This is a genomic window from Xanthomonas maliensis, from assembly GCF_009192945.1.
In the GTDB taxonomy this organism is placed as follows: Bacteria; Pseudomonadota; Gammaproteobacteria; order Xanthomonadales; family Xanthomonadaceae; genus Xanthomonas; species Xanthomonas maliensis.
This window is the reverse complement of sequence record NZ_NSET01000042.1, coordinates 1-57,671: the sequence shown is the minus strand read 5'-3', so window position 1 is coordinate 57,671 and position 57,671 is coordinate 1. Positions and strand designations below refer to the sequence as shown.

The window sequence follows — 57,671 nt, the reverse complement described above, 5'->3', positions numbered from 1 at the left end:
GGCACCGCCGATCAGCACATAGACGCCGTTCTGACGAAACGCCGTCTGACTCGGCTCGGGCAACCGGCACGGCATCCAGTGCTGGCGGTACCATCTCCCGTGGCGATGTGCCCAGGCGTTGCCATCGCTGTCGGCCGGCAGTGCCAGCAGATCCTCGTAGGGCACTGCGGCATCTGCGGCCAGGTCCAGCAGGCGCACGCGCCAGCGGGGGTATTCCTTGGCCGCGGTGCCGACGATGCCGTGCACGCCCGCATGCGTGGGATCGTTCGCTTCGCCATCGAGCACCGGCTGGCTGGCCTGGGTGACGATGGTCAAGCCCAGGGATTTGTCGGCATAACCGAGTTTCGCCAGCGCCTTGAGCAGGCGGAACAGCGTCAGCACGCCGCTCTGCTGGTCGATGACGATGCTTTCGCCGTCGATGCTGCGGTAGTTGCTGTCCGGGACCCACCAGAACAGATGGTCCAACGTGCCCAGGCCGCGCAGCTGCTCGACCGCCTGATCGACGGTATCGGCGAGCGCTGCGGGCAGATGCCGCGCACGCGGGTAGCGCGTTCTCAGCGCCGCACGCTGCGCATCGCTGCCTGCGATCACCGCCACTGCTTCCTTGGCGCCAGGCCAGGGCGCAGTGGTGGGCAAGGGCAGCGGCTCCCAGACAGGAGCCAGGGTCAACGCGCCCACTGGACGGCCATCGCCGTCGGCAGTCGCCGGCAGTGGCGACGCGCCTGGGATGGCGTCGGCCACGGCAACCGGCACCTGCGCTGGCGAAGATCGCTGGCTGGCGAGCGCTGGCGCGGCCGCGGGCGGTTCGGCGACGCGGCCGGTCGCGGCAGACGCCGACGGCGCTGCACCTGCGCGCGAAGTCACACCCTGCAGGCTCAGCAGGATCTGTCCACTGGAGTCGAAGACATCGACGGTGAGCGTATGGCTGGCAGAACGCGGCTGCCGACGCGTCCACACCCAAACCTGGGCAGGGCAGCGACCATAGATCTGCAAGCGATCGAGTGCGAACAGCATCAGCGCGCCGGCACCCGCATCGGCACCCGCATCGGCGGCCGGCTCGGCAGTGGGCTCGGCGCCGATCTCGAAGCCGATCGACACCTGCAGCACGCTGTCGAGCAGGCTGGGATGCAGCATGAAGTCGGCCTGTGTGTCCGCTGCACAGGTGGGCAGGCGCACCTGGGCGAGGATGTCGTCCTCGCCGACGAAGGCACGCTCGATACCCCGATAGCTCTCGCCGTATGCCAGCCCCATCTGCGCGAACACCGCGTAGTACTGTTCCGCGGTGATCTGGCGCTGGTTGCAACGGGCACGAATCGAGGCCAGATCGACGATGGGCGACGGCGATGCACGGCCCAGGACCGCGCGACCCTGGCAATGGGGACGGTCGTCGCCAGCGCCGACGACGCGAAAGCCGACATCATCGCCCTGCGCCGGCTCCAGCACGATCTGCAGTTCCAGTGGCGAGGACGCGACCACAGGACGCAGCCAGACCACATTGCGCAGCTGGCGCACGTGTCGACCGGGATAGGCGAGGTTGGCGGCGGCCCAGGCCATTTCCAGGCAGCCTGCCCCCGGCAGCATCGCAACCCCGCGCACGACATGGTCGCGTAGGAACGCCTCCTGCCCGGTCCACGCAGTGACGAAGCCGGTGGCGGACACGGGGTCCAGCGGTCGATGGACGAACGGATGCAGCGGCTCCGGCGGCGCAGTGTCGGTCTCGTTCGCTGTTGCTGTTGCTGTTGCTGTTGCTGCTGCTGTCGCAGTGACTCGTACCGCTGCCGGGGCCGGAGACGTGGGTGTGGCTGCGGATTCGGCACGTGCCGCGACCCAGTAGCGCTTGCGCGAGAACCGATACACCGGCAGCGGAATACGGCGTTGCGTCTTGAAGCTTGGACCCAGTTGCATCCGCGCCCCTTGCACGTAGAGCTGCGCCAATTCCGACAACAGGCGTTCACGCTTGCCGGGGTCGGTCTCCATCGCCAACAGGTCGACCCCATAGTGCGCCTGGGCCGATAGCGCGGCCTGGGCGGCGGCAGGTGCGGCGGCGCCCGCAGTCACCTGCGACTGCGCGCCCGCCAGCCACTGGCGGAGTTCGCGCGCAGCCGACGGCGCGTCTGTGGCGACCAAGGCCAGCCGATGCGGATGATGGCGTCTGCCGACCGCAAGCGTGAAGCCGACGGCGCCGAGATCGGTGGGGCGCTCGCGTTCCAAGTAGGCGGCGAGCGCCTCCACTTGCGCGGGCAGATCCTCCGCGCGATAGCCGGACAACAGCAGCAGGGTCGGCTCGTTGGCTGCTGCCATCGCCGCCGGGGTGATGGCTTCTTCCACCACCAGGTGGGCATTGGTGCCGCTCAGTCCGAACGAGCTGACCGCCGCCAGGCGACGGCGCCCGCTGGGGACCGACCACTCCTTCAGGACGGTATTGACGACGAAAGGACTGTCGTCGAAGGCGATATGCGGGTTGGGCTGGCCGAAATGCAGCGACGGCGGAATTTGCCGGTGCGCCATCGCCAACAGCACCTTGATCAGCCCCGCCACACCGGCCGCGGCGCCGGTATGGCCGATGTTGGTCTTGATCGAGCCCAGCGCACAGAATCCACGCCGCTGGGTGTAGTGACGAAACGCGCGGGTCAGCGCGGCCGCTTCGATCGGGTCACCCAGGATGGTGCCGGTTCCATGCGCCTCGACCATCTGCAGATCGTCGGGGTCGATGCCGAAGGTGTCATAGACCTGCCGTTGCAGGCGTTCCTGCGCGGCGGCGCTGGGCGCGGTGATGCCGTTGCTGGCACCATCCTGGTTGATGCCGGTGCCCTTGATCACGCCGTAAATATGGTCGCCGGCATCCAGCGCGTCCTGAAGCCGCTTGAGGACGACGACAGCCACGCCCTCGGAGGGGACGAAGCCATCGGCATCGGCGCCGAAGGCGCGACACTGTCCGGTCGGCGAGAGCATGCCGGCCCGGCTGGAGGACAGCAGGAAGCCGGGGGTGCATTGGATCCAGACACCGCCGGCCAGGGCGATCTCGGTTTCTCCGGTCCACAATCCCTGGCAGGCCAGATGCACCGCAACCAGCGAACTGGAACACGCTGTGTCCAGGGTGATCGCCGGACCTTGCAAGTCGAGGTAATAGGCGATCCGCGCCGACAGCACGGAAGCCGCGTTGCCCCACATCGCGTGCGGCGGGAGCGAGGGCTGCTCTTGCAGCAATTGGCCGTAATCGCCGCCGTTGAAACCCATGTAGACGCCGCAGCGCGCGCCGGTGATGCTGTCGCCGGCGTATCCGGCATCTTCCAGCGCATGCCACGACGTCTCCAGCAGCAGACGATGCTGCGGATCCATATAGGTGGCTTCGGTGCCGGAAATGTTGAAGAACAAGGGATCGAATTGGTCGATGTCATCCAGGAAGCCGCCACGCGGGCAGACGCGCGTCTTGTCGGGCAGCTGCGTGGTATCGACCTGCCAGCGGGTGATCGGCCCGGTGACGTCGGTGCCGGCGGCCAGATGCGTCCACAGTGCCTGCAGGTCTGCCGAGCCCGGAAACCGACCGCTCATGCCGACGATGGCGATCGGCCCTGTGGAGAGCTTGGCCGGTCCACGTGCGGTCGGTGCCGGCGGTACTTGCACGTTGGCGACCGGTGGGTCGAGCGGAGCGCTCGCTGGCTGCGCATGAGTTGGCTCCTGCGCTTGCATCGCCGCGTGCAGGGACGCGTGATCGCAGCTCTCCACGATGTGGGCCACAAGCTTGTGCACCGAACTGTGGTCGAACAAAGCGGTTGCGGGCAGATCGATTGCCAAGGCGTCGTTCAATGCACGCACGATGCGCACGCTGCTGATCGAGTCCACCCCATAGGAGGCGAATGCGCCGTCGGGATCGATCCGCTCGGGCGCGAGCTTGAGCGTCGTCGCCAACGTGGACAGCAGGGTGGCCTGGACATGGGCTTGGATGTCGATGGGAGTTACCTCGATCGGAGGTTGCGGCGGCGCGGCCACGGTAGGCACCGCGGGGGCAACGGATTCGGTCAGCGCGGGCGGACGATCGTTCGACCGCAGGCGGTGGAGGACGGCGAGTTGGGGCACGGCGGCGTGCAGGAAGATCTCCAGCGCGGCCATCGCCTCGGCCGGCTCCAGGGCGCCCACACCAAGCTGAGCGAAGCGCTCGCTGACGTGGGCGGGCAGGGCCGCGGTCGCACCGATCTGGCCCCAGAAACCCCAGTTGATGGTCTTGACCCGCGGCGCCAGCCGCGGTGCCAGCGCTCTGGCCAACGCATCCTGATACAGGCTGCCGGCGCTGTAGTTGCTCTGTCCGGGCTCGCGCGAATAGCTGGCGAGCGAGGAGAACAGCACCACGTAGTCGAGCGGGTCCTGCGCAAAGAGCTGGAACACGTTGCTGGCCACGCGCGCCTTGGTCGCAAACACCTGTGCAAAGCGCGCGGCATCCATGCTGGCGACGCTCTGGTCCTGCAGTTCGATCGCCGAATGGATGACGCCGTGGATCCGGCCATGCAGGCGCATCACCTGTGCCCGCACCTCGGCCAGCGCATGCGGATCGGTCGCATCGGCCTGCAAATAGACCGGTGCCGGACCCAGGCCTGCCAGCCTGGCCAGCTTGTCTGCCACGGCACCGGCGCGCGGCCGCCGCCCCACCCACACCACCCGCGCCTGGTAGCGACGCAACAGGTATTCGGTCAGCACCTCGCCCACGCCGCCGGCGCCGCCAACGATCAGGTAGACGCCATCGCGACGAAACGCGCCGTCGGTCTGCACCGGGATCGGCACCGGCTGCAGATGCTCGCGCGCCCAGCTGCCGGCGCGATGGATCCAGGTGCGTCCGGTCGTATCGATCTGGATCGCCGCGATCTGCTCGACCGGCATCGGCGCACTACCGCGCAGATCGATCAAGCGCGACGTCCAGCCGTCCTGTTCCTTGACGGCGGTCGCCACCAGCCCGAGCAGGGCGGCATGCGCGGGCTGGGTGTCGAGCTGACGCGTGATCAGCGTCCATTCCAGCGGCATGTCGCCATAGCCGTGCGCAAGCATGGCCTTGATCGCGCTGAAGCAGGCATCCACCTGCGCGGAGTGCATCGCATACTGCAACATGTGCTCGGGCGCCGATGGGCCCGGGTCGGCCGCGCTCCACACCAGATGGTCAATCCGACCGAGCGCGTGCAAGTCGGCGATCCAGCCGTCCACGGTCGCCGCGGTCGGCAGGTCCAGGCGCGCGGCGCGTGGCCAGATTCGCAGGAACCTTCCCGCTTCCTCATCGCTCACGCCGACCAGGACGACGCGTGTCTGCGCGTCGACGACAGCAGAGCCCGGTGCCGGAACGCCATGCAGCTCGGGCAGCAACAACTCGAGATGCTCCAGTGATGTCGATGTCGATGTCGGCATTGATGACTCGCTGTCGGGTTGGGGCAAGGGCACATCGGCGAGCGGTGCGTCGGCTCGCGCATCGATGCTGGCGTCGGGCACCGGCGCGTCCACCCAACAGCGCTCGCTGGCAAACGGATAGGTCGGCAGATGCGCCAGACGGACGCGGCGGCCACGCGGCAGCATGTGCCACGGCCCATCACCTCCCGCGACCCAATCGGCTGCCAGCGCGCGCAGGTCGTGGACGCTGGCGTCGCTAGCCTGCGGCGAAGACTCCGCGCGTTGGCGACGCTCTCGCGCCGTGACCTGGCCGAGGTGCAACGCATCGTCCGTCTTGCCGGCCAGAAACCGCTCCAGTAGGGCGATCGCCTGCTCATGGGTGGCGGCGACGAAAGCCAGACGATGCGCGAAGGCTTCACGGCCGGTCTGCAGCGTGAAAGCGATATCGGCCAGCGGCAGCTGCCGATGGCTGGACAGGAACGCGACCAGGGCTCGGCACTGGCGCTGCAACGCGTCCGCCTCGCGGGCAGAGATCACCAACAGCTCGGATTCGGCCCCCGCCTCGGCCACCGGCTCCATTTCAGCCCATTCCTCCAACACCACATGTGCGTTGGTGCCGCTGTAGCCGAACGAGCTGACCGCCGCCCGCCGGCTTGCCGATCCGGCAACTTGCCACGGCTTCAGAACGGTATTGACCTCAAACGGCGAGCGCGGCATGTCGCAATGAGCGTTTGGCTCGCTGTAGTGCAGGCTGGGCACCAATTGACGCGCGCGCAGCGCCAGTACGACCTTGTGCACGCTCGCCACTCCGGCAGCGGCCGAGGTGTGCCCGATATTGCTCTTCACCGAACCCAGCGCGCAGGATTGCGTCTGCATGCCTGCCTCGCCGAAGGCCGTGGTCAGCGCATCGAACTCGATCGGATCGCCCAGCTTGGTGCCGGTGCCATGCGCCTCCACGTAGCTGATCGACGCCGGATCGATGCGATGACGGCGGTAGATGTCGCGAAGAAGGTCGACCTGGCTTCCCAGGTTCGGCGCCGTGATGCCATTGCTGCGTCCGTCCTGGTTGATACCCGAGCCGAGCACCACCGCGTGGATGCGGTCATTGTCGGCAATGGCATCGCTGAGCCGCTTGAGAACCAGCGCGCCGACGCCCTCGCCCGGGACGAAGCCATCGGCTGCGTTGTCGAACGCGCTGCAGCGTCCGCTCGGCGACAGCATGCCGGCGCCGCACATGCTGATGTAGCTCTCCGGCGTCAGATAGAGGCTCACGCCCCCTGCCAGCGCAAGATCGACCTCGCCGGCGAGCAGCGCCTGACAGGCCAGGTGGGTCGCGACCAGCGACGACGAGCAGGCGGTGTCGACGGCGATCGCCGGCCCCCTCAGATTGAGGTGATAGGCGATGCGTGCGGCGGCGATCGATGCCGAATTGCCGGTGGCCTCGCCGATCCCCGCACCGGCGCGCTGGCATAGCGTCACGTACTCGTTGCCCATGATGCCCAGATAGACGCCGCAACGGGCGCCATCCAGGCGCGCAGGTGCATAGGCCGCGTCTTCGAACGCATGATAGGCCTCCTGCAGGAACAGCCGGTGCTGGGGATCCATCAGTGCAGCGTCTGCCGGCGAAATACCGAAGAACAACGGGTCGAAGCACTCCACCGCGTCCAGCACGCCCATCGAACGGCAGTACAGCTTGCCGGGCTGCTGCGGGCGCGGATCGTAGTAATCGTCCAGCGCCCAGCGCGAGGCTGGGATCTCGCGGATCGCCGATCGGCCCTCGGCCAGGAGTTGCCAGAATTCCTCCAGGGTGGTGGCTCCGGGATATCGGCCAGACATGCCTACGATGGCGATGCGCTCGGCGGGCGCGGAGAATGCCGAGGGCGGCGTTGGCATCACTGCCGCTTGCTCATCAGCGCCCGGGCGCATCGCGGCGGCCAGCAGGGCCTTGGCCTGGTCTGGCGTGATCGTTCTAGACTGCAACGCGCTGAGAATGTCTTGCTGATTCATATCCGCCGTCCGTTTGATCTTCCTGAAACCACGATCCGCACTCCGCGTTCTGCCGGCTGACGCTGCACTCAAGGCGGTCGCGAAAGATTCCTGCGATCGCTGCCCCCACGCTCAGTGGACATGCGTCGCTCCTGCTGCCGTCGGCGATTGCGTCCGCAGCCAGTCCTGGGCCGCGTCTGCGCTTGCCGTGCCGTCGTAGACCGCTTGCAGCCACTCGTCGATCGAGCGTTGTGGCAGCGAAGGCGCCGGCGCCTCGGCCCCGACGGCAGTCGGGCGCTGCGACAGCACGAAGGCCGCCAGCTCGCTCAGCGTCGGGTACTGGTAGATCTTGGTTGCGCCGAGCGAGACGCCGAGCTGGGCCTGGATCATTGGTAGCCATTCCACGCCCATCACCGAATCCATTCCCAGATCGACAAAGGCGGTGTGCAGGCCGACGTCGGCGACCTTCATGTACAGCACCTCGGCCAGCGTCTCGCGCAGGATGCGCTCGATCCGCCGCAGCTCATCGCTTGCCCCAGCCGCTGCGGGCGCTGGCGATGGTGCGGGCAGATCCTGCACGCCAGGCGACGCCGACGGCGCAGCTGCCGCAATCGACTGATGATCGGCCGCTGCCGCGTGGTGTCGCGTTGCCGCCGCTGTGGGTGGATCGCGCCACAGGTCTGGCGCCCAGTAGCGGGTCAGGGCGAACGGATAGCTGGGAAGGCGTAACCGGGGAAGCCGCCGCTGCGGATGCAACACCGACCATGGGCACGCGGCGCCTGTTACCCACGCCTCCAGCAGGTGTCGCTGCTGGCCGTCATCGCTCAGGCGTAACAGCTCGGCGGAGGTCAGTGCAGTCGCCGGCGCATCACTGACCTGTCCGTGGACCACTGCCTGGTGGTCACCCGCTATGAAGGCGCGCAGGCGTTCGTGGGCCTCGCCCATCGACGCTGCAGAGAATCCCAGGCGATAGGCATGATGCTCACGACCGGTCTGCAGCGCCAACGCAATTGCCTGCAGTTCATCCGTGGCTTGGTCTGCATTCAATAGGGCCGATGCCAGCTGAGAGGCCGCCTCGACCAGCGACTCGGACGTGCGCGCACTGAGCACGATCAGCGCCGGTCGGCTGGACGATGGCGGTACCGGCAGCGGCTGCGGGCTGGGCTGGAACTCCTCGATCACCAGATGGGCATTGGCACCGCCAGCGCCGAAGGACGACAGCGCTGCGGTCCGCGGCAACGGCCGGCCACCGGCATCGTGCGCGCAGTGCCAGGGCGCGGCCGTGCGTTGAACGACGAACGGCGTCTGCGCGAAGGCGATGCGCGGATTCAGGTGTTCCGCATGCAGGGTGGGGACCAAGGTCGCATGGCGCAGCTGCAGCAGAATCTTGGTCAATCCTGCGATCCCGGCAGCGCTCTCGCAGTGACCGATATTGGATTTGACCGAACCGATCGCGCAAAAGCCGGTGTCCTGGGTCCAGTGCCGGAGTGCGCGCGTCAGGCCGGCGATCTCGATGGGATCGCCCAGCGCGGTTCCGGTGCCGTGTGCCTCGATATAGCCGATCGCCTGCGGTGTGACGCCGCTGCGGGCGATGACCCGACGGATCAATTGGCTCTGCGCACTGGCATTGGGCACCGTGAAGCCGTTGGAGCGTCCACCATGGTTGATGCCACTGGCCTTGATCACGCCATAGATGCGATCGCCGTCGGCAATGGCCTTGCGCAATGGCTTGAGCACGACCGCGCCGACGCCCTCGCCAGGGACATAGCCATCGCCCCCGTCGCCGAATGCCGCGCAACGGCCGCTGGTGGATGCGAACTTCGCCTGCGACAGGCCCAGATACTTGTTGGGATGCAGGGAGACATTGACGCCACCGGCGATCGCCACGCCGCAGTCGCCGTCGCGCATGCTCTGGCACGCCAGGTGGATCGCTGTCAGCGACGACGAGCACATGGTATCGACGGCGAGCGAAGGGCCCTGGAAATTGCCGTAGTAGCTGACCCGGTTGGCGACCGAGGCGATGCCAGAGCCCAGTATCGGTCCATCGGCATCGACATTGGCATTGGCGCCGTGCAGTTGGTACTCGGTGTGCATCACCCCGACGAAGACGCCGACGCCGGCGGTCTCGGCTGTGCGGTTCAGGCCCTCACGGGTGTAGCCGGCATCTTCCATCGCATCGTGCGCGCACATCAGGAACAAGCGCTCCTGCGGATCCATCATCGGCGCTTCGCGCGGCGAAATGTTGAAGAACCCAGGATCGAAGTCGGCGACGCCTTCCAGGAAGCCGCCCCACTTGCTGTAACTCTTGCCGGGCACGCCGGGGGTGGGGTCGAAGAACGCGGCGGCATCCCAGCGATCGGCGGGGATCTCGCTGATGCAGTCGATGCCATCCCTGAGGTTGTGCCAGAACGCTTCCAATGTCGGCGACTGCGGATACCGTCCCGCCAGGCCGATGATGGCAATGGCGTCGCCCGCCTGGTCCGGCACGGCATGGGCGTTGGTGTCGGCGGCAGCCACCGCGGTGCCGACATCGGTGTCGCTGTCGGTCTGGCTGCGCGCCTGCGCAGTCGTCCAGGCCTCGCTGGGGAATGCGTGGATCGGCGGCGCGCTGTCAGCCGCTGCGATCGTCACGCTGGCCGTGGTCTGCTGGCGGGTTACTGCCAGATGCGCCGCCAACTCGGCAACGGTGGCATGTTCGAAGAACACCGTTTTCGACAACGGACCATGCACGGCCTCCAGCGCTGCGGTCAGCCTGACCGCGACCACTGAGTCGATGCCGAGGGTCTCGAAGCCTGCATCGGCATGGATGCGAGCGGGCGCGATCATCAGCTGTTGCGCCAGGAAGTCGCGCAACGCGTCGATGGCCTGCGCGATGCCCTGCGGCGGATGCATCTGCGGCGACGCCGGCAGCGGCATCGGCGCGGGCAGGTCAGCGGTCCTTCCTTGCAATAGCAGGCGACGGATCGGCGCCGGCTGGCCGCGCGCGACCGCCAACTGCGGCACATCCGCTGCCAAGGCACGCGCAAGCGCATCGATGCCCGATTGCGCATCCAGCGGAATGAAGCCTTGCCGCTGCAACGCGTCCACGGTCGCCGCTGGCAACTGCATGCCGCCCTCGGTCGACCAGTAAGGCCAGGCAATGGACAGGCTGCGTCCGCTGCGCTCCCCCAGCGCCTGCAGTGCATGCCGGTAGCGTGCGTACTCGTCGAGGAAGCCGTTGGCAGTGGCGTAGGCGGCTTGCCCGACGCCGCCGGTATGCGTCGTCAGCGACGAGAACAGCACGAAGAAGTCGAGCGCCAGATGGCGAGTGGCAAGGTCCAGATGACGGGTGCCGGCCACCTTGGCAGCGATGGCACCGCGTAGCTCGGCGGCCGTCAGCGTGGCAAACGCCGCATGATGGGCACTCCCTGCGCAATGCAGCACACCGGTCAACGGGCCAAAGTGCCGGCAGATTTCGTCCACCAACTCGTTCACTTGCGCGCGATGGGCGACGTCCACGCGGCGGTATTCCACGCGCAGGCCTTGCGCGGTCAATGCATTCACCTCGGCACGTCGGGTGGCGTCCAGATCGCTGCGACCGGCAAGGATCACGGTGGCATCGCGGGTACTGCGGGCCAGATCGGCCAGCAAGGCCCGGCCAATCCCGCCTAGCCCACCAGTGATCAGATAGATGCCGCGATCGCGCCAGACTGCACCGGCCCCGCGCGCTGGCAGCGCGATCTCGGCGAGAGCGTTGTCCAGCACCACCGCGGTGGTGGTGGCGACACCGGGCTGCGCAAGCTCGACCGCCAGCAGCTGGGTGTCAAGCCCAGGCAACTCGGCTTGGGCAGCACGCAGCAGCGGCGCCAGGGCGGCGTGCAGCCGGCCATTGCCATGGCGCGGGACCAGCACCTGCACGGTGATGGACTGCTGCGCGGACGGCCGCGGCAGCGTCTGTACGATTTCCAGCAGCTGGCCGGCGTAGTCGCTGAAGCGCTCCGCCGGATCGCTGGCGGCACTGTCCAGAACGGTACAGCGCGCAGCCGGCACAAAGGCCGCCAGTGTCGCCGCCGGCAGCTCGCAAGCGAGCAGGACGCGTTGTGCCTGCGCATCCAGCTCGGGCTGCCAAGCAGCCGTTGGCGCTGGCGTGGTGAAGAAAACCGTCTGCACTCCAGCGTTCGTTGGCGTAGCGGGCGGTGCGGCACGGTAGGCACGCGCGGTCAGGCCGCGCAGGCGGACACACACGCGACCGGCGTCGTCACACAGGTCGATGTGGGTCTGGATGACACCCGCAACGGATCGTCGCACCACCACCCATCCCTCGACCGGGCAGGGCGCGAACCATTGCAGACTGTCCAGGGCAAATGGCACCGCTGCTGCGCTCGCCGCCTCATCGGAGGTGGCGAGCGCATCGAAAAACCCGGCCGCCTGCACGGCCGAATCCAACAGCCCCGGCGGCAGACCGAAGCGGCTGGCATCCGCTGCCTCGGGCAGGCGCAGCCGCGCCAATACGAATGCGCCGTGCGCGTCCTGGCCGGTCCCGACGTCGACCAAACCGCGGTGCGAGGGGCCATAGACCACGCCCATCGTCGTGAGCTGGCGATAGCAGGCCTCGCCTGGGATCGGTGCCGCCGACAACGCGGCGCGCAGTGCCGCGATCTGTTGCGTCGCTTCGCCTTGCGGTCCCAGCGCGACGGTGGCGCGGGCGCACAAGGTGGCTGCACCGGCGCCGGCGGGCCCCGGACCATCGCCCTCAGCGAGCAGGAACTCGCACAGCAAGGCATCTTCGTTCGGAGTCAGCTGCAGCTGCAGTTGCACTGGCTGCCCAGTCGCAACGATCGGCTTCAGCCAGATCACATCGCGCAGGTGCAACGCAGTGGTTGGCCCAACCGCTTGGGCAAACACGGCGGCGGCTTGCGCCATCTCCAGGTAGGCCGCTGCTGGCAAGACGGCCTGGCCAGCGACCTGGTGGTCGGCGAAGACCGGTTCACGGCCGCTGAACGTCGAGCTGAAACGCAGGCCGTGGATCGATGAGGTATTCCGGTGGACCAGGGGGTGCAGCAACGACGCGGTCGGAACGCCGATGGCCTGGGCAGACGCACCGGACTGCAGCCAGTAGCGTTCCTTGGCGAACGGGTAGGTCGGTAACGGGATGCGACGTGGCGGCGCCTGGCGCGGCAGCTGCGTCCAGTCGACCTGGGCCACGCCGGCGACCCAGGCTTCGAGCAGGCGATCCAGTTTGCCGCGTGCCAGCCAGGTAGCGATCAGCGTCTGGATGTCGTCGTCGTCGCGCAGCCACGACAGCGTTTTGCGGGCAGTGCGGATATCTCCGCTGCGCAGGTCGCTCCGCTGGGTCTTGCTGCTCAGGAAGTGTTGCAATGCGTCCTGCAGTTCCGCCACCGAGCGCACCAGGCAGCCGAACCGCAGCTCCATCGGCTCGCGCGCGATCTGCAAGGTATAGGCGACGTCGGCCAGTTGCGTATCCTCCAGCGCCGCACAGGCGGTGAGGAGTTGCCGCACGCTCTCGTCCAGGCGGGTGGCGTCCTTGGCCGACAACAGCACCAGGCACGGGCCATCGCTGCTCGGCATCGCCGCGGGCGCCGGCGCGGGAATGTATTCTTCAAGGATGACGTGTGCGTTCGCACCACCGGCGCCGAACGAAGACACGCTGGCGATCCGTTTGCCCTGCGGGCCGCCCGCAGGCGTCCAATCGCTCAAGCTGCGTTGCAGGCGGAACGGGCTCGCCTCGAAATCGATGTGCGGGTTCGGGGTCTGCGCATGCAGCGTCGGCACCAGCTGACGGTGCTTGAGTTCGAGCAGCACCTTGGTCACCCCGGCGACGCCGGCCGCCGCCTCCAGATGACCGATATTGCTCTTGACTGAACTGAGCGCGCAGAAGCCGCGTGCGTCGGTGCTCGCGCGGAAGGCCTGGGTCAAGGCATCGATCTCGATCGGGTCGCCCAATTCGGTTCCGGTCCCGTGCGCCTCGACATGCGAGATGTCACTGGCAGTGAGCCCTGCCTTGCGCATCGCGGTCTTGATCAGCTCGCGCTGCGCGGCAGGGTTGGGCGCGGTATAGCCCTTGGCCTTGCCGCCATGGTTGATGCTGGTTGCACGGATCACCGCACGGATGTCATCCCCATCGGCGATCGCATTGGACAAACGCTTGAGCACCAGCACGCCGACGCCCTCGCCGGGGACGAATCCGTCGCCACCGGCACCAAAGCTCCGGCAGCGGCCGGAGGTCGACAGGAAACGTCCCTCGCAGGACGCCACGTAGCGCGAGGGGTGCAGGTTGAGATTGACGCCGCCGGCCAAAGCGATGTCGCATTCCTCGCGCAGCAGGTGCTCGCAGGCCTCGTGGATGGCTGTGAGCGAAGACGAGCACATGGTGTCGATCGGCATGCTCGGCCCTTGCAGGTCGAGCAAGTAGGACACCCGATTGGCGACCGAGCCGAACGAGGTCTGCGGTTGGATTGCCTCACCACCGGCATCCTGGTCGCTGGCGCACTTTTCGAAGCCCGATTGCGACACGCCAGCGAACACACCGACCCGGCGGGCGTGTTGGCGTGCCAGGCTGTCGCGGGTATAGCCGGCATCCTCGATGGCGTGCCAACTCTCCTGCAGGAACAGCCGCTCGTGCGGGTCGATCGCCATCGCTTCGCGCGGCGAGATGCCGAAGAACAGCGGGTCGAACTCGGCGAAGCCATCGATGAAGCCGCCCCACTTGCTGTAGCTGTGTCCCCGTGCGATTGCGCTGGCCGGATCGGGATCGAAGAAGCCCTGCAGCTGCCAGCGGTCGGCGGGAATCTCCTGCACGCAGTCCTCGCCGTCGCGCAACCGCTGCCAGAATTCATCGAGGTTGGCGGCCTTGGGATAGCGCCCGGAGACGCCGATGATGGCGATGGCGCGATCCGGCTGGCCTGCGGCCGTTGGCGTGGTGGTGGCGGCGCGCGCGGCGTGATCGATGACCGGTGAGACGGGTGCAGGCGCGGAGGGTGCGTGCAGCACCGAGTGCGCTAAGGGCGTCGCCGTCTGCAGTCGCGCCGCATTGCCGGGCTGAGTGGCCAGGAAATGATCGGCAATTGCCACGATGGTCCGATGCTCGAACAGCAGCGTGCTGCTGACATCCTCGAAGGTGCTCCGCAGTGCATTGGCGACGCGGATCGCCAGGATCGAATCCACGCCGTAGTGTTCCAGCGGCTCGTGAACGTCGATTTCGTCGACAGGCTGCTCCAGGATCTGAGCGATGACCGTGCGGATATGCGCGGTCACTGCCGCACGCAGGCCCGATGGCGAATTCGGCGCAGAGAACTGGGCCGTTACGGCCGCCGGTGGCGCCGGCGAGGCATCCGCAGCGATCGCGGGAGGCGCTGCAAGTCCTTGCAGATACCCCGCCAGTGCGCGTGCATTGGAGTACTCGAAGATGACCGTACTCGAGACCGATGCGAAGCGGGCGCGCAGGGCATTGGCGAGCCGGATCGCCAGGATCGAATCGATCCCGTAACTATCGAACGGCTCGTCCGGGTCGATATCCTCGAGCGTGAGCTCCAGGATCTCGGCAATCAGACGGCGAACATAGGTGCTCATCGCCTCATTGGCCGGGAGTGGTTCGGGCGCACTGGCCAGCAGGGGAAGTGGGACGCTCGCAGACCGGGCATCGCTATCGTCGCGTAAGGGCGGCACCGCCGTGCTCTTCTGTCGAAACACTCCGTCGCTCTCCGCAATGATGATCTGTTGTCCAAACCGATCCCGATCCCCGAGTGGGAACCGGATCGCACGCAAGCCTTCTTCTTCCAGCACCTGGCGCCAACTGGCAGGCGCCAGTCCTGGCGAACCCGGCTCGCGCAGCCAGCCGTCTTCATACGCCCACCACCCGGGCAGCAGGCCGAAGGTCAGATGGGCAAACAAGGTATGACCCTGCATTTCGTTGATGACCAGCAGGCCGGAGCCCGCCAATGCGGCCTTGGCGTGTCGCACGGTCCGGTGCATCTGCCGGGTCGCATGCAGCACATTGGTCGCGATGACCACGTCGTAACTGCCGCAGTCCACCCCTTGTTCCGCGAGCGGTCGCTCGATATCCAGCAGCTGGCAACGCAGATACGGGACGTGCGGTTGATAGTGGCGCTCGGCATGCGCAAGGAAAGCACGCGAAATGTCGGTGTAGCGATACTCGCTGATCGCCGACGCCAGCGAGTGCACGGCCTGGAAGACGCGTTCGCTGGTCGCGCCGGTGCCCGCGCCGATTTCCAGCAAGCGAAAGCGCGCATTCGGATCACTGCGCAAGCGTTGTTCCAACGCTTGCTGCACGAGCGCGGCGGTGACGCGGTTGTAGTAATCGATGAACGGGTTCTTCTTGTAAACGCTCTCCACCCGCTGCACCGAGGCATCGGCGAACATGATGTCGGTCGCTGTGCGTCGGCCAGCCAGAATGTCGGGCAACGCGCGCAGCATCGGTTCGATCAAGGCGATGTGGGCGTGTTCGCTCTCGTTGGCGCGCGCCTGGGCAAAGTGATGCTCGGCCAGCTGCCAATCCGAATCTGCGGCAGGCCGAACAAAGACCATGGCGCCGTCTTCGTCGCGCCGTGCGTAGCCGGCATCGCAGAGGAACCGCATCGCTTCGTGCAGCCAGCGTGTATAGAGCTGCGGAGACGCCAGCCGCTCGTTCAGCGATGCCAGCGACAGCGGACGCGTGGAGGGGCCGCCCAGCGCACTCAACTGATGGAACAGCCCGGCGGCTAGCGCGGCGTCCAGCGTAGCAGGACCGGCTGTCGTCGCCTCGGCGGGCGGCTCCGGCAATAGCCCGGGCTCGGGCAGCACGAAGCGGGTGTGTCGCCGGGTCGGCGCAAGCCGCAGGTGTTCGTCCTGCACCAGCGGCAAGGCGGCGCCGCCATGGGCGGCGCTGCGCTTGAGCAAGGCCATCTGCTCGAATGGGCCAGCCAGCACGGCTTCGATGAACGGCATCGCTTCGGTCGGTTCGATCGAACCCTCGCCGAGATGCTGCATGCGGCGCCGATGGGCCGGCGTGGCCACAATGCCGACACTGCCCCAATACCCCCAATTGATCACATAGGTCGCTGCCTGTCCGCTGCGTCGCAGCCACGTGGCCAAGGCATCCAGGTAGACGCTTCCGGCGGCATAGCTGCTTTGCCCTGGTGAAGGGTTGAAGCTCTGCAGCGCCGAGAAGAACAGCACGAAGTGCGCCGGCCGGTAGCGCGCCAGCGCAGCGGCCAGTGCCGCGCCGGTCTGCAGCTTGGATGACAACGCATCGGCGAACCGCGCCTCGTCGACCGCCATGATGCTACGGTCATGCAAGTCCAACGCGGTGTGGACGAAGCCGTGAACCACGCCATGCTCGGCTTCCACCTGCTTCAGCGCTGCTTCCAGCGCCGTGCGCTTGCGCGCGTCCACCTGCAAGTAGCGCAGGCTTCCGCCTAACGCACCAAGCCGCTGAAGCGCCTGGGCGATGCCGTCATCGGGCGCACGTCGGCCCAGCCAGACGACGTTGGCCCGATAACGGCCGAGCAGATGCTCGGTCAAGGCCTGGCCGAGTCCACCAGCGCCGCCGAGCACCACATACACGCCACCGTCGATGAAGCGCGAACTGGACACCGGCGGCACGGTCGTGGGCAGCAGGCGCTGGGCGTAGCGCAACGCTGCGCGCAGCGCGATTGAGCAATGTTCCGGGTCGGGGGCGGCGGCAAGCACCATCGGCCAGGGACACTGCGCGAGTGTCTCCACATCGAAGGCATGCACCGCCCAGTGGGGATACTCCTTGCCCAGCGCGCCCATGAAGCCATGCACCGCCGCCTGCGGCGGACGGCCGGATTCGCTGCGACGCACGGCCAGCGCCATGGTCGTGATCGCTGCTACATGCACGGATTGGGTCTCGAAGCCGGCGCCCAGCAACGCCTTGACCAGACGCAACCCGTACAAGGTCGGCAGCTCCGGCGCGGCGCCAGCGTCGCCAGCCTGGACGATCCAGACCACGTGCGTCGGTCGACAGGACAGAATCTGCGCCATCAGCTCGTCTGCGCTGGCATCGGCTGCCAGCGAAACCAGCATGTCCCGCGCTCCAGCCGCCGCTAGCGCGACGGCCACCGACGGCGTACCGCCGATCAGCAAGATCCGGCGCGGGACATCGGGGGCCGCCACCTCGGGATAGGGGCCGGCACACTCCCAGACCGGTACCAGCGGCTGCAGGCCCATCGCCTGAGTTGCCTCGGCAAGGACGACGGCGTCGGGATTCGCTGCCGCGGCGGAGACGGCGTGGGGCAGCGACGGCGCGCGCGCGCCGTCGGTCACCCGCGCACTGAGACCGGCGATCTCGACGAGGATCGCTCCCTGTGCATCGCAGAGACGGACGTCCAGCTTATGCACCAGCGGCGAACTCCCTGCCGCCTCGCAGACATGCACCCAGACCTGCTCATGCGGCGCCCGCAAGATACGTACCCGATCGACGCTGAAAGGGAGCGTCTGCTCCATGGCCGCCTCGTCCAGCACGCCATCGACCACGCCCATGCCGATGGAGGCCTGCAGCGCGGCATCGAGCACGCCTGGATGTAGGACCAGGCGCGGGTCACGCACCGCTTCGGCAGGCAACCGCACCTGCGCCAGCGCAAAACGGGTGCCGTCCGCCGCGGTGCCTGGCGCGGTCTCTACCAATGCCCGCAGCGTGCTGCCGTAGTGGCAGCCGAGCCGATCGAACAGCGCATAGCAGGATGGACCCGGCAGACCGTCGCCGCAGGCGGCACGCAAGGCCGGCAAGTCCAGCGCGGCGGGCTGCGCCTCCGCTGCCACGGTGGCAACGCCTTCGCAATAGACCTCTGCGGTCGCCTGCTCCGGAGGCGGGTCGCGATAGATCTGAAAGGCGACGCTGTGGGCATCACGACGTTCGACGCGGACGTGCACGGTGATCGCGGCACCGTCGGCGCGCAGCGGGCGCAGCCAGCACACGTCCTTGAGCACGAGCGGCGTGCCGCTCGCGTCCAGCGCCAGCGCCACCGCGGAACGCGCCATCTCCAGGTAAGCCACGCCCGGCAACAAACGCATGCCACGCACCCGATGGTCGGCGAAGACGAATTCGCTCCCATCGAAACGGGTGCTATAGCGGTGCTCGGAGAGCGTGGAGGTATTGCGTTGCAGGAACGGGTGCAGCCCTTGGACCGGCACTGGCTGCGCTGCCCGCACGGGGCGGCGGTGACGCACGCGGGCAAATGGGTAGGTCGGCAGCGAAATCCGACGTGGCAGCTCGCTTCCAGCCCAACATGCGGCCCAGTCGACCGTCGCACCCGCCATCCAGGCAGCGCCGATCTGCTGCCAGTGTCGGCTCAGGATCCAGTGCGGCAGCAACGTCTGCACCTGCTCGTTCGCGTGCCTGCTGCTGTCGGCGTGTTGGGGAGTGGCAAGGAAATCGCGCAAGCCAGCACGCAGTTCGTCCAGCGTGGACACCTCCAACGCAAGGCGGCAAGCGAAAGGCTCGCGACCGACCTGCAAGGTATAGGCAAGATCGTGCAGGTCCGGCGCCGCATCGCGCTCCAGGTAGGCCAACAGATCGATCGCATACTGGCGCAGCTGCGCCGGCTGACGGGCCGATAGCGGCACCAGGCAGCGGGTGGCATCGCTGGGCTGCCGATCAGGGGCAGGGAAGGCTTCCAGCAGCGCATGCGCATTGGTTCCGCCGATGCCGAACGAACTGACGCCCGCGCGGTGGGGCGTCTGGCGCGGCGCCAGCACCAGGGTGCGATCCAGCACGTAGAACGGCGAGCCGGCAAAATCGATCGCGGGATTGGGACTGCGATAATTCAACGATGCCGGGATCTGCCCGTGCCGCAAGCCCAATGCGATCTTGATGCAGCCGACCAGGCCGGCAGCGGTATCCAGATGGCCGATATTGCTCTTGACCGAGCCGATCCCGCAGAACTGGCGCTTGTCGGTGTGACGCCCGAAGGCATCGATCAGCGCCGCCACCTCGAGCGGGTCGCCCAGCTTGGTGGCCGTCCCGTGCGCTTCCACATAGTCGATGGTGTCCACCTCCACACCGGTCTTGCGCAGGACCTGGTCGATCACCTGCGCCTGGCCGGCCACGCCGGGCGCGTAGTAGCCCGCTTTGTCGGCGCCGTCGTTATTCACTGCCACGCCACGAATCAGGGCATAGATTGCATCGTGATCGGCGATCGCTTGACGGGCGCGCTTCAACAGCAGCACCGCCACGCCTTCTCCACCGAGCATGCCATCGGCCTGCGCATCGAAGGGGCGCAAGTGGCCATCGCTGGAGAAGTTCATGCCGTGCTCGGCCACGTAGCCGAGCTCGACGCTGGCCGACAACGCCGCGGCGCCAACCAGCGCATGAGTGGCATCGCCCGCCAGCAGGCTGCGATAGGCCGTGTGCAGCGCAACCAGCGAGGACGAGCAATTCGAATGCACGAACAGGCTCGGACCGTGCAGGCCGAGACGGTGCGAAATCAGGGTAGGCAGCGCGCCTGGTTGCGACCAGGCTGCGGCAGCGTACTGTTTGGCGCCCTCCATGACGTTCCAGGCTGCGGGCGGGCCATCGCTGTGGTAGCCGGAATGGGCGGCGGTGACGAAGACGCCGGCATCGGCCAGGTCCGCCGGCCGGTAACCGGCGTCCTCAACGGCTTTCCAGGCATGCTGCAGCAGCATGCGCTGCTGCGGGTCCATGATCTGTGCATCGTAGGCCGAGACGTGGAAGAACTCGGCATCGAAGCAATCGGCGTCCTCGATACTGGCACGCGCCGCAACCAGGCCAGGGGTCTGCAGCAGCGCGTCTGGCACCCCGTGTGAGCGCAGGGTGTCGGGACTCAAGAACTCGATGCTTTCCACGCCGTCGCGCAGGTTTTCCCAGAACTGGCGGTGATCGCGGGCGCCGGGCAGTTGGCAGGAGATACCGATGATCGCCACGCATTCGTCGATCGCATCCGGCAACTGAGCACGCACAGGCCCCGGTCCAGCGGCAGCGGTGGCGGTGTCCGGAATGGCAGAAGCGGCACGCTGCTCGGCCAGGTGACGGCTGATCCGCCGCACGCTGGCCAGGTTCAGCAGCGCGGTCACATCGAACGGCAGGTCGAAGGCATCGGCGAGACGACGTGCGGCTCCCACCGCCAGGATCGAATCGCCGCCGATCTCGAAGAAACCCGCATCCAGTGGCACCTCCTGCACCCGCAGGACCTGCTGCAGGATCGCACGGACCTCGGACTCGATTGCCGACACCGGTTCCATCGCATTGCGCTCCTTGTCCTGGCTGTCTTGCCAAGCTGCCAGCAGCGCGGTCCGATCCACCTTGCCACTGCGAGTGGTCGGCAGGCGCGGCAGCAAGACGATCTGCGCAGGCAGCATGTAAGTGGGCAGACGTTGACGCAGGTGCGCGTGCAGCGCGCCGGCATCGCTGTCGGCGGCATGCGCGGAGCGGACCACGAACGCAATCAATTGATTACGTTCCTCCAACGCCACAACGGCACATTGCGCGACGCCCGGATGCGCATGCAGCACCGACTCCACTTCGCCCGGCTCCACCCGCGAACCGCGGATCTTGACTTGCCGATCGATGCGTTCGACGAATTGCAGCTCGCCGGCCGCCAGTACGCGCACCCGATCGCCGGTGCGGTACAGCCGACTCCCCCGTGGCCCTGCTGGGCTGGCCACGAAGCGCTCGGCGGTCAGGCCGGCACGACGCAGGTAGCCGCGGGCCAAGGCGACGCCGCCGATGAATAGCTCCCCGACCTCGCCGACAGCAACCGGACGCAAGGTGTCCGGATCGAGGACGAGCGCGCGGGCGCCATCGATGGCGCAGCCGATGGACAGCGAACCTGGGCACGCCAGCTCGTCGCTGTCCTCGACCGTGGTGCGTGCCGACGCGTCCGTCGAAGGTGCATCCAACGCCTTGAATGTGGCGCAGACCGTGGACTCGGTAGGTCCGTAGGCATTGACGAACCGGCATCGGCGCATCCAGCGTTCGGCAAGCGCAGGCGCGCACGCCTCACCTGCCACGATCATCAGGCGCAAGGCCGGAAGATCGACCGCTTCCAATAGGGTGAGCGCCGACGGCGGCAAGGTGGCGACATTGACCTGCTGCGCCTGCATCAGCTCGGCCAGCAGATCGCTGCGCTGCAAGGCGTCGTTCGGCGCCAATACCAGCGTGGCGCCAGCCTGCAGCGCCATTGCGATCTCCCAGATGGACGCGTCGAACGTCCAGGGCGCGAACTGCAGCACGCGCTCGCCGGCCGCCACCGCAAACGCCTCGGTCTGCACACGGGCCAGGTTCGCCAGCCCTGCGTGGGTGACCGCCACCGCCTTCGGCATTCCGGTCGAGCCAGAGGTGTAGATGACATAGGCCAATTGTCCCGGCACCACCGATGCCGCGACCGGAGCTGTCACGCCCTCGGCAAGCGCCTCGCGTACCACCACCGGTATCGCCTCGCACGGCAGTCGGTCCACCAGGCCGGCACGGGTGACGATGGCCACAGGATCGGCATCCTCGATCATGAAACGCAGACGCTCGAGCGGAAGCTCCGGATCCAGCGCCAGACAAGCGCCGCCGGCCTTCCACACTGCCAGCAAGGTGCACACCGCCTCCGCCGAGCGCTCCAGCAGCACGCCGACCCGGGCGTCGGCGACGACACCGACGCGCTGCAGCTGCGCTGCCAGCGCATCGGAGCGTGTATCCAACTGTGCATAACTGAGCTGGTGTAGGTCCTGCAGCGCCGCCAGCTGCTGCGGCAGCTGCCGGCAGCGTTGGCGAATCGTCTCGTGTAACGGTTGCCAGGAGGGCGCTTCGCCCGCAGGTGCGAACTCCGCAGGCGCCGGATCGGTCGCCGCCACCGTCTGCTCGGCAGTGTCGGCGATCCGGCGCAGGTAACGCTCGGCGTCGGCCGTCGATACCTGGCGCGCATCGTGATCGACGTACAGGACGTAGTGGTCCTGTAGCTCGGCAGCCTTGAACGCAAGCGCGTACTCGCCTTCCTGGTACAGCCCCTCCACTGGCTCGAAGCGGACCCCCGCCCAGTCGCGCTGCGCCCACGGCAGCGCAAAGAAGCGTCGGCTCTTGTACTCGAAGACCGTGTCGAAGCGTGCTGCGGGTTCGCCGTCCTGGCGCTGCAGCGCACGCACGATGCGCTGGTACGGATAGTCTGCATGCGCCAGCGCCTCACTCAGCGCGGCATGGGTCTGACGGAGTCGCTCCGGCAGCGGTGTGCTCGGCGCGTCGGTGGTGCGGATGGCGATCAGGTTGACGAAGCAGCCCACCGTGTTGTCGAAGCCGGCATGCGGCCGGCGCTCGACGGACATGCCAATGGTCAGGTCGCGCTTGCCCGACACCGAGGCGAGCAATGCCTGATACAACGACAGGAAGAAACTGGCGGGTGTGATGCGCAGGCGCGCGCACAGGCTGCGGATGCGCCGGCTCGTCTCGACAGACAGTGCGTGCCGATGGGTCTGCGGCTGCGCAGGCCCGGCGACGGCCGCACCGGTGCCGAGTACCGGCTCGGCACCGCGTAGGCGGTCCTGCCAGTAGCGCAGCGAGGCCGCGCCGGCTGGGCTGGCAATGAACTCGCTCTCCCACTGCACGAACGCATCGAACGGCGGCGCCGCCATGTCGTCCAGAGGGGTGCTGACTGGCGGCGCCCCTTGGGCGATACGTGCATATTCGGCGCAGAGGGTGCGCATGAACACATCGACCGAGCCGCCGTCGAAAGCGAGATGATGGACCACCACCAGTAGCACCGCGGTGCCATCGGGTTGCGGATACAGATCGGCCCGCAACAGCGGGCCCTGCTCCAACACGAAGGGCTCTCGCAGGCGCGCCGACATTTCCGCCAGTCGCGTGGCAGCATCCGTACAGGGCCGTGCATGCCGTGTCAGCCGCAGCGCCGTTGGCGCGAGCGGCTGCCAGCGTGGGCGACCATCACCCTCGATGATGGCTGCTGCCAACAGCGGGTGATGCCGCAGCACCGCCTGCAGCGCCCGCTCGAGCGCCGCTTCGTCCAGCGGACCATGCAGGCGCAGGCACAGCGGGATGTTGTAGGCAAAGGACGCCGGATCGGCACATTGCAGCATCCACAGGCCTTGTTGCCCTTCCGAGAGCGGATGCGTGGCCGGCTGCTCCAGCAGGCGTTGGCGTAGCTCCGCACGCGTGATCTCGCCGCGTTGGAACGCACTCAGTAAGGCGCGAACGCTCATGATGCTGCTCCCTCGCCAATACGCTGTTCCAGGGCGTCGACACTGAGCTCGCCCGCCTCGAATGCATCCAGCAACGCATCGATCTCATCGGCGAGCGTCGCCACCGCGCCTGCGACCGGCGGCAGTGCCACCTGGATATCGTCGGCCGCGCCGGCAAGGTGGGCGACCAGACTGGCGACGCTGCGGTGGTCGAACAGCTCGCGACCCGAGACCGCGATGCCGTAGCGGTGACGGATGTCGCGCATCAGGCGCATGCTCACCAGCGAGTCCACGCCCAGTTCCTGCAGGTCAATCTCCGCGGACAATTCGCCCGGCTTGAGCATCAGCGTGCGCTCGAGGAATTCCACGATGAAAGCAGACAGCCCCTCCGTCGCGGGCATGCGCTGGGTCGCTGCGAGCGGCGGCGGCGGCGGGGCCGCCTGCAGTCGTGCCTGGCGCGCCTGGACGACCGCATCGCCGAGCCAATAGCGTTCGCGCGCGAACGGATAGGTCGGCAGCGGAACACGGCCGGTCCCGGCAGCGAACAACGGTGCGAAGTCCGGCGTCGCCCCATGCAGGAACAACTCGGCCAGGCGTGCGAGCTGGGTAGGCCGGTCCTGCGCCTGGGCGCAGGCGTCGACGCACTGCTGCGCCTGTCGGTGCAGCGCCGCGCGAGCGGAGCTGTCCGCACGTGCGGTCGACTGCGCCGATGCAGTGGCCAGCGCAGCCCCCAACGCCTGCACCACCTCCTCGATCGTGCCTGCCACGCAACACCAGCGGTGGTCGAAATGGTGCCGCCCTTGCAGCAAGGTATGGCTGAGATGCAGCGGCGATAGCGCAGGATGCGTGATCAGATGGTCATGCAGGCGCTGTTGCGCGCTCCGTAGCTGGTCGGTCGTGCGCGCGGACAGCGCCATCAGCCAACACCGCCCCGTGACCGGCGCCCATGCCATCGACGGCGTCGCGGGAGCTTCCTCGATCACCAGATGCGCATTCGTCCCACTGAGACCGAAGGCGCTGAGCACCGCCCGCCGCGGCCCATGCGCCGGCGCCGGCCAGTCCCGCAAGCGGGTGTTGACGAAGAAGGGGCTGTTGGCGAAATCGATGTGCGGGTTCGCCGTTTGGTAGTGCAGCGTCGGCGGCAGTTGCCGATGGCGCAGCGACAGCAGGATCTTGAACAGCCCGGCCAGACCCGCCGCCTCCGCGGCATGGCCGAGGTTGCTCTTGACCGAGCCGATGGCGCAGTACCCCACGCGGTCGGTCTGCCGGCGGAACGCCCGCGTCAGCGCCTGCACCTCGATCGGGTCGCCGAGCACGGTGCCGGTGCCGTGCGCTTCGGCCATCTGCACATTGGCGACATCGATGCCGAAGCGCGCGTACACCTGCGATGCCAGCTGCTCCTGCGCCGACGCGCTTGGCGCGGTCAGTCCGTTGCTGGTGCCATCCTGGTTGATCGCGCTGCCAGCGATGACACCGACGATATGGTCGCCGTCGGCCAATGCCGCCGACAGCCGTTTCAGCACGACGATGCCGACGCCGTCTGCGGGAACGAACCCATTGGCACGGGCGTCGAAGGTGAAACAGCGACCCTGCGGCGACAGCATGCCGGCACGGCTGCCGAGGACGTGGAAGCCCGCTGTGCATTGCACATGGACCCCACCGGCGATCGCCAGCGCGATCTCGCCCATCCACAGTGCCTGGCAGGCCAGGTGGATCGCCACCAGGCCGCTCGAGCAGGCGGTATCGACCGTCATCGCCGGACCGTGCAGGTCCAGATGATAGGCAATGCGCGAAGACAGCAGCGCCGTCGAGCTGCCGTGCATGGCAGCGACCGGGAGCTCGCCATCCACCAGCTGGGTATAGTCCTCGCCACTGCAGCCGATGTAGACGCCGCAGTCCTTGCCGGACACCGCGCGCCCGGCATAGCCCGCGTTCTCCAACGCCTTCCACGCCTCCTCCAGGCAGAGGCGTTGCTGCGGATCCATCTGCAATGCATCGGCACGCGAGATGCGGAAGAACAAGGGATCGAATGCCGCGACGTCGGCGATATAGCCCGCATGCCGGCACTGGGTGTCGTCGTCCTGCTGCCAGTCGGGCTCGGGCCAACGGGTGGCCGGCTCGACCAGATCCCGTCCGGCGGCCAGGTGCTGCCAGAGGGCATCGGCATCCTCGGACTGCGGGAAACGGCCACTCATGCCGATGATGGCGATCGGTTCGCGCACGCCGGAATCGCCCTGGCTGCTGGGCGCTGGCCGGGCCGCAGTCAGGGTGGCGGGCTGCGCATCGCGTGCAGGCAACGCAGCATCCGGATAGACCGCACGAATATGCGCGGTCAGTCGTTCGACACTGGGGTGGTCGAACAGACACGGTCCGGGCAGGGCAATCCCCAGGTCGTGGTTGATGGCACGCACCAGTTTCAGACCGAGGATCGAATCCAGGCCGTATTCGGCAAACGGCGCCTGTTCGTCGAGCAGCTGCCGATCCATCGCCAGCGTGCGACACACTGCGTTGGCCACACGGTCGCGCACCGCCTCGTCTGCATCCTGGCCAGGCAGTGGTTGGTCGTGGCCACTGGCGTCTGCCGATGGCGGCAGCTGCACGCGGCGGATCTGCTCGCCATCGAGCACTAAGTGCGCCTGCAGGTTCAAGCCCTCGATCGCCAGCGGTGCACGCGTGCGCAGGAAGCCGAGTTGATCGAACGGGCCGGCGCGCAGGATATCCAATGCAGCACCGCCCGATGCTGCGTCGATGAACGCGATGCCGATGTCATGCAACTCCTCGCTGCGATGCGGATCGTCAATGGTCCAATAGCCCCAGTTCATGACCCTGGCCTTGATGCCTCGTAACGACAAAGCGCGTGCAAACGCGTCCTGCCAGGCGCAGGCGGCGGCGTAATGCGCCTGCGCACGGTTGCCGAGGTAGACGACCAGCGAAGACAGAAAGATCAGACCCTCGCGCGCGTCGCCGCCGAAGGTCTCGGCCACTGCCACTGCCGGGCCGACCTTGGCAGCGAACGCCTCGTGCAGGGCGACAGGCGACAGCGACGTCAGTGGGACCAGGGAAAAGTCGGTGGTGGCCACCAGCACCGCATCGATGCGCCGATGGCGCGCCAGCACCTCCGCACGCACGCGGCGCAGTGCCTGCGGATCGCTCGCGTCGGCCTGGTAGTAGCTCAGGCGTGGATCGCTTGCGAACTGGGCCAAGGCCTCCTGCACCTCGGCCGCCGGCCGCCGGCCGATCCACACGAGCGCCGCCGCCCGCTGCAAGAGATGAGCGCTGAGATGCCGGCCGACATGACCGGCGCCGCCTACCAGCAGATGGACGCCGCCATCGGGCAATACCGAGGCGCGCCGAGCGTTCACCCGCAGCGGGGTCAATTGCTGGCATAGCCAACGGTCCTGGCGGAAGGCGTACACGCTGGCACGGCCACGGTGGGCACGCACCGCCAGCAGCGCCTCCAGGTCCGGCCCGTGGGCGGGCGCACGATCCACCACCGCCAGCGCACCGTGACGGTATTCCTTGGCTGCCGACCGCAGGCAGGCGACCACGGCGGCCTGTGCCGGGTCCGGGCACTCGCCATCCGCCGCGGGGTGCGACTGGTGCGTCACCGCCACCAGATCGATGGGCCTGCCAGGACCGCTCACCGCTGCCAAGGTTTGCAGCAGTTCCACGCATTGCACGGCCGCGACGGTGGCCTCTTGCAGCAAACCTGATGGTGACGGCTGCGGTGGCTGCGGAGCGAACCAGATCACCCGCGTCACCGCGCGTTCGACGAGCTGCTGCCGCAACGCGGCCGCGCCGCTCCAGGGGATGGGCGTCATACCGCTGACGGCGGCGTCGGAGTGCGGCAACGGCGCTTGGGCCGCGCCGATGACCAGCACCGAGGTTGCGATAGGCACTGCCGCGGGTGCAGCGATCGGCACCCAATCGGGAACCAGCAGCAGGTCTTCGCTGGCAGTCGCCTGCACGTCTGCGCCGCCCAGTGCTGGCGTGGTGCGCGCCGGGTCGTCTGCACGCTGCGGCTGCGGCGTCGCAGCGACCGGCCAATAGGACTCCTGAGCAAACGGATACGTCGGCAGGCGCACGCGCGCAGGCGTACCGTCGTACAGGCTGCTCCAATCGGTCTCCGCGCCACGCGTCCAGGCCGCCAGCACCGGTGCGTAGGGCCCGGTCTGCCATCCTTCGGCCTGCGCTGGTGCACTGGCCATCCGCTTGCCGACAGCGACAGCGCCACGATCCTGCGGATCCTGCAAATACTGCTGCAAGCAGTCGATCGCTTCGGTCAGCGAGCGTGCCGCGAATGCGAGCCGGTACTCCATCGCCTCGCGGCCCAGCTGCAAGGTGGCGGCAATCGCCGGCAGATCTGCATCGCTGAACGCTCCTTGCGCGAGAGCGGCTTGCAGCGCGCGTGCGTAGTCGGCCAGCCGATCGGGCCGGCGTGCCGACATGACGATCAGCGCGGGCCAGCCGGTGTGCTGACGTAGCGCGACGGTGGGCGTCGCCGTGGAGGGGGCTTCCTGCACGACCAGGAAGGCATTGGCGCCACCGGCGCCGAACGATGACACGGTGGCGATTCGCGGCACCACGGCACCATCGGCCCGCAGTGGCCTGGTCCAGGGTGCCACCTGGTGCTGCAGCACGAATGGGGTATCGGCTAACGCCAGGTTGGGATTGGGATCGGCGCAATGCAGCGTCGGCACAAGTTCGCCATGCTTGAACTGCAACAGCACCTTGGTCAGCCCGGCGATGCCGGCCGCGGCTTCCAGATGACCGATATTCGATTTCACCGACCCCAGCGCACAGGCCCTGGGCGCGCGTGCGCCAGCCGCGAACGCCTGTGCCAGGCCCTCCACTTCGATGGGATCGCCCATTTCCGTGCCGGTGCCATGCGCTTCGACGTAGCTGATGTCGGCGGCATCCAGGCCGCAGCGCGCCAGCGTGCGCTGGATCAGATCGCGCTGCGCACGCGGGTTGGGCACGGTATAGCCGTGCGTACGCCCGCCGTGATTGATCCCCGAGCCCAGGATCACTCCGTGGATGGTGTCGCCATCGCGCTGGGCGGCCGACAACGGCTTGAGCAGGACCGCGCCGACGCCTTCGCCGGGAACAAAGCCGCTGGCATGGGCACCGAAGCTGCGGCAACGCCCATCGGTGGACAGCATGCGCTGGGAACACAGGCCCACGTAGGTGGAAGGGTGGAGATACAGATTCACCCCGCCGGCCAGCGCCAACGCACATTCATCGCGCCGCAGATGCTCGCAGGCCTCGTGGATGGCGGTCAGCGAGGCCGAACACATGGTGTCGATGGGAAAGCTCGGGCCATTCAAATCCAGCAGATACGACACCCGATTGGCCACCGAGCCGAAGCTGGTATACGGCATCGCCGTGCTGCCTTGCGCCGCCAGATCCCGGCCATGCAACTCGAACCCGGTCTTGGTAATGCCAACGAACACACCAACGCGCCCGCCATATCGGCTGGCCAGGGTCTGGCGCGTATGGTGACCGTCCTCCAGTGCCTGCCAGCACGCCTGCAGGAACAGGCGCTCCTGTGGATCCATGTCCATCGCCTCGGCAGGCGCGATCGAGAAGAACAGCGGATCGAAATCGGCGAAGCCCTCCAGGAATCCTCCCCAGCGGCTGTAGCTCTTCCTGTGGGCGATCGCCTGCTGTGGATCCTCGCAAAAGAAACCGTCCAGCGACCAACGCTGCGATGGGATCTCGTCGATGCAATCGCGCCCGGCACGCAGGTTCTGCCAGAAGGCCTCCAACGTACGAGCGTGCGGATACTGACCGGCCAGGCCGATGATCGCGATGGGCTCACACGGATCGCGCGGCGCCGCTGCCGCGCTCTGCTCAATGGCGGGGCTGCGCATCGGGACGGCGGCAGCGACGGTGGCGGCCTGACCGGTCCAACGCACACAGGCATCGGCATGCCGGGTGGCCAGCTCATCGGCAATCGCCTGCAGCGTCGTGAATTGATAGAACAGCGTCTTCGATAGCCCAGGGAAGGTGGTGCCCAGGCGTTGGTTGAGCTGGGCAATCATGATCGAGTCGATGCTGAAGGTCTCCAGCGGTACGCTGCCATCGATCCGCGCAGGATCGATCCTGGAAACCTCAGCGAACACCGCGATCAACCGCTGCAATGTCAACCGGGACAGCTCAGAGGCATCGCTGGCCGGTGGCGTCACTGGCCGGTCGCCTGCACGCTCTGCCACCTGCGCGAACAGTGCGGCCATCTCGACACCCGCGCCGGCCAGCACGCTGACCGACGACTCCCCGCTGTGCCAGGCACGCGATAGCGCCTCGATGCCGGCAGCGGTCTCCAGCGGAACGAGCCCGGCCTGGACCAGTTCTGCCTCTGCGTGCGCCGAAAGCCGCATGCCGCCATCGCGCCAGTAGGGCCAATCGATGCATAGCGTCCTGCCGCAGCACTGTCCCTGCGCGGCGCGCGCATTGCGGGTCACGGCAAATGACCTCATGAACGCATTGGCGGTGGCGTAGTCGCACTGTCCTGCGCTTCCCACCGCGCCGCTGACCGAACCAAAGCAGATCAGGAAATCCAACGGCGCACTGCCAAGGCAGGCGTCCAGGTGCTCCAGCCCCAGCACCTTGGGCGCGAGCACGCGTTGCAACGTGGCCCGCTGCTTGCGAGCGATATAGCCGTCGTCCAGTACCCCGGCGGTGTGGATGATTCCATCGACCCCACCGTAGCGTTCGCGCATGTGCTGCAGCACGGCCTGCACGGCAGCGCGATCCGTGACATCGGCACGGCGGTAGTCGACCTGCAAGGTCGCAGTCCGCAGAGCCGACAGCTCGGTGGCGAGTTCCGACGCTTGCGCGCTGCGGCCGACCACGACCAGGACGCCACTGGATAGCGTTGCAGCCATTTCCCGCGCAAGCCCGATGCCCAGCCGCCCCCCACCGGTGATCAGATAGCGACCACCATCGCGCCAAGGCGTTGGCATTGGCGGTTGCTGCGGCTGTCGCGGCAGCGGCACGAAGCGTCTGCGTAATGCTGCTGCCGAGGTTTCGCGTCGTTCGCGCACACGATCGGGCACCGCGCTCCGCAGCCGGGCAATCGCGTCGGGCGCGGCATCGCATGGCATCTGGATCAGCTGCACTTCGAGCCTGTCGTACTCGCGCTTGGCGCTGTACAGCAGCGCGACGAGTGCGGCACAGACGGCGCCATCGGCGTCGTCCGGCACCACCACCTGCACCATGGCCGGAGCGGCAGCCGCGGCATCCTTTAGCAGCTCCAGCAGCGCTGCCGCATGCTCCATGAAGCGATGGCCGAGACTGTCGGCGGTACGCGGCAGCGTCCGTACGACCAGACCGGGCGTGGGCTGCGTCACCGGCCATTGCACGGCCGATGGAAAGTCGCATAGCACCAAGTAGCGGAGGTGATCCCAGGGGAGCGGCGATGGCGCCGCCGGCTCCCAGCGTTCGGCAAACAGGATCACGCCGTCCGGCACCGGCTGAGCTGCGGTGGTCGCCGCCGCCGCTTGCGTCGCCGGTGCATCCAGCCAGAAATGTTTTCCGTTGAAGGGATAGACCGGGGCATTGAGCCGGCGCGGCGGCGTGCTGCCATAGAGCGAACGCCAGTCGAACACGAACCCATTGACCCACAACGAGGCCAGCATGTCGTGATGACCTTGCTGCGCCCAGCGCGCCAATGCGGCGGTCAATTCTGCGGCGGCTGTGTCGTCGGTGTGCGGCGCGACGGTGGCGACATGACCGCAGCGCACGCCGACTGCAGCGGTCGGCGCTTGCAGGTACTGCCGCAGGCGCGCCTGCAACTGCGCCGCATCGTCCGCGCTGATGGCCAGTCGATACGGCATGGGCTTGCGGCCCACTTGTAACGTATAGGCCAGCTGGCACAAGGCCAGGTCCGGATGCCGTGCGACGAAGGCCAGCAGTTGTTCTGCCAGGACGCGCAGGCAGGTCGGATCGTGCGCGGACAGCGGGAACAGCCAGGGGCCGGCCTTCGCAGAGGACGACTGCGGCCGAGCCACGCAGGCTTCCAGGATCGCGTGTGCGTTGCTGCCCCCTACACCCATCGCGCTGACGGCCGCACGGTAGGGCATCGGTCCCTGCCAACGTCGCACGGCGTCCACGACGAAGAACGGCGACTGCTCGAGCTTCAACGCCGGATTGGGCGAGACGAAATGCAGCGAGGCAGGGATCGCGCCGCGCGACAGGCTCAGCGCCACCTTGATGCAGCCGGCCAGTCCCGCTGCGGTGTCCAGATGACCGATGTTGGTCTTGACCGAGCCGATGCCGCAGGCCTGCCGCGCAGCGGTGCCGTAAGCTTGGCTCAGGGCGGCCAATTCAATCGGGTCGCCAAGCGGCGTGCCGGTGCCATGCGCTTCGACATAGCCGATCGTGGCGGGATCGATCCCGCTGGCGGCGAGTGCGCCCTGCACCACCGCACGTTGGCCGACAACGCTGGGAGCATAGAAGCCTGCGCTGTGGCCACCGTCGTTGTTGGTTGCCGTGGCGCGTAGGATGGCATAGATGGGATCGCCATCCGCGATGGCCGCGTGTGCGCGCTTGAGCAGCAGGACCGCGACGCCTTCCCCACCGACCGCGCCGTCGGCCGCGGCATCGAACGCACGCAAGTGGCCGTCGCTGGAAAAATTCATGCCGTCCTGGTGCACGTAGCCGCTGCCTTCGAAGCTGGCGACACGGGCCGCTGCGACCAGCGCATAGGGCCATTCGCCCTCAAGCAGGCGCCGATGCGCCAGATCCAAGGCGCTCAACGACGATGAGCAGTTGGAATGGACGAACAGGCTAGGCCCCACCAGGCCGAGCTTGTTGGAGATCACTGCCGGCAAGGTGCCGTTCTGCGCCATGATCCAGCCTACGTACTGCTCGATGCTCTGCGCCGACGCCGAGGCCGAGGCCAACTGACGTGCGTGGTAGGCGCTGGTACTGGCGGTGGCGTAGACCGCGCACCGCGCGACATCCTCCACGTTGTAGCCGGCATCCTCGATCGCGCGCCAGGCATGCATCAACAACAGACGCAGCTGCGGATCCATCAGCTGCGCGTCGCGTTCGGAGATGTTGAAGAACGCCGCATCAAACAGCGCACGGTCCTGCAATTCCGAACGCACCGGCACGTATCTGGGGTCGGCCAGCACGTGCGCGGGAATACCGAGCTGGCGCAGTTCCTCCTCGGGAATGCGCTCGATGCTTTCCTTGCCGGCCAGCAGGTTGCTCCAGAATTCCTCGGCATTGCGCGCGCCCGGGAATGCACAGGATATTCCGATGATGGCGACGCTATCGGCGTAGTAGGCAGGCATCTTGTCCGCCGCGTCTGCGGGCTCGGTCGCGCCGGCTGCGGTGACCGGGGCGATGGCCGCGGGCAGCAGCGCATGCGCGGCAGGCGCGGCAGCTAGCGCCTGGAGGTGAGCGGCCAGCTTGGCGATCGAGCCAAACTCGAAGATCGCGGTGACGTCGAAGCCAGGCTGCAACTCAGCGGCGATCCGTTCGGCAACCACGACCGCCATCAGCGAGGTCCCGCCTTGTGCGAAGAAGCCCTCCTCGATGTCCAGATCCTGCCGACCCAGGGCTTGCTGCCAGATCGCCAACAGGTGTTGGCCGATATCGCCACCGGAGGAAACCTGCCGGGGCGCTGCACCGGAGGCCGGCCAGCCGGCGATCTGCTGGCGATCGATCTTGCCGTTGGCAGTCAGCGGCAGCGCGGGCACGGCGATGTAGTCAACGGGAACCATATGCTCAGGTAACTGCGCACGCAAATGGCGCACCAACGCATCGCGATCGGGGAGCGTCCCGGTTGCGGCCACATAGGCGGCGACCAGCTGCGGCTCGCCCAGTTGGCGCAGCACGCAGGCGCATGCGTCCACGTCAGGATGCTTGGCCAATGCGGCTTCGATCTCGCCCAGCTCGATGCGAAAGCCGCGCAGTTTGATCTGGGTATCGCGCCGTCCCAGGTACTGCAGGCTACCGTCGGCCCGCCAGCGTGCGCGATCGCCTGTCTGGTAGAGAATGCGACCGACGGCAAATGGGTCGGCAATGAAGCGCTGTGCGGTCAGCGCAGGTCGGTTCCAGTAGCCACGCGCGACGCCGTCGCCACCGATGTATAGATCGCCCTCGACACCGACTGGTACCAGCTGCATGGCGTCGTCGAGGACGTAGGTGCAGGTATTGGCGATCGGCGTGCCGATCGTGGTGGGGCCCCCCACGGTCAGCGGTGCGGTGGTCGACCAGATGGTCGTCTCGGTCGGCCCATACATGTTCCATGCCGAACCCGCCTGGGCCAACTGATCGCGCAGGGCGTCGGGAAGCGCTTCGCCACCGCAGAGGATGCGCATCGTCCCATCGGCGCGCCAACCCGCACGATGCAGCATCTGCCAGGTCGCCGGCGTGGCCTGCATGATGCTCGGCCGCAGCTCCTGCACGAGCTGCATCAATCGCCGCGCATCGCGTGACTGCGGCAGCGAACTGAGGTGGGTGCAAGCGCCGCGAACCAGCGGCAGCAGCAGTTCGAGGCCAGCGATGTCGAAGCTGTACGGTGTGACCGCCAGCAGCCGATCACCCTCGCCGATGGCGAACTGCTCGGCCATCGCGCCCAGCAGGTTGAGCAGCCCGCGATCGGTGATCACGCAGCCCTTCGGCTGACCGGTGCTCCCAGAGGTATAGATAATGTAGGCGATGCTGTCGGCCGACCGCGGTGGCGCATCCGCCAGCGGTGCGGCTTCCTGCGGTGGCACCGATTGGTCGATATCCAACAGACAATCGGCAGCGATCAGCGGCGCGACGCGCGAGGCACTGGCGTGATCGGTCACGATACAGCAGGGTGCGCTGTCGCGCACCATGTGGCCGAGCCGTTGCTGCGGATAGGCTGGATCGAGTGGGACATAGGCGGCGCCGGACTTCAGGACCGCCAGCACTGCCACTACCAGGTCGACCGAGCGCTCGACGCACAGACCGACACGCTGCCCGGCAGACGCGCCTTTCCGGCGCAACCGCGCGGCCATGCCGTCGCTCTGTTCGTCCAGTTGCGCATACGTCAGCGCGCGCGTGGCGCAGCGCACCGCCAGGGCCTGCGGTCTGCGGCGCGCCTGCCGTGCGACCAGCTCGGGGAGGGAGCCGGTCTCCAGGCCGGTGCCGGCGATTCGACGCGCCGTGGACAGTAACTGGTTGCGTGCGACACCATCGAAAATGGCAAGCCGGCTTGCGCGCATGCCGGGATCGGCAACGATCGCCGCCAGCAGGCAGCGGAGATGATCGCTCCAACGCGCGATGGTCGTGCCGTCGAACAGGTCGGTGGCGTATTCGTATTCGCATGCCAGCCCATCTGCGGTTTCGGTGATGTACAACGACAGGTCGTACTTGGCATAGCTCCATGGACTGTCGATGCGCGACCACACGTCCGTCGGCGCTGTGCTGGCGGTCGGCTGGTTCTGCAAGGAAAACAGCACCTGCACCAGTGGCTGCCTGGCCAGATCGCGCGGCGGCCGCAGCTGATCGACCAGTTGTTCGAAGGGCAGAGCCTGATGTTCGTAAGCATCCAGCGTCATCGCACGCGCGCGCGCCAGAACGGTGGCAAATGTCGGATCCTCGCTCAGGTCGATGCGCAGGACCACGGTGTTCAACAGCGGGCCGATCATGTCGATCAACTCCGATTCCATGCGCGTGGCGATCGGTGAACCGATCAAAATGTCGCGGCAGCCGCTGAGCCGGTGCAACAGCACATTGAAGGCCGCCAGCAGCGTCATGTAGAGGGTGACCCCATGGGCGGCACTCAGCGCAGCCAATGCGCGGTGCAGCTCGGCCGGGATATTGAAGCGATGAAGCGCGCCGCGGTAGCTCTGCACCGGTGGACGCGGGCGGTCGGCCGGCAGCTCGAAGACCATCGGCGCATCGGCAAGGCACGCTTGCCAATAGCGCCGGTGCTGCTCCAGTGCCGACTCGTCCCAGCGATCGCGCTGCCAGACGCTGTAATCGGCGTATTGCATGCGCGGCGGCGGCGGCACGGGGAGTCGGCCGTCGGCATAGGACGTGTAAAGCCTCTGCAACTCCTCTACCAGCAGCGTGATCGACCAGCCATCGGCGGCGATGTGGTGCGTCGTCAGACACAGCAGCCACTGCTGATCGGCGCACTGCATCAATAGCCCGCGCAACAGCAGGTCGCGCCCCAAATCGAAGCGGCGCTCGATCAGCGCCTGCTGAAGACGGAGACTGGTCCTGGCGCAATCCGATGACGACAGTGCGCTAAGATCGTGCACTTCCAGCGCGACTGTCTGCGCCGGCTGGACGACGCAATGCGGCCCCTGCGCATCGCAGACGAAGGTGGTGCGCAGGATCTCGTGCCGCCGCACGATCTCCGATAGCGCCTGCTGCATCGCCGATACATCGACCTCGCCCTGATGACGCAAGGTGATGGGCATGGCATAGGCACTGCCGGCCGCACCCAAGCGATCCAGCATCCACAGGCTTTGCTGGATGCTGGACAACGGCAGGCGCGTACCATGCGCGACCGGGATCGGTGCGGCACTGGCCGGACACGCCACCTGCAGCTCGTCGATCACCCGCGCCAAGTCCCGCAAATTGCTGGCCGTAAAGACGTCGCGCACACTGACAGCCACCGCCATGGTTTCGCGGATCCGTCCGACCGCCCGCGCGGCCAGCAGGGAATGTCCGCCCAAGGCGAAAAAATTGTCGTCCACACCCGGCGACTGGCAGCCCAGCACCTCGATCCAGATGGCCGCCAGCTGACGTTCCGTCGGCGTGTGCGGTGCTGCCGACGTCTGCGGAACGCTGCAGGCGTCCACGGCAGGCAGGGCTGATTGATCGATCTTGCCGCTGGCTGTGAGCGGGAATTGCGCCAGCACGATCACGCTCGCAGGCACCAGGTAAGCCGGCAAATGGACGCGCAAGTCGGCGAGTATCGACTCCGGCGTCACGGCACCGGGATGGGCGGGTACCACGTAGGCAATGAGACGTCGGCGATCGAGTTCTCCTTGCGCAAGTACCAACGCTTGACCGACGCCAGCGAGCTGCAGCAAGGCGGATTCGACGTCGCCGGGTTCGATGCGGTAGCCCCGCACCTTCACCTGGCGATCCAGCCGTCCGAGGAACTCCACCGTGCCGTCCGGGCGCCGCCGGCCCCGATCGCCGCTACGGTACATGCGCGTCCCCGGCGGACCGAACGGATCGGCGATGAAGCGTTCGGCAGTGAGCGCGGCACGGCCATGATATCCCCGCCCCACGCCGGTCCCACCGATGTGGATCTCGCCGGCAATCCCGGCAGGCACCGGCTGCAGTGCAGGGTCGAGTACGTACAGGCGCACATGCGGCAAGGGCTTGCCGATCGGAGGATTACGCAACTCGTCCGGGTCGCAGATGTGGAGGGTTGCGCAGACGGTGGCCTCGGTCGGGCCATAGGCGTTGATAAAACGGACCGGCGTGGGCCAGGAGCGGACAATGGCCGCCGCGCACGCCTCGCCGGCGACCACTAGGGTGTGCAACGTCGGCGCTCCGCCGGCCTGCACCAGACCGGGTATCGCGCTCGGCGGCAGCGTCACGTGAGTGATCGCCCGTGCACGCAGCAGTTGGGCCAGTCCGTCGCCCGCCAGGATGTCCGTCGGCGCAGGCAGGCACAGGCACGCACCGCGACACAGGGTCGTGAATACTTCCGAGACCGAGGCGTCGAAACCCAGACTCGCAAATTGCAAGAGCCGGCTCGCCGGGGTGATGGCGAAGCGCTCGATCTGGGCCAGGACCAGCTGGTGAAGTCCCCGATGTTCGAGCAGCACACCTTTAGGCCTCCCGGTCGATCCGGAGGTGTAGATCACATAAGCCAGATCGCCACCGGCAGGCGAGGGCCCTATGGCGTGCGTGCGGTCGAACGCCGCGTCCATGGTCGCGGTGGCGATGCTCTCGAAGGCGATGGCGCCGGCCGGCAGGTCGGACAGTACGGCCGCATCCGCAAGGACCAAGCGGGGGCATGCGTCCTGCAGGGTTGCCCGCCGCCGTGCGGTGGGTGCGTCGGCATTGATCGGCAGATACGCCGCGCCGGCCTTGAGGATGGCGAGCATCGCCAGGAAGGTGTCGATCTGCTGATTGCTGACCACCGCCACGCAATCGCCACGGGCGATGCCTTGGCGATTCAACCAACGCGCCCAGCGATCGGACTGGGCGCTGAGCTCGGCGTAACTCAGGCACTGCGTTGCCGACTCGATCGCAGGCGCATGCGGCGCGCGCACAACCTGGGCGTCGAAAAGATCCAACACACTGCAATCGTCCGCTGTCCTGCCTTCGGATGCGTGAGCAGGTGCCGCAGCGAACAGCCGCAGGTGCGATACCGGTCGTTCGGGCTGTTCCATCGCCGACACCAGCATGCTGCCGTACCACTGCGCCAGGTCCGCAATCGTGGTCGCATCGAATAGGTCGGTGGCGTACTCGATCTCGCCCGTCAGGGTCTCCCTGGACTGGATGAGGTTCAATGTCAGGTCGTACTTGGCGCTACTGCTCGGCAGCGCGAGCGGCGTGATCCGCGCCTGCCCCAGCCGCAGCTCGCTGGGCGGGGTGTTCTGTAGCGCGAAGATCACCTGCACGATCGGCTGACGCGACAGGTTGCGGTCGGGCTTCAGTGCAGCGACAACCTGCTCGAATGGCGCGTCCTGGTGCGCGAAGGCTGCCAGCGCGGTCTCCTTGACCTGCGCCAGGATGTCGCCAAAGCAGGCCTGCGCATCGATGTGTGCCCGCAACGCCAAGGTGTTGATGAACAGGCCGACGATCTGCTCCGTCTCCTGCGATGTGCGCCCGGCGGTCGGCGTCCCCACGACGATGTCCGAGCCGCCGCTCCAACGCGATAGCAGGACCTGAAACGCTGCGAGCAAGGCCATGAATGGCGTGACGCCCTGTTCGTGGGCGAACTCGGGAAGACGGCGCACGGCCAGCGGCGGTAGCGTGAAACGATGCAGGGCACCGCGGAAGCTTGCAACCGCAGGTCGCGGCCGGTCGGTGGGTAGGGCCAGCAGGTCCGGCGCGTCGGCCAGCTGTCGTGTCCAGTAATCCAGCTGCTGGGCAAGACGCGTGCCGGTCAGCCAGCGGCGCTGCCATAGCGCGTAATCGGCGTATTGCAGCGCCTGGGTCGGCAGCGGCGGCGTGCCAGGCTGCGTGTGCACTCGGTACAGCGCGCTGAGGTCGCGAAAGATCACTGCATGCGACCAGCCATCGGCGGCGAGATGGTGAGCAGCCAGGATCAGCACCCACACATCGTCTTCGACCCACAGCAGGCAGGCGCGAAACAACGGGCCGCGCTGCAGATCGGTGGTATGCCGCGCTTCGGCGTCCAGTAATTCAGCCACGCGTGCCTGCGCCTGCAATGGGGCCAGATCGCGCAGATCCTGGATGGCCAACGGATCTGCCGGTGCAGGGTCGATTACTTGTTGTGGCTCTGCGCCGACCACGACCAGGCGGGTCCGCAACATTTCATGCCGTCGCACCAGATCGGCCACTGCGGCCCGCAGAGCGCTCACCTGCACCTGTCCGTGCAGGCGGAAGGCCAACGGTACGTGGTAGGCCGCCCCCACCAGACCAAGTTGCTCGATGAACCACAGCCGCTCCTGCGGAAACGACAGGGGTATCGCTTCGCCTTGCCGACGCCGACCCAGCGCCGGTAACGCCTCCTCCGACGATTCCGCACGCAGGGTGTCCACCACCGTTTCGATTCCCGCGACCGTGGCATGCTCGAAGATCGCCCGCAGCGGCAGCGCGACCCCCAGTTGGCCACGCACCTGGGTGACGATCCGCATGGCCAGCAGCGAGTTGCCACCCAGCTCGAAGAAACTGTCGTGCAGCCCCACACGATCCAGCCGCAGCACCTCGGCGAAGATCGCGGCCAGGGTCTGCTGCAGCGGCGTGTGGGGTTCGGTGTAGTCAGCCAGATCGATCCGTTGATCCGGCGCAGGCAAACGCGCCTTGTCCACCTTGCCGTTGACGGTCAACGGCAGCGCTGGCAGCAGCAGAGTCGCCGATGGCAGCATATGCGCCGGCAACATCTCACGCAGATGCGCACGCAATTCGCGCAGCAAGGCGTGTTGCCAAACACCGACGAGCGGATCGTTGGCGTACTGGGCGAGCGCCCCCGCGGGCGGCATCGTGTCGGTGGCCGGAGCCGCAAGCACGCGCTCGACGAGGCGACTGCGATCACTGAATTCTGCAGACAGCTGCCCGCTCGCGTTCTCGGACCAGCTCAGTGCAACCTCATAGCCCAGGCGTTCACCCAGCTGCCAGACCTCCTCCGGCTGCACTGCCGGGGACGTCGCGCGCGCGACGTGTGCACGCAGCTCACCGACGGTGCAGCTCGGGCTGCACCTGCGCAGCTGCGCGAGCGTGGCCAGTTCCACCGCCAACCGGGCATTGGGAAGCGCCGGCACATGCAAACGCGTAGGTCGCTCCTGAACAAGATAGTCGGCGAGCGCGACCAGCGGGGCATCGTCCTGCGGGTGCCATTGGATGGCGTCGGCTGCAACGGTGGCCACATCTCCCACGTCCAGCCACACGTCGTAGCGGTACTGATTCAGCTCGTTATGGGCGTCGCCACGCTTGAGCAGCACGTGCACGCCAGTGATCGTCGGCACCCATTGCCGCAGACTCTGGAAGAACGCCGGCGCCACCAGCAGCTCCTTTTCCTGCCGTATGCTGCGGTCGATGGCAGCTTGCAGCTGCGCAACCGACATCGCATCGTCTGCGCGCGCCACCTGCACCGATGCATGGAACAGCTCCAGCAACGCGTAGTTACGGACATCACCAACAAAGATGCGCCCTCCCGGCGTCACATGCGCGGCCGCCTGCCGCAGCACCTCCAGCAGGTAGTCAATGCTTGGGAAGTACTGAATCACCGAATTCAGCACGACCGTATCGAAGTCCTTGGGCAGTTCCGAAAATTCGATTGCCGCCTGCTGACGCACGCTCACGTGCTGCAGGTGCTCGTGGGCAAGCAGCCATTGCCGCACGTGCGAGACTGCAACCGACGAAAGGTCTGTCGCGACGTAGGACGTGCAGTGCGGCGCCACCTGCTCGAGCACCAGGCCAAGTCCGCAGCCGATCTCCAGTAGTCGTCGCGGGCGCCGAGCCAAGAGTCTGTTCGCCGTCGCCTGCAGCCATTGCTGCATGTCCGCTTCGCCAATCGGCAGGCCGGTATAGCTGCTCAGCCAGCCGGTGAAGTCCGGGCCACGTTTGGCGTCTGCCGGGCGATACGTCTCCTGATACAAGGCCTGCCATTGCGCCACGGTATCGTCCGCACGTGCCGCCAGCTCGTTCGTTGCGGGGTTGGAGGCGACAACGTAGGCCACGAGTGCGCTGCGTTGTGCATCATCTTGGCGCAACATGACGACCGCTTGCCGCACCGCGGGATGACGCAGTAGCGCCGCCTCGATCTCGCCCAGCTCGATCCGGAAGCCGCGCAGCTTGACCTGTTGATCGACCCTGCCCAGATACTCGATGTCGCCCTCGGCGGTGCGCCTGGCCAGGTCGCCACTGCGATAGAGTCGTTCGCCAGTCGCGAATGGGTTGGCGATGAAGCGACATGCGGTCAGCGCGCTGCGATTGAGATAGCCCCATGCGAGCCCGCGGCCGGACACGTAGAGTTCGCCTGGGCAGCCATCCTCGACCGGCTGCAGGCGCTCATCGAGCACGTGAATTGACAGGTGCGACAGAGCCTGGCCCAACAGGCTCGCTTGCCGCTGGTGGGTGTCCTCTGCAAGCACGCGTCGCAGGCTGACATGCACCGTGGTTTCGGTGATGCCATACATGTTCACCAGTTCCGGAGCCGTATCGCCGTGCCGCTCGACCCAGTGCTGGAGCTCGCCGAACCGTAGCGCTTCTCCGCCGAAGATGACCAGCCGCAACCGCAGTGCGAGCCGCTGTGCCTCGTCGACCGCCATGAACTGGGAGAACGCCGAAGGCGTCTGATTGAGGACGGTGACGCGTTCGCGACTCACCAGCTCATAGAAGGCTTCGGTATCGCGATTGACCGTGCCAGGAACGATGACCAGACGACCGCCATACAGCAGCGCACCCCACATCTCCCAAACAGAAAAGTCGAAAGCGTAGGAATGGAACAACGTCCACACGTCCTGGGGGCCGAAGCGAAAGCGCGCCTGCGATGCGTCGAACAGCGCCACGACATTGGATTGCGGAACCAGAACGCCCTTCGGTTGGCCAGTCGAGCCAGAGGTATAGATGACGTAGGCCAACCCATCGTTCGGCATCAGGACCCGTGGGCCCGTCGCGCTCGGTGCGGCTGGCAACCGGACAGCAGCGTCCAGGCGAACCACGCGATGTGCGGCGAGCGCACCCGCCTCGCCCAGATCCGCGTCGGTCAACACCATGCGGGCGCCACTGTCTTCGAGCATGAAGGCAACGCGGGCAGCAGGTGTGGCTGGGTCGATCGGCAGATAAGCGGCACCTGCGCGCAATAGACCTAGCACGCTGGCAATCAGCAACGGCGAGCGCTCCAGACACAGGGCGACAATGCAGCCAGGCTCCACACCCAGGCTCTGGAAGTGCACTGCAAGCTGCCCGGCACGTGCGTGCAGCTCGCGATAGGTCAGCGTGTCCTGACCGTAGCTCAGTGCGATGGCCTCCGGCGCACGTTGGACCTGCGCCGCGAATCGGTCCAGCAACGTAGCCGCCGACCCATCGCCATCGATGCCGCCGGGCACCGGCCCGTCGGACAGCCAGGCAGTCGCGTCCAGATGATTGGTCACGCGTGCATCTCGCGAAAGCGCGTCACCCAATGTTTGGAGATCTCATCGGACTGACGCTGATGGCGGGTCTGGGTGACCACATCGCAGTGCTGCGCCAGCCCCAGGTAGCCCAACACCGAGCGCAAGGTGGATGGATAGTCTGCCGCCAGATCCTCATAATCGATGGTCAGCGGCTGGATCCTGTAGCGGCTGAAGAACGCGCGCCATGCGTCATCGCCGCTTTGCAGCCAATCCGCAAGCCGCCGAATCGTACTGGCGTCAAAGTCGTCTGCATGGACCGGCCTGACTGGCTCGTTCACACCTTCCACGCGAACGAATTCGCTGGTCTTGATGGCCTTGAACAATGAGACCGCCTGTTCCACCCGATCACAACGGCGCAGCCAGATATAGGACAAACGCGGAAAGGCACGGCTGAACAATGCTGCCGGCGAGGAGAGCCGATCGTCAAAGTACGCTTGCAGCAACTCCACGGCATTATGGAAGTCTGAAAACGGTCGTTGGTAATGAATCTTGACGCCAAACACGCCATTGTCGGTCGTGCCAGCTTCGAGGATATGCCGAAGCGTCTTTGCTGCAGGATGTGCCTCTCGATGGGCCTGCAGCAGGCTTCGATAGCGCGCCGGTTCCATGTCGAAGATCTGCGCTTGCGGCAAGCGCACCGGAGGCGCGAAGTATTCCTCAGGCCGGCCGGCGATAGTGGTCTGGCGTAGTCCGCTTGCCAGCATCGTGCTGCCGCTGCGCATCGTCGTACAAATGATGTAGGACCGGCTGTTCTGCATCCTTGAGAACTCCTATGTCGCAGGAACTTACGTGTGCACAGTACGCTTGCGCGGCAGCGGCAGCGGCAGTGCGAGTGCGGCTAGTGCACGATACGAAGCCGCGGCCGCTTCAAGAAAAACGTGGAGTCCTGCAATGCCACGTCGCCGCTCACAGTGGCCTGCCCGAGCCGAACACACGCGTGCTGCATCGCCCCGCGGCGCGACAGCCGCTTGTCCGGCCCACCGTGGGATGTGCTTGCTGCGTGGGAAAAATGACAGGCGCGCGGCGCGGCAGTTGTCGCCGACGCACACCCTCCACGTTCGACCGATTCCAGATCCATGCAACGTTTGTCAGGCATCCTGCACTCCACGTTGGGGCACCGCTGCGCATCTGATGGTACGTCGACAGCGCTGGTGGGCAGCATCCTCTTACGATCAATCCGTGTTCGTCAAGCTAGTCGAGAGCGACTCGGTATCTATCACGTTGCAGCATAGTGGCACTGCGGTCGACCTGCGCTTTGATCGATGTGTAACCAGGCTGGTCCTGATACAGGCGCGTTACAACGCGCAACGTTAGATGGTGGCTACTTTGTCAGCGTCGCAACGCGCACTGGCGATGCTGCGTCTTAACGATATTGCCGGGTTGACACGCAACCGCACACATGTGGACACGCTGCAGTAGATTGACCCTGAACGCTTATGCGAATGCGCAGCTGAATGCGAAACGCGCTCGCCGCATGATGCTGTTTGCACCGTTTCTATCGCAGCGCAGCATGTTTGTGGGTGTGAATGTGAGTGCACCACACTGGAGCAGGCCGTCGGTCCCGTCCGCATCTAAGCCCGCGTGCGTCGCGCTGACGAGATGCCATCGCGTTCGCGTCAACCCAAAGCACACAATGCATCGACCACAAACGGGGCGCACACCGCGCCTCAGGACTGCAGGGTGTCGACGGTTCCTCCCAGGTTGAATCGTTGCAGGCGCGGCGCTGGCGCCAATACCACAGCCTGGTGAGTGGCAAACTGCGCCTGCATTTTCCATACATGACCAGCAAAGCGCTGGCTCAGCAGCGCACTGTAGTGGTCCGCATAATCGTGCCGACACAGCAAAAACTTCGCAGATGCGGCGATGTCTTCTCGATCGATGATGCAGAACACCCGCCAGTCCGGATGCGCCTCCAGCGACTCGGCAACTCCCAGCATCAGCTCCGGATAGGCGGGGCTGAGCATGTCGTCCAGGCAGACGACGCCGTAGGGCAGCATGCAGGCGAAGGCCAGCTGCATGTCCTGCACCAGCGATGCCCGCTGATGGTCGCCGTCGACATGGAAGAACCGGAAGCCTGCCTGCGCCTGGTTCGGAGCGATCATCTCCGGCGTCATCGTCCGGCTGTCTCCACAGACGATGTCCACGCGATCTCTGAGGCCAAACAGCCGCAGCCGTTGGTCGAGCCTGACGTTGACGTGGATATCCGGCCAATCGTAGCGGTCGATGGCCACCGCGCGCTCGCCCGCCTGCAGTGCCGACAGCAGCGCGATCAGGAAACGGCCCTCGAATGCACCGATTTCGGCCACGTGGCCGCCCCAATGGCTGCCGGCCTGGCCACGCAACAAGTCGGTGCAGATCCTGGCCGAGAAGGCCGAGGACATGCCGGGAACGCTGACGTACTGCTCTTCCATGTAGCGATCGAAATCGAACATCTGTGCGCGTCCGGGCGATTCGTCGATGGAGCCGATACTAGGTGAGATCAGTGGCCGAAAGCGAGCGTTGCCGGCGTTAACCTATCGTTGCGCAGCGATGCTGGGGGGCGCCAGCCGCCTCTTGCACGCGGGTGTTGCTGTTGGCTATCGTGACGCGCGCAGATGCCTGCCGCGGCCGCCCGTGAGCGTATATGCGACGCGCCCCGATACTTAAGGACAGAGGTTCGGAATGAGACCTTGCAGGACGGCAAGTGGCGCGATTCTGGTGACCGGCGGTGCAGGTTATGTCGGCAGCCACGTCGTGCTGCATCTGATCGAACGCGGCGAAACCGTCGTGGTGCTGGATGATCTGAGCACGGGGTTTGCCGATGCCGTCATCGGCGCCGAACTCGTGGTTGGCGACGTCGGCGACCGAGCGTTGGTTTCGCGGCTGCTGCATCAGCACCGCATCGATGCGGTGATGCATTTCGCAGCGCGCACCGTCGTGCCGGAGTCGATCAGAGATCCGCTGCGTTATTACACCCACAATACCGCGGTCACGTGCGCGCTATTGGGCTGCTGCGTCGCCGCAAATGTTGGTCACTTCGTCTTTTCGTCCTCAGCGGCGGTCTACGGCATGCCGGCGTCGGGAATCGCGAGCGAGGACACGCCTCCAGCGCCCATCAATCCCTATGGCACGTCCAAGCTGATGAGCGAATGGATGTTGCGGGACCTGGCCGCCGCGCAGCAACTGCGTCATGTGACGTTGCGATACTTCAATGTCGCAGGCGCCGATGTGCAAGGACGCATTGGTCAATCCACACGTGACGCCACGTTGTTGATCAAGATCGCGTGCGAGGTCGCCGACGGTAAGCGGGATTACGTCGAAATCTATGGCACCGATTTCTCCACGCCGGACGGAACCGGCGTGCGTGACTACATCCACGTCCAGGATCTGGCCCGTGCGCACGCCGCCGCGCTGGATTATCTGCGCGCGGGTGAGGCCTCGATCGTACTGAATTGCGGCTATGGACACGGCGCGTCGGTCAGGCAGGTCCTGAGCGCGGTCGAACGGGCTAACGGTCGTCCACTGACGGTGCGCGAGCGGCAACGCCGCGTTGGTGATACGCCGTTCCTGATCGCCGATGCCAGCAGGATCCGGTCCGTGCTCGGGTGGTCGCCGCACCATGACGATCTGGATCTCATCGTCTCCAATGCGTTGGCATGGGAGCGGCAGTTGCCGCGAGCCGCTCCGGTTTGACGGTCCACGCTGGCGTATGTGCCGCTCTCGCGGGCGCGGCGCCAGGCGCCATTGGCAGGCCGAGGGCCGCAGCCGCATTGCCAGGGCAGGGGATAAGAACACGGCTGACTGCAGTTCGATCAGCCAGCAGTGCTTCAAGAGCAGGCCTTGCGTGGCATCGGCGTCACAGTTTGATCGATGGACAGGGTGGGGCGCTTCTTACCGAGCGCCATGACCGCGTCCTGTTGGTTGACGCTAGGTGGCATACGGCCAATGATCGGGTGCAGTGGACATGCGTCGCCTCGCGACACTTCCGCCATCGTCTTTGCGTAGTTAGCGGACATCAGCGGAGAGCTCGGCATGGATTCGAACGTGGGTAGCGAGAGCAGTGTCGCGGGTGAGGATGCGGTCGATGCGCTGCTGCGGCAGGATCCGATGGGTGCCTATGCCGACATGGACCCGCGCTCCCGCGACGACTACCGGGCACGGGTTGTGTCCTGGGCACAGCGATCCGGGCAATCCCCAACGCAGGTCGCACACTGTGTGCTCGTGCTCGCCCGGCAAGCGGGCGAGCGCCATGGCACGGCCGATCGCCGCGCCCATGTTGGCTATCTTCTGAGCGATCGCGGCGTGGCGTCGCTGGCTGCCGCACTGAAGACGCGTTTGAACATGCAGGAACTGATCCAGACAGGCTCGCCGCGCGCGCTATTGGTGATGTATTGCCTGCTCGCGTTATTATTGAGCGCCGGCTATGGGGTGTTGTCGGTGTGGGCGTTCAAGATCGCTCTGCCCTGGCCCGGCCAGCTGCTGCTCGCGATCGCGGTCACCGTCTACGCTGGCTACATCGTGCCGGGTTGGTTCAATATGCTCGCGCTGCAACGGTTGCAGCCGCGGTGGATGCCACGCATGGATTTCCGTGCTGGCTTACCGCCCTCAGCGAAGACGCTGGTCGTCATCCCCTGCCTGCTGACCTCGCGCGAGGGGATCGACGCACTCGCGCAGTCGCTGCAGCGTCTGTATCGCAACAATCGCGGCGCCAATGTCGGCTATGCGCTGCTGTCGGATTTCACCGATGCGGCGACACCGCAGGTCGAGGACGACGCCGGCTTGCTGGACGAAGCATGCGCTCGCATCTCGCTGCTCAATCAGCAGCACGGCGGTGGATTCATGCTGTTTCATCGGCCACGCCGCTGGAACCCGGGCGAAGACCGATGGATGGGCTGGGAGCGCAAACGCGGCAAGCTGGAGGAATTGAATGCCTATCTGGTCGGCGCGGCCTCGCCGTTTCAAACGCTGCACGGCGATCTCGACAGGGCGGCGGGCGCACGCTATGTGCTCACGCTGGACGACGACGATGCCGAATTGACCAAAGGTGCGGTCTGCGAGCTGGCCGCCGTGCTCAGCCATCCGCTCAATCGTGCAGTACTCAGTGCCGATGGCCGGCGGATCGAGGCCGGCTTCACCATCGTGCAACCACGCGGCATGATCGCGTTGCCTAGCGACGCCGCACCCAGCCGTCTGGAGAACTTGTTGCACTCAACGCTGGAGCTCGAGTCCAGCGAGGCAGAGCGCTCCGAACAGCCGGTGGTCGATGTCGATCAGGATCTGTTCGGCCAAGCCGTCTATTGCGGCAAGGGCATGTACGATGTCGCAGCGTTTCATCGCCTGACCCAGGGGCTGATCGCCGAGAACACCGTCCTCAGTCACGACGTCCTCGAGGGTGGCATCGTCCGCTCCGCGGTGGTCACCGATATCGTCTTGCGCGAGACGTTCACGCCCACGCTCGATGCGACGATTCGACGCACGCATCGCTGGTTTCGCGGCGACTGGCAGTTGCTGCCGTGGCTGTCGCCCTGGATACGCAATGCATCCGGCGCGTGGGTCGACAATCCGCTGCCATGGTTTGGCCGGTGGAAGATCTTCCACAACCTGCTCCGCATGCTCTTCTCGCCGGCGTCGCTGATGTGCTTCGTCGTCGGCTGGCTGACATCGCCGGTCCCGGGTTGGTGGACACTCAATCTATTGGCGATCGCCTGGCTGCCCTCGCTGCTCCGGCTGGTCGTCGGAATCGCGCGCAGTCTGCTGTCCGAGGCGGACAGAACGACCTTGCAAGGGGTATCGGCGTCCCTCGGGATGCGGTCTGCCGCCTTCATCTTTGGCGTGGAAAACGCCAGGACTTCGCTGGATGCCGCCGCGCGTGCCAGCTTCAGGATGTGGGTCTCGCATCGCCGCCGCTTGGAATGGACCGCATCCATCATTGCGTTCCAGGGCCAAGGGCATGGCTTGCTGCACTATGTCAGATGGATGTGGACCTCGCCGACGTTTGCCGCGCTGACGGTGGCGCTGGTCGCAGCCCTCCATCCCGCGGCATTGAGCAGCGCCATCCCCTTCGCGGTGCTGTGGAGCTTGGCGCCGGTGATCGCCTGGTGGTGGAGCCAGCAGGTGCAGCAGCAGGACTGCTCCCCCCGTCCGACCGGCTCGTAGGAGCGGCGCGCCCCGACATCTGCGGTGCGCGCAATCTGCTGCAGGCCGACACCTGCGTTGCTATGGTAGGGCGCATGGACGAGCCCGACTTCATTCAGATCACCGACCAGGTCCTTTCGGCGGACGAGTGCGCCGCCATCGTGCAACGTCTGCGCGAGAGCACCCAGGTGCAGCCGGGCCGCGTCGGCGGCGGGCTATACCCCGAACTCAAACAGAGTCAGGATCTGCGCATCAGCGGTCTACCCGACTGGGCGGCTGTCGAACAGCGGCTGCAACAGGCCGTCTTCAGCGGCCTGTTGCGCTATCTGCGCGTCTATCCACAGGCTCTGATCTCGCCGCTGATGCTGCAGGTCACCACCGCCGATGGCCAGCCGCATCGATTGTTGGCCGACGAGGTGACGCAGATGAGCGAGCAAGCACTGGGCGACCTGGCACGAACCTGCCTGCGCCCTGGCGCCATCAACCTGCAGTGGTACGCCGCCGATCAGGGAGGTTATCCGTATTGGCATTGCGAGCTGTATCCGCGCGACGCCAGCGCCGAGACCTTGCACCGCCATCTGTTGTGGACGCTGTATCTCAACGAGGAGTTCGCCGAAGGCGAAACCGAGTTCCTGTTCCAGCGCCGCAAGGCACGCCCGCGCACCGGCAGCCTGCTGATCGCGCCGACGGCGTTCACCCATACGCACCGCGGCAACCGCCCGATCGGCGGTGACAAGTTCATCGCCACCAGCTGGATTCTGTTCCAGCCCGCGCAAGCGTTGTATGGCGGATAAGCGGGCTGGAATGCGGTTGCGCCTCGTGCTCGCAGCGGCGGACCGATCGAACGTGAAGGCTTGTAGCAACAACGACCATGGCCGCATCACCGGCCACGCCGGGGCTTGTGGCCTTCTTGCAAACGCTGTCCATGCAACAGCCTGGCGACGCACTGCCCGTGGACGTGACGCACTGGCCGCGCGCGCGTCTTCCCCTCAAGGGTGATCCTGCCTTGCGCCGCAGGTTGTTAGCACTAATACTAACAACATGCGGCCAGACATCCCTCAAGCGAGCACGAGCGAAGGCGCCGAGCGCGACGTCCGCAACGCGCGAACGGCCATCAAGGGGCGCGGCACCGCGTCGTATGTGCCTGGTCGCTTTGCCGTCACCACGTCCATCGAGATCGACGACGGCTGGGACGCCTCCGACCCGGACGAGGCACCGGTGGTCCGCCCCAAGACCGTGGTCGCGGAGGAGGTCGCTCGCAGCATCATCAGCCGCAATCAGTCGCCGGACATTGGCTTTTCGCAGTCGATCAATCCCTACCGGGGCTGCGAGCATGGTTGCGTGTACTGCTTTGCCAGGCCATCACATGCCTATTTGGACCTGTCGCCCGGCCTGGATTTCGAAACCCGGATCTTTGCCAAGCCAAACGCGGCGGCGCTGCTGCGTGCAGAGCTGGCGCGGCCGTCCTACACGTGTTCACCCATTGCGCTGGGGATCAACACCGATGCCTACCAGCCCGCGGAGCGACGCCTGGGCATCTCCCGGGCATGCCTGGAAGTCTTGGCGGAGGCTGGACATCCGGTCAGCTTCGTCACCAAAGCCGCCTTGATCGAACGCGACATCGATGTGCTGGCCGACATGGCGCAGCGCAACCTGGTGTCGGTGTATTTCTCGGTGACGACGCTCGACAATCGGCTGGCCGCCAAGATGGAGCCACGTGCGGCCGCCCCGCATGCGCGATTGCGGGCCATGCGGTCGCTGCACGAAGCGGGGATTCCGGTGGGCGTGCTGGTCGCGCCGGTCATCCCGATGATCAACGACAGGGAGCTGGAGCACATTCTGGAAGCGGCCCGGGAGCACGGCGCACGCTCTGCCGGCTACGTCTTGCTGCGCTTGCCGCATGAACTGAGCCAGCTCTGGCGCGAGTGGCTGCAGATGCATTTTCCGGAGCGGGCCAAACACGTCATGAGCCTGATCCAGCAGATGCGTGGCGGTAAGGACTACGACAGTCGCTTCGGTCAGCGTATGGTCGGAGAGGGGCCCTTTGCACAGCTGATCTCGCAGCGATTCTCCAAGGCATACCGGCACCTTGGGTTCGGGCGCATGCCAAGGCTCGATAGCAGTCAGTTCCGTCCGCCGCGACCGGATACACCGCAGCTGGCGCTTTTTTGAGCATGCGCTAGCGTTCGATCTTGCATGCGCCTGGCCACGGGCAACCAGTCCATGCAAGGCTGCTGCACGCCTTGCCCAGCGGGCGCACAGCCACCTCGCCGATGCGGCGCAGCCGTTGAGCGCAGAGCTGCGCGCTTCCTGGCAAACGCGCCCTCTGCAGTCTCGATCTCCGGCGCGGACGTGCTCCAACCCACTCGGCAATCAGGAAACGCTACCGGTCAGCGACGCCTGCAATCCCGATAAAGGGTTGCAGTGCGATATCGGCCAGCGCCGCACTTCCGACCTGGAAGGCCAGTTGGTACTCGGGATCGGCGATCATGTGCTTGAAGGCGGCGCGGGACGGGTAGTGGACCAGCGTCACTGCATCCCACTGTCGCGCTTGCCCCGTTGTCAGCACCGGCAGGCCATCACCGCTGAAGACGATGCGCGCACCGAATCGGCGCAGGATGGGCTCGGCCATCCGCAAGTACTCATGGTATGTCTGCCGTCCTCCCTCGGGCCGGAATTGCAGCAGATTCAACATGGTAATCGCCGAATCATCATCGGCGTTGAGGAACGCGTCGAGTGCGGCCTCTACAAATGCGACCATTGATATTTCTCCGTGATCATGCCTCCTGGGTGGAGGCCTCTCGCAGAGGTTAGCGTTGTGGTACGTCAGAAACTGTCAGTAGTGCGCGCCAGTCCCGGTCCTGTTGGCGCCAGCGCTTGACCAGCGATTGTCGCGACTCCGGGTACCGCGCTTCCAGCATCGCCTCCACCTGCACCCGGTCGACGCGAAAATGGCGAAACGCTGCCCGCCATTCGCACCAGGCGGCCAGCACGCGCACATCGTCGAAGTAGACCAAGGCGATGGGCCAGATGACACGATGGGACAATACGCCTTGCGCATCGACGTAGCCGATGGACAGCTTGCGTTGCCGACGGATGGCATCGCGCAATAGCGCGGTGTGCGGTTGATCGCTCAGCTCGGATGTCGATGCAGCCGTCAGAATCGCCGCTGACGCATCATGCAGGGCGGGCAGTTGCTGTCTGGCCGAAAGAATCTTCGCCAGTGCGCGTTCACTGCATTTGACCAAGGCAGGATCGGCGCGCTGTTTCACCCAGTCCAGGCCGAGCATGACCGCATCCAGCTCCTCCGGCGAAAACGCCAGCTCGGGAAGAAAGAAGCCTTCCTTCAGGCAATAACCGATACCCGCTTGCCCATCCAGCGGCGCGCCAAGCGCACGCAAGGTGTCGATGTCGCGGTAGACGCTGCGTTGTGACACGCCCAGCGTCTGCGCCAGCTGCACTGCCGACACTGGCCGTCTGTGCGAACGCAGAATCCCCAGCAGTTCAAACAAGCGGCTTGTTCTGGACATCGATTCCTCTGGCGCGCGCAACGTCTTCCGCCGTGGCCGGTCACCCTATCTTTGCCGGTGCGTTGCCAGGTCCACGCGATCGGACGCATGGCCGATCGCAATCGCTGCGGCGACGGCGGCTATCTGCTGCTGCATGGCGCAGCCTGATGAGGTCGACGCCAAGATGGTGTGAGGTCGGTAGATGTCGTGGTCCACCTCCATGCGCGCCCCGGGACGCCAGTCATCCGCCTCCACGGTCCGGCGGTCGCCCACATCGCACTGGCCATGCCTCTCCGCTCGGGGTGAGCGGTCAACCATCGGCCACGTGAACGCTCGCAGCGGCGAACATCAGACAACACGACAGACACGCGAGCAGCCCGCCTCGGGCGCCGTAGAATCGGCGCATGCTCGCACTCGCACAGGGCGCGTGGGATTGGCTGACCGACATTCCCCACCTGAATGCCCTCCTGGTCTCCGCCTACGTGCTGTACCTGCTGTGGATCATCGGCTGGATCATCCTGCAGAAGCGCGAGCCGGTGGCCACGCTGAGCTGGGTCCTGTCGTTGGCGGCGCTGCCATATCTGGGCCTGCTCATCTATTACTGGCTGGGCCCGCAAAAGGTGAAGCGGCAGCGGCTGCGGCGTGGCCGCTCGCGCTCGGGAATGGAGCACTACAGCAGCGTCTGCCCACCGGATGCCGACTGCACCGAGCTGGCGAAGATCGCCCAATCCACCACCGGGCTGGCGCCCAGCAGCGCGACCGACGTGCAGTGGTTGGTCGACGGCGCCGCCACGTATGCCGCCTTGCTCGAGGCCATCGCCAGCGCCCGCGACCATCTCCATCTGGAGTACTACATTTTCCAGCCGGACCGCAGCGGGACGGCGATCTGCCAGGCCTTGATGGAGCGCGCGCGCGCCGGGGTCAAGGTGCGGCTGCTGATGGATGCGATCGGCTCCTCGGCGATGACCCGACGCATGCTGCATACCTTGCGGGCCGCGGGGGTGGAGACGGCGTGGTTCCATCCGACCCAGCTGCTCAAGCCGTTCAAGCGGCCATGGCTGAATCTGCGCACCCACCGCAAGCTGGTGGTGATCGACGGACGCATCGGTTTTACCGGTGGCATCAACGTCACCGACGAAGAGAACGAACAGGTCCGGAGCGACGCATTTCGCGACCTGCACGTGCGCGTGCAGGGCCATGTGGTGCGCAGCCTGCAGTTGGTCTTCCTGGAAGACTGGATCTACGCCACCAAACAAGGGCGGGCGGCTTTTCACGGCCAGCAGTTGTGGCCGGACGATGTGCCCAGTCGGGCGCAGGGACGGGTCGATGCGCAGGTGCTGGTCTCAGGCCCGGACTCGTCGTGGGAGGCCATTCATCGGTTGATGGTCGCCGCCATCCATGAAGCCAAGCACCGGGTGTGGCTGGCCACGCCGTACTTCGTGCCCGGCGAGGCCGCCCGGATGGCGCTGACCTCGGCCGCGCTCGGCGGGCTGGACGTGCGGGTGCTGGTGCCGCGGCTCAGCGATTCACGCCTGGTCACCTACGCGGCACGCTCCTATTTCGATGAATTGCTCGAAGCCGGAGTGCGTCTCTACGAGTACGGCCCGCGCATGCTGCACACCAAGGCACTGCTGGCCGACGACGATGTCTGCATCGTCGGCAGCGCCAACTTCGACAGCCGCAGTTTCCGCCTGAACTTCGAGCTATCGATGCTGTTCCGCGACCAGGCACTGGCGGCCGAATTGGCCGGCCTGCTCGGCGAGGACATGGCGCAGGCACAGGAGGTGCGCTTCCTGCGCCATCGTCCGTTGTGGCGATCACGGCTGCCCGAAGCATTCGCCCGCCTGCTGTCCCCGTTGTTGTAGGCCGGCCGGGCCGTCCCACGTGGAACCCGGCCGGGCGCAGCGCTACACTGCGGCCACAGATCGGGGAGCGCGTCATGCATTGGCTGTTTCTGCTCATGGCACTGGGAGCATTGGTGCTGGCGTTCAGCACGCCACACATGTGGCTGTTGATCGTGGCGCTACTGACGGCGCTGGTGCTGTTGCTGCTGTGGACCCGCGGCTGGGTGGCTGCGCGCCTGGACGATCGCCAGCGCGACACCGCCAGCATGATCGATCCGGCCGAGTTGCGTCGGCTGCGCGCCGTTGCCGACGCCCGCAAGGCCGCTGCGGCCGCTGGCGATCGCGATGGCGAGCCGCAGGTCTGAGGCATGGCCCCGACCACCCAGCTGAGCGTCAACGTCAACAAGATCGCCGTGCTGCGCAATTCGCGCGGTGGTCGGGATCCGGACGTGCTGCGGGCAGCACGGACCTGCATCGCCGCCGGCGCGCACGGTATCACCGTGCATCCGCGGCCGGATCAACGCCATATCCGCGCCGAGGACGTGCTGGCACTGGGAGCACTCACCCGCGAGCGAGGAGTGGAATTCAACATCGAAGGCAATCCATTCGCACCACCGCGCGAGGGGTATCCTGGATTGCTGGAGCTGTGCCGCCACACCCGTCCTGAGCAGGTCACCCTGGTTCCCGATGGCGATGGCCAGCTGACCTCCGACCATGGCTTCGATTTTGCGCAGGACACCACGCAGCTCGGCACCCTGATCGCCGCGTTCAAGGCGTTGGGCAGCCGCGTCAGTCTCTTCGTCGATGCCGAGAGTCCCGATCTTGCGCAGGCGGCGCTGCTGGGCGCGGACCGGATCGAGTTGTACACCGGTCCGTACGCGCAAGCGCATCTCGAAGGGCATCCAGCGTCCGCCCTGCAGCGGTTTGCCGACGCTGCTCGCCGCGCAAGCGCGGCCGGCCTCGGCGTCAATGCCGGCCACGATCTTTCGCAAGACAATCTGGGCGATTTCCTCGCCGCCGTTCCCAACGTGCTCGAAGTGTCGATCGGCCATGCCTTGATCGGCGAAGCCTTGTATCAAGGGCTGGAAGCCAGCGTGCACGGCTACCTGCAGATCCTGCGCAACAGTCGGCCGGTGCCCTGATGCCTGGTGGTCGGCACCCCGGTGCTCCGGCCACACTACGCCGCACCGAGATGCATCTGGAACACGACAACGTCGTCGCCTGACCCGCACGCAGACAGAACGCGAGCGGGCCTCGGCATCCCCAGCGCACCCCAAGATCACTGCACGAAGGCGATGCGCTCCACCCGCGCGGCCTTGGCCGCCAACAGCAACTCGCTCAGCTGCGCGCGGTCTGCCCACGGGCTGACATACAAGTGCAGTGCAGATGCAGTGCTGGCCGCGCGACGCCTTTGTCCCTGCAAGGGTGACGATAGCTCCTGGCGGGCGAGCGGACTGTCATTGCAGAACAGCTGGCCGTTGGCACCCAGGCGTCCCCAATTGGTGCAGGCGTGTGTAGAGGCATCGGCCGTTGCCGGTCAGGGCGTGGCAGTGCCACGGGAATCCCATGGATCGCGCGCCATGCCATGTTCAACCACGACAGCAAGAGCATCACCCTGGCAGCTCCCACGTTGGGAGGTCGATCCACTCACGTGCACGCCGATGCTGTGTCGCCTCGCGATCACGACCACATCCTGCGGGTTCCGACCCACCATCAACATCCGCTGGTGGCAGCAAGGGGCGGGCAGGGTCGGCGAGCACGTAGAGATGGACAAAGGACACCCTCATACGGCACCGCAGCACCGCGGGTGTGGTCGCGGATGGCAGCCGTGGTCTGGTCAGCACGCGGCACAGGGTTTGGCGCCGCTGTTGGACATGCGGGCCGGTAAAACCGCTCGCGCTCTGTGAGTGGAGAGCGTATCGCTGGCATCGCTGGTACGCCGCTATACGGGCAATAAAAAAACGCCACCGTTGCCGGTGGCGTTTGCAGTCGCGTCATGACTGTGGTGTTGCGGTCTTGCGAAGTCTTATTGCACGAAACCGATCTTCTTCAACTGCGCGTTCTTCGCCGCGGCCAGGACTTTGGCCATCACCTCGTATTCCGCGTCCTGGTTGGCATCGATGCGCAGCTCCGGCTGATTGGTCGGGTCGCTCTGCACGACTTCCTCCATCCGCTGCTGCAGCTGCGAGACCACCACCGGGCTATTGTTCCAATACACCTGGTTGGTGGCGTCGATGCGCAACTCGATCGGCGGCGGCGGTTCGGTCGTCTGCGGTGGCGGGTTGAGCACCCGCTGCGGCAGATCCACGGCGATCGGGTAGGTCATGATCGGCGCGGTCACGATGAAGATGATCAGCAGCACCAACATCACGTCCACCAGGGGCGTGACGTTGATGTCGGCCATCGGCCCACGGTTTCCACCGGTACTGAATGCCATGGCTTACTGCCCCTTCTCTTTGGTCGCAACGAAGCCGATGTCCAGCATGCCCTGACCCTGCGCGATCTTGGTGACCTCGTTGATCGTACGCATCTTGGTCGTGCGGTCGCCACGCAGATTGAGTGGCGGCTGCGGGGTCTGCTGTGCGGCGGTGGAAAGGCGCGACTCCAGTGCTTCCTTGCTGATCGGCTGATCGTTCCAGAAGAGGTCGCCGTTTTCTTTCACCGCCAGGGTGATTGGATCGGACCGCTTCGTCGCGTCTTCTTCCTTGTTCAGGTTCGCCTGGGGCAAGTCCACCTTGACCTTATGGGACATCAGCGGTGCCGTGATGATGAAGATGATCAGCAGCACCAACATCACGTCCACCAAGGGCGTGACGTTGATGTCGGCCATCGGGCCGCCGCTGTTACCACTACTGAAGGCCATAACGGGCTCCGTCTAAATCGTTGCGATGTCGTTCTTGGACAACCGGATTAGCGAACGCGCGCGCCGGTAGCAAAGAAGTCGTGCAGGTCGTGGGCGAACGTGTCGAACTTCGCGATCGTGGAGCTGTTGATCTTGGAGAAGAAGTTGAACGCGAACACTGCCGGGATCGCGACGAACAGACCGATCGCGGTCATGATCAGCGCTTCACCCACCGGGCCGGCGACGACTTCGATCGAGCCCGAGCCGGTGGCACCGATCTTGATCAGCGCGCCGTAAATGCCCCACACGGTACCCAGCAGACCAACGAACGGCGCGGTTGCACCGACGGTCGCCAGCAGGGTCATGCCCGACTGCAGCTTGGTGCTTTCGCGGGTCACGGCCTGGCGCAGCGCGCGATCGACGAACTCCGAACGGCTCAGGGTCTCGCCCAGACCGGCGGTGCCGCCTTCGGCGCGCTGGTGGTGAGCAGCTGCCTGGGCAGCGTCCAGCGCGATCTTGGAGAACGGCTCGGAAGCCGGCTGCTCTTCCATGGCGCGGATGGCGTCCTGTGCATTCGGGGCTTCCCAGAATGCGGTGGTGACGCGGTCAGCCGCGCTCTTGAGGCGGGTGGCGCGGAAGATGTTGATGACGGTCCAGTACCAGGACAGGGCCGACATGCCGATCAGCGTGATCAGAACGACCCAGGAGACGGCGAAGTCACCCGGATTGGAGGTCATTTCCGTGATCAGGTGCTCGAAGCCCATCTGCGAAAGGGCGGCCGACGGATTGGAGCCCCCTGCAGCGGCGGCGATGAAAAGTTCCTGCAGCATGACGCTTACCTTTGTTGTGTGAGGTGATGAAGGGTGGAGCGAAAGGAAGACAGGATCCTGGGCCGGCCCTGGCCGGCCCGTGGGATCAGTTCAGAGCAAAGTTGACCGGGACTCGGACGCGTCCAGCTGCCTTCTGTCCGTTGACGACGGAAGGGTTGAACTTCCACTTACGTGCCGCGTCCATCGCAGCACGGTCAAGGTCGCGGTTGCGGCTGGACTTTTCGACCGACACGTTGGTCACGTTGCCGCTGGCGTCCACATCC

19 protein-coding genes (1 of these 19 running past the window's edge) are annotated in these 57,671 nt (G+C 66.3%); 7 read left to right on the top strand and 12 right to left on the bottom strand.

Annotated elements, in window-relative coordinates; genetic code table 11:
* From CKY51_RS12815 to CKY51_RS12795, 5 genes are all read right to left on the bottom strand, one after another.
* Positions 1-7,374: the 5' portion of an SDR family NAD(P)-dependent oxidoreductase gene (locus CKY51_RS12815; RefSeq protein WP_152249325.1), read on the bottom strand. Its footprint begins 2,925 nt before the window's first position; the window shows 7,374 of its 10,299 coding nt (coding positions 1-7,374); its start codon is at positions 7,372-7,374; its stop codon lies off the left edge, out of view.
* Positions 7,375-7,485: 111 nt separating this feature from the next.
* Positions 7,486-23,526, bottom strand: coding sequence for a non-ribosomal peptide synthetase (locus CKY51_RS12810; protein WP_152249324.1), 16,041 nt, complete (start codon positions 23,524-23,526; stop codon positions 7,486-7,488).
* Positions 23,523-42,248, bottom strand: coding sequence for a non-ribosomal peptide synthetase (locus CKY51_RS12805; RefSeq protein WP_170292322.1), 18,726 nt, complete (start codon positions 42,246-42,248; stop codon positions 23,523-23,525). Before CKY51_RS12805 ends, CKY51_RS12810 begins: the two co-directional genes overlap by 4 nt.
* Positions 42,245-43,027: a Stf0 family sulfotransferase gene (locus tag CKY51_RS12800; protein WP_152249322.1), complete on the bottom strand. Its 783-nt coding sequence runs from the start codon at positions 43,025-43,027 to the stop codon at positions 42,245-42,247. Before CKY51_RS12800 ends, CKY51_RS12805 begins: the two co-directional genes overlap by 4 nt.
* Positions 43,028-43,936: 909 nt before the next feature.
* Positions 43,937-44,701 (bottom strand): class I SAM-dependent methyltransferase, encoded by a 765-nt coding sequence (locus CKY51_RS12795; protein WP_022972685.1) that lies wholly within the window; start codon positions 44,699-44,701, stop codon positions 43,937-43,939.
* Positions 44,702-44,966: 265 nt separating this feature from the next.
* Between CKY51_RS12795 and galE the strand changes: the two genes are divergently transcribed.
* From galE to CKY51_RS12775, 4 genes are all read left to right on the top strand, one after another.
* Positions 44,967-45,941, top strand: coding sequence for a UDP-glucose 4-epimerase GalE (gene galE, locus CKY51_RS12790; RefSeq protein WP_238319546.1), 975 nt, complete (start codon positions 44,967-44,969; stop codon positions 45,939-45,941).
* 339 nt (positions 45,942-46,280) lie between these two features.
* The gene (locus CKY51_RS12785) at positions 46,281-48,404 is read left to right on the top strand and encodes a hypothetical protein (protein WP_022972687.1); all 2,124 of its coding nucleotides are present in this window, start codon (positions 46,281-46,283) and stop codon (positions 48,402-48,404) included.
* 62 nt (positions 48,405-48,466) lie between these two features.
* On the top strand, positions 48,467-49,177 hold the full coding sequence (locus CKY51_RS12780; RefSeq protein WP_081641399.1) for a 2OG-Fe(II) oxygenase: 711 nt from the start codon (positions 48,467-48,469) through the stop codon (positions 49,175-49,177).
* A 247-nt stretch (positions 49,178-49,424) separates the two neighbouring features.
* Positions 49,425-50,555, top strand: a complete 1,131-nt coding sequence (locus tag CKY51_RS12775) for a PA0069 family radical SAM protein (protein WP_022972689.1) — start codon at positions 49,425-49,427, stop codon at positions 50,553-50,555.
* Between the two features lie 211 nt (positions 50,556-50,766).
* Here CKY51_RS12775 and CKY51_RS12770 read toward each other — a convergent pair whose 3' ends face one another.
* Together CKY51_RS12770 and CKY51_RS12765 are read right to left on the bottom strand one after the other, a co-directional pair.
* Positions 50,767-51,144, bottom strand: a complete 378-nt coding sequence (locus CKY51_RS12770; RefSeq protein WP_022972690.1) for a DUF1330 domain-containing protein — start codon at positions 51,142-51,144, stop codon at positions 50,767-50,769.
* 49 nt (positions 51,145-51,193) lie between these two features.
* A complete protein-coding gene (locus tag CKY51_RS12765) occupies positions 51,194-51,913 on the bottom strand; it encodes a helix-turn-helix transcriptional regulator (RefSeq protein WP_152249321.1) in 720 nt (239 codons plus the stop codon).
* Between the two features lie 383 nt (positions 51,914-52,296).
* Here CKY51_RS12765 and cls point away from each other — a divergent pair, with 383 nt between their 5' ends.
* From cls to CKY51_RS12750, 3 genes are all read left to right on the top strand, one after another.
* Complete coding sequence (cls, locus tag CKY51_RS12760) at positions 52,297-53,757, top strand: cardiolipin synthase (protein ID WP_022972692.1); 1,461 nt, start codon at positions 52,297-52,299, stop codon at positions 53,755-53,757.
* A 74-nt stretch (positions 53,758-53,831) separates the two neighbouring features.
* The gene (locus CKY51_RS12755; protein WP_022972693.1) at positions 53,832-54,101 is read left to right on the top strand and encodes a hypothetical protein; all 270 of its coding nucleotides are present in this window, start codon (positions 53,832-53,834) and stop codon (positions 54,099-54,101) included.
* A 3-nt stretch (positions 54,102-54,104) separates the two neighbouring features.
* Positions 54,105-54,878: a pyridoxine 5'-phosphate synthase gene (locus tag CKY51_RS12750; RefSeq protein WP_022972694.1), complete on the top strand. Its 774-nt coding sequence runs from the start codon at positions 54,105-54,107 to the stop codon at positions 54,876-54,878.
* A gap of 137 nt (positions 54,879-55,015) precedes the next feature.
* On the opposite strand, the gene CKY51_RS22475 is transcribed toward CKY51_RS12750, so the two are convergent.
* The 5 genes from CKY51_RS22475 to CKY51_RS12730 form a co-directional block, all read right to left on the bottom strand.
* Positions 55,016-55,159: a hypothetical protein gene (locus tag CKY51_RS22475; RefSeq protein WP_162141713.1), complete on the bottom strand. Its 144-nt coding sequence runs from the start codon at positions 55,157-55,159 to the stop codon at positions 55,016-55,018.
* 603 nt (positions 55,160-55,762) lie between these two features.
* The gene (locus CKY51_RS12745; protein ID WP_022972696.1) at positions 55,763-56,173 is read right to left on the bottom strand and encodes an ExbD/TolR family protein; all 411 of its coding nucleotides are present in this window, start codon (positions 56,171-56,173) and stop codon (positions 55,763-55,765) included.
* Between the two features lie 3 nt (positions 56,174-56,176).
* The gene (locus CKY51_RS12740) at positions 56,177-56,599 is read right to left on the bottom strand and encodes an ExbD/TolR family protein (protein ID WP_152249320.1); all 423 of its coding nucleotides are present in this window, start codon (positions 56,597-56,599) and stop codon (positions 56,177-56,179) included.
* A 47-nt stretch (positions 56,600-56,646) separates the two neighbouring features.
* Positions 56,647-57,408 carry a TonB-system energizer ExbB gene (gene exbB / locus CKY51_RS12735; RefSeq protein WP_022972698.1) on the bottom strand — a complete coding sequence of 254 codons (762 nt, stop codon included), beginning with the start codon at positions 57,406-57,408 and terminating at the stop codon, positions 56,647-56,649.
* An 85-nt stretch (positions 57,409-57,493) separates the two neighbouring features.
* A partial coding sequence (locus tag CKY51_RS12730; protein WP_152249319.1) for an energy transducer TonB family protein occupies positions 57,494-57,671 on the bottom strand: 178 nt, incomplete at its 5' end.

What these genes read in the sequence shown, in the direction of transcription:
- CKY51_RS12770 (WP_022972690.1), bottom strand. Translation starts at nt 51,144, where the DNA reads ATGGTCGCATTTGTAGAGGCCGCACTCGACGCGTTCCTCAACGCCGAT.
- CKY51_RS12785 (WP_022972687.1), top strand. Translation starts at nt 46,281, where the DNA reads ATGGATTCGAACGTGGGTAGCGAGAGCAGTGTCGCGGGTGAGGATGCG.
- CKY51_RS12740 (WP_152249320.1), bottom strand. Translation starts at nt 56,599, where the DNA reads ATGGCCTTCAGTAGTGGTAACAGCGGCGGCCCGATGGCCGACATCAAC.
- CKY51_RS12745 (WP_022972696.1), bottom strand. Translation starts at nt 56,173, where the DNA reads ATGGCATTCAGTACCGGTGGAAACCGTGGGCCGATGGCCGACATCAAC.
- CKY51_RS12810 (WP_152249324.1), bottom strand. Translation starts at nt 23,526, where the DNA reads ATGAGCGTTCGCGCCTTACTGAGTGCGTTCCAACGCGGCGAGATCACG.
- CKY51_RS12765 (WP_152249321.1), bottom strand. Translation starts at nt 51,913, where the DNA reads ATGTCCAGAACAAGCCGCTTGTTTGAACTGCTGGGGATTCTGCGTTCG.
- CKY51_RS12795 (WP_022972685.1), bottom strand. Translation starts at nt 44,701, where the DNA reads ATGTTCGATTTCGATCGCTACATGGAAGAGCAGTACGTCAGCGTTCCC.
- cls (WP_022972692.1), top strand. Translation starts at nt 52,297, where the DNA reads ATGCTCGCACTCGCACAGGGCGCGTGGGATTGGCTGACCGACATTCCC.
- CKY51_RS12755 (WP_022972693.1), top strand. Translation starts at nt 53,832, where the DNA reads ATGCATTGGCTGTTTCTGCTCATGGCACTGGGAGCATTGGTGCTGGCG.
- CKY51_RS12775 (WP_022972689.1), top strand. Translation starts at nt 49,425, where the DNA reads ATGCGGCCAGACATCCCTCAAGCGAGCACGAGCGAAGGCGCCGAGCGC.
- CKY51_RS12780 (WP_081641399.1), top strand. Translation starts at nt 48,467, where the DNA reads ATGGTAGGGCGCATGGACGAGCCCGACTTCATTCAGATCACCGACCAG.
- exbB (WP_022972698.1), bottom strand. Translation starts at nt 57,408, where the DNA reads ATGCTGCAGGAACTTTTCATCGCCGCCGCTGCAGGGGGCTCCAATCCG.
- CKY51_RS12800 (WP_152249322.1), bottom strand. Translation starts at nt 43,027, where the DNA reads ATGCAGAACAGCCGGTCCTACATCATTTGTACGACGATGCGCAGCGGC.
- CKY51_RS12750 (WP_022972694.1), top strand. Translation starts at nt 54,105, where the DNA reads ATGGCCCCGACCACCCAGCTGAGCGTCAACGTCAACAAGATCGCCGTG.